Origin of the sequence: Streptomyces sp. A1277, from assembly GCF_004795015.1 — a bacterium.
GTDB lineage: Bacteria > Actinomycetota > Actinomycetes > Streptomycetales > Streptomycetaceae > Streptomyces.
Genome location: NZ_SSBI01000055.1, coordinates 1 through 55,872, shown reverse-complemented (window position 1 = coordinate 55,872; position 55,872 = coordinate 1). Strand labels below are relative to the sequence as shown.

At 70.7% G+C, this 55,872-nt stretch carries 52 protein-coding genes and 3 pseudogenes; 17 read left to right on the top strand and 38 right to left on the bottom strand.

What is annotated here, in order from left to right:
• The 16 genes and pseudogenes from E6R18_RS29335 to E6R18_RS29260 all read right to left on the bottom strand — a co-directional run.
• Positions 1-183, bottom strand: a pseudogene (locus E6R18_RS29335) (hypothetical protein); the annotation flags it as partial.
• Entirely contained in the window at positions 174-2,291 is a 2,118-nt protein-coding gene (gene recQ, locus E6R18_RS29330) for a DNA helicase RecQ (protein ID WP_136319904.1), read from the bottom strand. The pseudogene E6R18_RS29335 and the gene recQ, both read right to left, overlap by 10 nt.
• A gap of 153 nt (positions 2,292-2,444) precedes the next feature.
• Positions 2,445-4,109, bottom strand: a complete 1,665-nt coding sequence (gene nuoN / locus E6R18_RS29325) for an NADH-quinone oxidoreductase subunit NuoN (RefSeq protein WP_136319903.1) — start codon at positions 4,107-4,109, stop codon at positions 2,445-2,447.
• Complete coding sequence (locus E6R18_RS29320; protein WP_136319902.1) at positions 4,106-5,677, bottom strand: NADH-quinone oxidoreductase subunit M; 1,572 nt, start codon at positions 5,675-5,677, stop codon at positions 4,106-4,108. Before E6R18_RS29320 ends, nuoN begins: the two co-directional genes overlap by 4 nt.
• 4 nt (positions 5,678-5,681) lie before the next feature.
• Entirely contained in the window at positions 5,682-7,634 is a 1,953-nt protein-coding gene (nuoL, locus tag E6R18_RS29315) for an NADH-quinone oxidoreductase subunit L (RefSeq protein ID WP_136319901.1), read from the bottom strand.
• 16 nt (positions 7,635-7,650) lie between these two features.
• Positions 7,651-7,950: an NADH-quinone oxidoreductase subunit NuoK gene (nuoK, locus tag E6R18_RS29310; protein ID WP_018101339.1), complete on the bottom strand. Its 300-nt coding sequence runs from the start codon at positions 7,948-7,950 to the stop codon at positions 7,651-7,653.
• Positions 7,947-8,774 (bottom strand): NADH-quinone oxidoreductase subunit J, encoded by an 828-nt coding sequence (locus tag E6R18_RS29305; protein WP_136319900.1) that lies wholly within the window; start codon positions 8,772-8,774, stop codon positions 7,947-7,949. Before E6R18_RS29305 ends, nuoK begins: the two co-directional genes overlap by 4 nt.
• The gene (gene nuoI, locus E6R18_RS29300; protein WP_136319899.1) at positions 8,771-9,469 is read right to left on the bottom strand and encodes an NADH-quinone oxidoreductase subunit NuoI; all 699 of its coding nucleotides are present in this window, start codon (positions 9,467-9,469) and stop codon (positions 8,771-8,773) included. Before nuoI ends, E6R18_RS29305 begins: the two co-directional genes overlap by 4 nt.
• Entirely contained in the window at positions 9,462-10,880 is a 1,419-nt protein-coding gene (nuoH, locus tag E6R18_RS29295) for an NADH-quinone oxidoreductase subunit NuoH (RefSeq protein ID WP_136319898.1), read from the bottom strand. Before nuoH ends, nuoI begins: the two co-directional genes overlap by 8 nt.
• On the bottom strand, positions 10,877-13,384 hold the full coding sequence (locus tag E6R18_RS29290) for an NADH-quinone oxidoreductase subunit G (protein WP_136319897.1): 2,508 nt from the start codon (positions 13,382-13,384) through the stop codon (positions 10,877-10,879). Before E6R18_RS29290 ends, nuoH begins: the two co-directional genes overlap by 4 nt.
• A complete protein-coding gene (gene nuoF, locus E6R18_RS29285) occupies positions 13,381-14,745 on the bottom strand; it encodes an NADH-quinone oxidoreductase subunit NuoF (RefSeq protein ID WP_136319896.1) in 1,365 nt (454 codons plus the stop codon). Before nuoF ends, E6R18_RS29290 begins: the two co-directional genes overlap by 4 nt.
• The gene (gene nuoE / locus E6R18_RS29280; RefSeq protein ID WP_136319907.1) at positions 14,745-15,560 is read right to left on the bottom strand and encodes an NADH-quinone oxidoreductase subunit NuoE; all 816 of its coding nucleotides are present in this window, start codon (positions 15,558-15,560) and stop codon (positions 14,745-14,747) included. Before nuoE ends, nuoF begins: the two co-directional genes overlap by 1 nt.
• Positions 15,561-15,589: 29 nt before the next feature.
• Positions 15,590-16,912, bottom strand: a complete 1,323-nt coding sequence (locus tag E6R18_RS29275; RefSeq protein WP_136319895.1) for an NADH-quinone oxidoreductase subunit D — start codon at positions 16,910-16,912, stop codon at positions 15,590-15,592.
• Positions 16,912-17,622, bottom strand: a complete 711-nt coding sequence (locus tag E6R18_RS29270; protein WP_136319894.1) for an NADH-quinone oxidoreductase subunit C — start codon at positions 17,620-17,622, stop codon at positions 16,912-16,914. The genes E6R18_RS29275 and E6R18_RS29270 overlap by 1 nt, the downstream gene beginning before the upstream one ends.
• Positions 17,619-18,173: an NADH-quinone oxidoreductase subunit B gene (locus tag E6R18_RS29265; protein ID WP_136319893.1), complete on the bottom strand. Its 555-nt coding sequence runs from the start codon at positions 18,171-18,173 to the stop codon at positions 17,619-17,621. The genes E6R18_RS29270 and E6R18_RS29265 overlap by 4 nt, the downstream gene beginning before the upstream one ends.
• 18 nt (positions 18,174-18,191) lie before the next feature.
• Positions 18,192-18,551 carry an NADH-quinone oxidoreductase subunit A gene (locus E6R18_RS29260; RefSeq protein ID WP_003992243.1) on the bottom strand — a complete coding sequence of 120 codons (360 nt, stop codon included), beginning with the start codon at positions 18,549-18,551 and terminating at the stop codon, positions 18,192-18,194.
• 814 nt (positions 18,552-19,365) lie between these two features.
• On the opposite strand from E6R18_RS29260, the gene E6R18_RS29255 reads away from it, so the two are divergent.
• A complete protein-coding gene (locus E6R18_RS29255) occupies positions 19,366-20,208 on the top strand; it encodes a C40 family peptidase (protein ID WP_136319892.1) in 843 nt (280 codons plus the stop codon).
• Positions 20,209-20,529: 321 nt separating this feature from the next.
• On the opposite strand, the gene E6R18_RS29250 is transcribed toward E6R18_RS29255, so the two are convergent.
• Complete coding sequence (locus E6R18_RS29250) at positions 20,530-20,868, bottom strand: methyltransferase domain-containing protein (RefSeq protein WP_240799893.1); 339 nt, start codon at positions 20,866-20,868, stop codon at positions 20,530-20,532.
• Positions 20,869-21,052: 184 nt separating this feature from the next.
• The gene (locus E6R18_RS29245) at positions 21,053-21,526 is read right to left on the bottom strand and encodes an ATP-binding protein (protein WP_136319891.1); all 474 of its coding nucleotides are present in this window, start codon (positions 21,524-21,526) and stop codon (positions 21,053-21,055) included.
• Between the two features lie 265 nt (positions 21,527-21,791).
• On the opposite strand from E6R18_RS29245, the gene E6R18_RS29240 reads away from it, so the two are divergent.
• On the top strand, positions 21,792-22,646 hold the full coding sequence (locus tag E6R18_RS29240; RefSeq protein ID WP_136319890.1) for a helix-turn-helix transcriptional regulator: 855 nt from the start codon (positions 21,792-21,794) through the stop codon (positions 22,644-22,646).
• Between the two features lie 11 nt (positions 22,647-22,657).
• On the top strand, positions 22,658-22,858 hold the full coding sequence (locus E6R18_RS29235; protein WP_136201643.1) for a DUF397 domain-containing protein: 201 nt from the start codon (positions 22,658-22,660) through the stop codon (positions 22,856-22,858).
• A gap of 797 nt (positions 22,859-23,655) precedes the next feature.
• Here E6R18_RS29235 and E6R18_RS29230 read toward each other — a convergent pair.
• From E6R18_RS29230 to E6R18_RS29205, 6 genes are all read right to left on the bottom strand, one after another.
• Positions 23,656-24,300, bottom strand: coding sequence for a class I SAM-dependent methyltransferase (locus tag E6R18_RS29230; protein WP_136319889.1), 645 nt, complete (start codon positions 24,298-24,300; stop codon positions 23,656-23,658).
• Positions 24,301-24,367: 67 nt separating this feature from the next.
• Entirely contained in the window at positions 24,368-24,820 is a 453-nt protein-coding gene (locus tag E6R18_RS29225) for a hypothetical protein (protein WP_136319888.1), read from the bottom strand.
• Positions 24,821-25,001: 181 nt separating this feature from the next.
• Positions 25,002-25,838 (bottom strand): Scr1 family TA system antitoxin-like transcriptional regulator, encoded by an 837-nt coding sequence (locus E6R18_RS29220; protein WP_136319887.1) that lies wholly within the window; start codon positions 25,836-25,838, stop codon positions 25,002-25,004.
• Positions 25,822-26,346 carry a DUF6879 family protein gene (locus E6R18_RS29215; protein ID WP_136319886.1) on the bottom strand — a complete coding sequence of 175 codons (525 nt, stop codon included), beginning with the start codon at positions 26,344-26,346 and terminating at the stop codon, positions 25,822-25,824. Before E6R18_RS29215 ends, E6R18_RS29220 begins: the two co-directional genes overlap by 17 nt.
• Entirely contained in the window at positions 26,330-26,536 is a 207-nt protein-coding gene (locus E6R18_RS35120; protein WP_136319885.1) for a hypothetical protein, read from the bottom strand. Before E6R18_RS35120 ends, E6R18_RS29215 begins: the two co-directional genes overlap by 17 nt.
• A 175-nt stretch (positions 26,537-26,711) precedes the next feature.
• Positions 26,712-27,185: an ATP-binding protein gene (locus E6R18_RS29205; RefSeq protein WP_136319884.1), complete on the bottom strand. Its 474-nt coding sequence runs from the start codon at positions 27,183-27,185 to the stop codon at positions 26,712-26,714.
• 256 nt (positions 27,186-27,441) lie between these two features.
• On the opposite strand from E6R18_RS29205, the gene E6R18_RS29200 reads away from it, so the two are divergent.
• On the top strand, positions 27,442-28,290 hold the full coding sequence (locus E6R18_RS29200) for a helix-turn-helix transcriptional regulator (protein ID WP_136319883.1): 849 nt from the start codon (positions 27,442-27,444) through the stop codon (positions 28,288-28,290).
• 11 nt (positions 28,291-28,301) lie between these two features.
• Positions 28,302-28,502 (top strand): DUF397 domain-containing protein, encoded by a 201-nt coding sequence (locus tag E6R18_RS29195; RefSeq protein ID WP_136319882.1) that lies wholly within the window; start codon positions 28,302-28,304, stop codon positions 28,500-28,502.
• 720 nt (positions 28,503-29,222) lie between these two features.
• On the opposite strand, the gene E6R18_RS29190 is transcribed toward E6R18_RS29195, so the two are convergent.
• The 4 genes and pseudogenes from E6R18_RS29190 to E6R18_RS29180 form a co-directional block, all read right to left on the bottom strand.
• On the bottom strand, positions 29,223-30,506 hold the full coding sequence (locus E6R18_RS29190; RefSeq protein WP_136319881.1) for a geranylgeranyl reductase family protein: 1,284 nt from the start codon (positions 30,504-30,506) through the stop codon (positions 29,223-29,225).
• A gap of 147 nt (positions 30,507-30,653) precedes the next feature.
• Positions 30,654-32,813, bottom strand: a complete 2,160-nt coding sequence (locus tag E6R18_RS35310; RefSeq protein ID WP_276607274.1) for a hypothetical protein — start codon at positions 32,811-32,813, stop codon at positions 30,654-30,656.
• Between the two features lie 148 nt (positions 32,814-32,961).
• Positions 32,962-33,029: pseudogene (locus E6R18_RS35305) on the bottom strand (zinc-ribbon domain-containing protein); the annotation flags it as partial.
• 171 nt (positions 33,030-33,200) lie between these two features.
• Positions 33,201-33,893: a demethylmenaquinone methyltransferase gene (locus tag E6R18_RS29180; protein ID WP_206308459.1), complete on the bottom strand. Its 693-nt coding sequence runs from the start codon at positions 33,891-33,893 to the stop codon at positions 33,201-33,203.
• A gap of 143 nt (positions 33,894-34,036) precedes the next feature.
• On the opposite strand from E6R18_RS29180, the gene E6R18_RS29175 reads away from it, so the two are divergent.
• The 4 genes from E6R18_RS29175 (at position 34,037) to E6R18_RS29160 (ending at position 37,083) form a co-directional block, all read left to right on the top strand.
• On the top strand, positions 34,037-34,546 hold the full coding sequence (locus E6R18_RS29175) for a SigE family RNA polymerase sigma factor (protein WP_136319878.1): 510 nt from the start codon (positions 34,037-34,039) through the stop codon (positions 34,544-34,546).
• 11 nt (positions 34,547-34,557) lie between these two features.
• Positions 34,558-35,442: a hypothetical protein gene (locus E6R18_RS29170; RefSeq protein ID WP_136319877.1), complete on the top strand. Its 885-nt coding sequence runs from the start codon at positions 34,558-34,560 to the stop codon at positions 35,440-35,442.
• Positions 35,432-36,277 carry a DUF3152 domain-containing protein gene (locus tag E6R18_RS29165; protein WP_240799891.1) on the top strand — a complete coding sequence of 282 codons (846 nt, stop codon included), beginning with the start codon at positions 35,432-35,434 and terminating at the stop codon, positions 36,275-36,277. The genes E6R18_RS29170 and E6R18_RS29165 overlap by 11 nt, the downstream gene beginning before the upstream one ends.
• Positions 36,278-36,453: 176 nt before the next feature.
• Positions 36,454-37,083: a DUF3152 domain-containing protein gene (locus E6R18_RS29160; RefSeq protein WP_136319906.1), complete on the top strand. Its 630-nt coding sequence runs from the start codon at positions 36,454-36,456 to the stop codon at positions 37,081-37,083.
• 5 nt (positions 37,084-37,088) lie between these two features.
• Here the strand turns inward: E6R18_RS29160 and E6R18_RS29155 are convergent, their stop codons facing one another.
• The 4 genes from E6R18_RS29155 to E6R18_RS29140 form a co-directional block, all read right to left on the bottom strand.
• The gene (locus E6R18_RS29155; protein WP_136319875.1) at positions 37,089-37,733 is read right to left on the bottom strand and encodes a hypothetical protein; all 645 of its coding nucleotides are present in this window, start codon (positions 37,731-37,733) and stop codon (positions 37,089-37,091) included.
• A gap of 7 nt (positions 37,734-37,740) precedes the next feature.
• The gene (gene mqnC, locus E6R18_RS29150) at positions 37,741-38,940 is read right to left on the bottom strand and encodes a cyclic dehypoxanthinyl futalosine synthase (protein WP_136319874.1); all 1,200 of its coding nucleotides are present in this window, start codon (positions 38,938-38,940) and stop codon (positions 37,741-37,743) included.
• A 72-nt stretch (positions 38,941-39,012) separates the two neighbouring features.
• Positions 39,013-40,731 carry a serine/threonine-protein kinase gene (locus E6R18_RS29145; RefSeq protein ID WP_136319873.1) on the bottom strand — a complete coding sequence of 573 codons (1,719 nt, stop codon included), beginning with the start codon at positions 40,729-40,731 and terminating at the stop codon, positions 39,013-39,015.
• Between the two features lie 306 nt (positions 40,732-41,037).
• Complete coding sequence (locus E6R18_RS29140; protein WP_136319872.1) at positions 41,038-41,916, bottom strand: menaquinone biosynthesis protein; 879 nt, start codon at positions 41,914-41,916, stop codon at positions 41,038-41,040.
• Positions 41,917-42,272: 356 nt separating this feature from the next.
• Here E6R18_RS29140 and E6R18_RS29135 point away from each other — a divergent pair, with 356 nt between their 5' ends.
• Positions 42,273-42,476, top strand: a complete 204-nt coding sequence (locus E6R18_RS29135; protein WP_003967102.1) for a cold-shock protein — start codon at positions 42,273-42,275, stop codon at positions 42,474-42,476.
• A gap of 152 nt (positions 42,477-42,628) precedes the next feature.
• Positions 42,629-42,988 (top strand): annotated as a pseudogene (locus E6R18_RS29130) (helix-turn-helix domain-containing protein); the annotation flags it as partial.
• 87 nt (positions 42,989-43,075) lie between these two features.
• Here E6R18_RS29130 and E6R18_RS29125 read toward each other — a convergent pair.
• A complete protein-coding gene (locus E6R18_RS29125; RefSeq protein WP_136319871.1) occupies positions 43,076-44,296 on the bottom strand; it encodes an amidohydrolase family protein in 1,221 nt (406 codons plus the stop codon).
• Between the two features lie 231 nt (positions 44,297-44,527).
• Between E6R18_RS29125 and E6R18_RS29120 the strand changes: the two genes are divergently transcribed.
• Both E6R18_RS29120 and E6R18_RS29115 read left to right on the top strand, forming a co-directional pair.
• Positions 44,528-47,488 (top strand): BTAD domain-containing putative transcriptional regulator, encoded by a 2,961-nt coding sequence (locus tag E6R18_RS29120; RefSeq protein ID WP_136319870.1) that lies wholly within the window; start codon positions 44,528-44,530, stop codon positions 47,486-47,488.
• 209 nt (positions 47,489-47,697) lie between these two features.
• The gene (locus E6R18_RS29115) at positions 47,698-47,883 is read left to right on the top strand and encodes a hypothetical protein (RefSeq protein ID WP_136201622.1); all 186 of its coding nucleotides are present in this window, start codon (positions 47,698-47,700) and stop codon (positions 47,881-47,883) included.
• An 88-nt stretch (positions 47,884-47,971) separates the two neighbouring features.
• Here E6R18_RS29115 and E6R18_RS29110 read toward each other — a convergent pair whose 3' ends face one another.
• The 3 genes from E6R18_RS29110 to E6R18_RS29100 all read right to left on the bottom strand — a co-directional run bounded on the left by E6R18_RS29110 (position 47,972) and on the right by E6R18_RS29100 (position 50,278).
• The gene (locus E6R18_RS29110; RefSeq protein WP_136319869.1) at positions 47,972-48,367 is read right to left on the bottom strand and encodes a PIN domain-containing protein; all 396 of its coding nucleotides are present in this window, start codon (positions 48,365-48,367) and stop codon (positions 47,972-47,974) included.
• On the bottom strand, positions 48,367-48,642 hold the full coding sequence (locus E6R18_RS29105; RefSeq protein WP_136319868.1) for a hypothetical protein: 276 nt from the start codon (positions 48,640-48,642) through the stop codon (positions 48,367-48,369). Before E6R18_RS29105 ends, E6R18_RS29110 begins: the two co-directional genes overlap by 1 nt.
• Before the next feature lie 70 nt (positions 48,643-48,712).
• Entirely contained in the window at positions 48,713-50,278 is a 1,566-nt protein-coding gene (locus E6R18_RS29100; RefSeq protein ID WP_136319867.1) for a FadD3 family acyl-CoA ligase, read from the bottom strand.
• A gap of 97 nt (positions 50,279-50,375) precedes the next feature.
• On the opposite strand from E6R18_RS29100, the gene E6R18_RS29095 reads away from it, so the two are divergent.
• Genes E6R18_RS29095 through E6R18_RS29085 form a run of 3 tightly spaced genes read left to right on the top strand, consistent with a single transcriptional unit; the run spans position 50,376 to position 52,786 of the window.
• On the top strand, positions 50,376-51,554 hold the full coding sequence (locus tag E6R18_RS29095; RefSeq protein ID WP_136319866.1) for a lipid-transfer protein: 1,179 nt from the start codon (positions 50,376-50,378) through the stop codon (positions 51,552-51,554).
• Positions 51,555-51,560: 6 nt separating this feature from the next.
• Positions 51,561-52,001, top strand: a complete 441-nt coding sequence (locus E6R18_RS29090) for an OB-fold domain-containing protein (RefSeq protein WP_136319865.1) — start codon at positions 51,561-51,563, stop codon at positions 51,999-52,001.
• Between the two features lie 8 nt (positions 52,002-52,009).
• Positions 52,010-52,786 carry an enoyl-CoA hydratase/isomerase family protein gene (locus E6R18_RS29085; protein ID WP_136319905.1) on the top strand — a complete coding sequence of 259 codons (777 nt, stop codon included), beginning with the start codon at positions 52,010-52,012 and terminating at the stop codon, positions 52,784-52,786.
• A gap of 21 nt (positions 52,787-52,807) precedes the next feature.
• On the opposite strand, the gene E6R18_RS29080 is transcribed toward E6R18_RS29085, so the two are convergent.
• On the bottom strand, positions 52,808-53,341 hold the full coding sequence (locus E6R18_RS29080) for a hypothetical protein (RefSeq protein WP_136319864.1): 534 nt from the start codon (positions 53,339-53,341) through the stop codon (positions 52,808-52,810).
• 251 nt (positions 53,342-53,592) lie between these two features.
• Here E6R18_RS29080 and E6R18_RS29075 point away from each other — a divergent pair, with 251 nt between their 5' ends.
• A complete protein-coding gene (locus E6R18_RS29075) occupies positions 53,593-54,261 on the top strand; it encodes a hypothetical protein (RefSeq protein WP_136319863.1) in 669 nt (222 codons plus the stop codon).
• 177 nt (positions 54,262-54,438) lie between these two features.
• Here the strand turns inward: E6R18_RS29075 and E6R18_RS29070 are convergent.
• A partial coding sequence (locus tag E6R18_RS29070; protein WP_168712470.1) for a PQQ-binding-like beta-propeller repeat protein occupies positions 54,439-55,872 on the bottom strand: 1,434 nt, incomplete at its 5' end.

Below are 55,872 nucleotides of genomic sequence, written 5' to 3'. Positions count from 1 at the left end.
CGGGCCGGGTACGGGCCGGGTACGGGCCGGGTACGGGCCGGGTACGGGCCGGGTACGGGCCGGGTACGGGCCGGGTACGGGCCGGGTACGGGCCGGGTACGGGCCGGGTACGGGCCGGGTACGGGCCGGGTACGCCGAGCGGGCGGTGGCCGCGCTGAACGACTCGGCCCGCGTCACTCCCACTCCGGCGGCTCCTCGTCCCAGCCGAACTCGGAGTCGTCGGCGGGCGCGGGGGCCGGGGCCCCGGTGGCGGCGGGCGCGGGGGCCAGGGCGGGGGCAGGTGCGGGGGCAGGTGCGGGGGCAGGTGCGGGGGCAGGTGCGGCAGCCGGGGCGGGCACCCGGGCCGGGGCCGGGGCCGGGGCCTCGGGGGCCGGGGCCGGGGGTGCCTCCGTGGGGGCTGCGGCTTCCGCCTCGTCCGGCAGGCCCGCCAGGACCTCCAGCACGCCCTCCCCGTACGTCGCGAGCTTCTTCTCGCCCAGGCCGCTGATCCCGCCCAGCTCGCCGAGCGTCGAGGGGCGGACCGTCGCGATCTCGCGCAGGGTCGCGTCGTGGAAGATCACGTAGGCCGGGAGGCCCAGCTCCTTGGCCTGGGCGGCGCGCCAGGCGCGCAGGGCCTCGAAGACCGGGACGGCCGTCTCCGGGAGGTCGGCGGCCACGGCCGCCTTGCCCTTGCGCTCGCCCCGGGCGGACGACGAGCGGGAGGCCGTCGGCTTCTTCGGCTCCTTGCGGAGCTGGACCTCGCGCTGCCGGCCGAGGACGGTGGCGCTCTCCTCGGTGAGGACCAGCGTGCCGTACTCGCCCTCGACGGCCAGGAGGCCCTGGGCGAGGAGCTGGCGGACGACGCCGCGCCACTCCGCCTCGGCCAGCTCCTCGCCGATGCCGAAGACCGAGAGCTGGTCGTGGTCGAACTGGATGACCTTGGCCGTGCGGCGGCCGAGCAGGATGTCGATGATCTGGCCGGCGCCGAACTTCTGCCCGCGCTCCCGCTTCAGCCGCACCACCGTGGACAGCAGCTTCTGGGCGGCCACCGTGCCGTCCCAGGTCTCGGGCGGGGTGAGGCAGGTGTCGCAGTTGCCGCAGGAGGCGGCGGCGGGCTCCTGGCCGAAGTACGTCAGCAGCTGGGCGCGGCGGCACTGGGCGGTCTCGCACAAGGCCAGCATGGAGTCCAGGTGGGAGGCGGCCCGGCGGCGGAACGCCTCGTCGCCCTCACCGCCCTGGATGAGCTTGCGCTGCTGGACGACGTCCTGGAGGCCGTACGCCATCCAGGCCGTGGAGGGGGCGCCGTCGCGGCCGGCCCGGCCGGTCTCCTGGTAGTAGCCCTCGACGGACTTCGGCAGGTCCAGGTGGGCGACGAAGCGGACGTCCGGCTTGTCGATGCCCATGCCGAAGGCGATCGTCGCGACGACGACGAGGCCCTCCTCGCGCAGGAAGCGGGACTGGTGGACCGCGCGGGTCCCGGCGTCCAGGCCCGCGTGGTACGGGACGGCCTCGATGCCGTTGCGGCAGAGGTACTCGGCGGTCTTCTCCGTGGAGGCGCGGGAGAGGCAGTAGACGATGCCCGCGTCCCCGGCGTGCTCCTCCTTGAGGAAGGAGAGCAGCTGCTTCTTCGGGTCGGCCTTCCCCACGATCCGGTACTGGATGTTGGGCCGGTCGAAGCCGGCCACGAAGTGCCTGGCGTCGGGCATGCCGAGGCGCTGGGTGATCTCGCGGTGCGTGGCGCCGGTCGCGGTGGCCGTCAGGGCGATGCGCGGCACGTCGGGCCAGCGCTCGCCGAGTACGGACAGGGCGAGGTAGTCGGGGCGGAAGTCGTGGCCCCACTGGGCGACGCAGTGCGCCTCGTCGATGGCGAAGACGGAGATCTCGCCCCGGGAGAGCAGGGCGAGCGTGGCGTCCAGCCGCAGCCGCTCCGGGGCCAGGTAGAGCAGGTCCAGCTCGCCGGCCACGAACTGGGACTCCATCGAGCGGCGCTCGTCGAAGTCCTGCGTGGAGTTGATGAAGCCGGCCCGCACGCCGAGCGCGCGCAGCGCGTCCACCTGGTCCTGCATGAGGGCGATCAGCGGGGAGATCACGATGCCGGTGCCCCGGCGGACCAGGGCCGGGATCTGGTAGCAGAGGGACTTGCCGCCACCGGTCGGCATGAGCACGACGGCGTCCCCGCCGGCCACCACATGGTCGACCACCGCTTCCTGCTCGCCGCGGAACGCCTCGTAGCCGAAGACGCGGTGCAGGGTCCGCCGCGCCTCGCTCTCCGTCGCCCCGGCGGCCCCGCCCGTGGTCACTTCCGTGGTCATGCCCGTCACGCCCGTCCCGCTCATCGCTCTGTCCCCCGTACCGGTCCCGCTGCGTCCCAGCGCTCTCCCCTGCCACGATAGGCGCCGCCTACGACAACGCCGGACGGGCTTGACTTCCAAGCCCGTCCGGCGCCGTCCGACAACAGTTGCCGGCTACCTCACGAACACCCCGGCCTGGCTCGCCAGGTCCAGGAAGTACTGCGGGGCCACGCCCAGCACCACGGTGACGGCCACGCCGATCGCGATCGTGGTCATCGTCAGCGGGGACGGGACGGCGACCGTGGGGCCGTCCGCCTTCGGCTCGCTGAAGAACATCAGCACGATGACCCGGATGTAGAAGAACGCGGCGATCGCCGAGGAGATCACACCGACCACGACCAGGCCGCCCGCGCCGCCGTCCGCCGCCGCCTTGAACACCGCGAACTTGCCGGAGAAGCCCGAGGTGAGCGGGATGCCGGCGAAGGCCAGCAGGAACACCGCGAAGACCGCGGCGACCAGCGGCGAGCGCCGGCCGAGCCCGGCCCACTTCGACAGGTGCGTCGCCTCGCCGCCCGCGTCCCGCACCAGCGTGACGACGGCGAAGGCGCCGACCGTCACGAAGGAGTACGTGCCGAGGTAGAAGAGGACGGACGAGATGCCGTCGGGGGTGGCCGCGATGACACCGGCGAGGATGAACCCGGCGTGCGCGATCGAGGAGTACGCCAGCAGCCGCTTGATGTCGGTCTGGGTGATGGCGACGACCGCGCCGCCCACCATCGTGACGATCGCGATGCCCCACATGACCGGCCGCAGGTCCCAGGTGAGGCCCGGCAGCACCACGTACAGCAGGCGCAGCAGCGCGCCGAACGCGGCGACCTTCGTGGCCGCGGCCATGAAGCCGGTGACCGGGGTGGGGGCGCCCTGGTAGACGTCCGGGGTCCACATGTGGAACGGGACGGCGCCGACCTTGAAGAGCAGGCCGGTCAGGATCATCGCGCCACCGATGAGCAGCAGCGCGTCGTTGCCCATGGTGCCGGCGAGCGCCGGGTCGATCTTCTGGATGGAGCCGTCGACCACGGTGGCGATCTGGGCGTACGAGACGGAGCCCGCGTACCCGTAGAGGAGGGCGATCCCGAAGAGCAGGAACGCCGAGGAGAACGCGCCGAGCAGGAAGTACTTCACGGCCGCCTCCTGCGACATCAGCCGCTTGCGGCGGGCGACGGCGCACAGGAGGTAGAGCGGGAGGGAGAAGACCTCCAGGGCCACGAACAGCGTCAGCAGGTCGTTGGCCGCCGGGAAGACCAGCATGCCGGCCACCGAGAACAGGACGAGCGGGAAGACCTCGGTGGTGGTGAATCCGGCCCTGACCGCGGCCTTCTCGCTGTCGCTGCCGGGCACGGAGGCGGCCTGCGCCGCGAAGGAGTCCACCCTGTTGCCGTGCGACTCCGGGTCGAGCCGCCGTTCCGCGAAGGTGAAGACGGCGACCAGCGACGTCAGCAGGATGACGCCCTGGAGGAACAGGGCGGGTCCGTCGACGGCGATGGCGCCCATCGCGGCGATGTGCGCCTTGGTCGTCCCGTACCCGCCGGCCGCCAGGCCGACCACCGCGGCGAACGCGGCGACCAGGGCGACGACGGTCAGGAAGACCTGCGTGTAGTAGCGGGCCCGACGCGGCACGAATGCCTCGACGAGCACGCCGAGGACGGCGACGCCGATCACGATCAGGACCGGGGTCAGCTGGGTGTACTCGATGACCGGGGCCTTGAACTTCTCGTCCGGAGCGGCAGTTGTCACCCCGCTCGCCGTCGTCCACAGACTGTGGACAGCTGTTGCGCTCACTTGGCGGCCTCCACCTCGGGCTGGGGGTCCTTCTTCTGTACGTCCGACATGGTGTGCCGCACCGCCGGGTTGACGATGTCCGTCAGCGGCTTCGGGTAGACACCCAGGAAGAGCAGCAGCGCGATCAGCGGGACGACCACCGCGAGCTCACGGACCTTGAGGTCCGCCATGCCCTGCACCTCGGCCTTGACCGGTCCGGTCATGGTGCGCTGGTAGAGGACCAGGACGTAGATCGCGGCGAGCACGATGCCGGTGGTGGCGATGATGCCGGCCGCCGGATACGCGGCGAACGCGCCGACCAGGACCAGGAACTCGCTGACGAACGGGGCGAGCCCCGGCAGCGACAGCGTGGCCAGGCCGCCGATCAGGAAGGTGCCGGCCAGGACCGGGGCCACCTTCTGCACCCCGCCGTAGTCGGAGATGAGGCGCGAGCCGCGCCGGGTGATCAGGAAGCCCGCCACCAGCATCAGCGCGGCCGTCGAGATGCCGTGGTTGACCATGTACAGCGTCGCGCCCGACTGGCCCTGGCTGGTCATCGCGAAGATGCCCAGCACGATGAAGCCGAAGTGCGAGATGGACGCGTAGGCGATCAGCCGCTTGATGTCGCGCTGGCCGACCGCGAGCAGCGCCCCGTACACGATGCTGATCAGCGCCAGGACCAGGATCACCGGCGTCGCCCACTTGCTGGCCTCCGGGAAGAGCTGGAGGCAGAAGCGGAGCATCGCGAAGGTGCCGACCTTGTCCACGACGGCGGTGATCAGCACGGCGACCGGGGAGGTCGCCTCGCCCATGGCGTTGGGCAGCCAGGTGTGCAGCGGCCACAGCGGGGCCTTCACCGCGAAGGCGAAGAAGAACCCGAGGAACAACCACCGCTCGGTGCCGGTCGCCATGGAGAGCGAGCCGTTGGCGCGGGCCTCGGCGATCTCGGAGAGCGAGAACGAGCCCGCGACCACGTACAGGCCGATCACCGCGGCCAGCATGATGAGGCCGCCGACCAGGTTGTAGAGGAGGAACTTGACCGCGGCGTACGAGCGTTGCGCCGCCGCGTTCTCGTCGCTGCCGGAGTGCGCCCGGTCCCCGAAGCCGCCGATGAGGAAGTACATCGGGATGAGCATGGCTTCGAACAGGATGTAGAAGAGGAAGACGTCGGTGGCCTCGAAGGAGAGGATCACCATCGCTTCGACCATCAGGATCAGGGCGAAGAAGCCCTGGGTGGGCCGCCAGCGGGAGGACTGCGTCTCCAGGGGGTCGGCGTCGTGCCAGCCGGCCAGGATGACGAAGGGGATCAGCAGGGCGGTGAGTGCCATGAGCGCCAGGCCGATGCCGTCCACGCCCAGTTCGTAGCGGACGCCGAAGTCCTTGATCCAGGCGTGCGATTCGGTGAGCTGGAAGCGGTCGCCGCCGGGCTCGAAGCGGGCGAGCGCGATGCCCGCCAGGACGAGCGTGGCCAGCGAGAAGACCAGCGCCAGCCATTTGGCCGCGGTGCGCCGGGCCGCCGGGACGGCGGCGGTGGCGACCGCGCCGATCGCCGGGAGCGCCGCCGTCGCTGTCAGGAGGGGAAAGGACATGGGATCAGACCGCCCTCATCAGCAGGGTCGCGGCGATGAGAACCGCCGTACCGCCGAACATCGAGACCGCGTAGGAGCGGGCGTAGCCGTTCTGCAGTTTGCGCAGCCGGCCGGAGAGCCCGCCCATGGTGGCGGCCGTGCCGTTGACGACGCCGTCGACCAGGGTGTGGTCGACGTAGACCAGGGAGCGGGTCAGGTGCTCGCCGCCGCGGACCAGGACCACGTGGTTGAAGTCGTCCTGGAGGAGATCGCGGCGGGCGGCCCGGGTGAGCAGCGAGCCGCGCGGGGCGACCACGGGCACCGGCTTGCGGCCGTACATCGCCCAGGCGATGGCGACGCCGACGACGAGCACCACCATGGTGGCGGCGGTGACGGTGGTCGCGCCGACCGGGGCGTCCCCGTGGTCGTGGCCGGTGACGGGCTCCAGCCAGTGCAGGAAGCGGTCGCCGATGGAGAAGAAGCCGCCGGCGAAGACCGAGCCGAAGGCCAGGACGATCATGGGGATGGTCATGGACTTCGGGGACTCGTGCGGGTGGGGCTCCGCGTGCTCGCCGCGCGTCTCGGCGGCCGGCTCGACGTCCGGCGCGTCCGGGGACGGCGTCGGGGTGCGGCGCCAGCGCTCCTCGCCGAAGAACGTCAGCAGCATCACGCGCGTCATGTAGAACGCGGTGATCGCGGCGCCCAGCAGCGTCACGGCGCCGAGGATCCAGCCCTCGGTGCCGCCCTTGGCGAAGGCCGCCTCGATGATCTTGTCCTTGGAGAAGAAGCCGGACAGGCCGGGGAAGCCGATGATCGCGAGGTAGCCGAGCCCGAAGGTGACGAAGGTGACCGGCATGTACTTCCGCAGGCCACCGTACTTCCGCATGTCCACCTCGTCGTTCATGCCGTGCATGACCGAACCGGCGCCGAGGAAGAGCCCGGCCTTGAAGAAGCCGTGCGTCACCAGGTGCATGATCGCGAAGACGTAGCCGATCGGGCCGAGCCCGGCGGCCAGGATCATGTAGCCGATCTGCGACATGGTGGAACCGGCGAGGGCCTTCTTGATGTCGTCCTTCGCGCAACCGACGATCGCACCGAAGATCAGCGTGACCGCACCGACGACCACGACGACCAGCTGGGCGTCCGGGGCGGCGTTGAAGATGGCGCCGGAGCGGACGATGAGGTAGACGCCGGCGGTGACCATGGTGGCGGCGTGGATCAGGGCCGAGACCGGGGTCGGGCCCTCCATCGCGTCACCGAGCCAGGACTGCAGCGGCACCTGGGCGGACTTGCCGCAGGCGGCCAGCAGCAGCATCAGGCCGATCGCCGTCAGCTTGCCCTCGCCCGTCTGGCCGGTCGCCTCCAGGACGGGGCCGAAGGCGAACGTGCCGAACGTGGTGAACATCAGCATGATCGCGATCGACAGGCCCATGTCGCCGACCCGGTTGACCAGGAACGCCTTCTTCGCGGCGGTGGCCGCGCTGGGCTTGTGCTGCCAGAAGCCGATGAGCAGGTACGACGCCAGACCGACGCCCTCCCACCCGACGTACAGCAGCAGGTAGTTGTCGGCGATGACCAGGATCAGCATCGCCGCGAGGAACAGGTTCAGATAGCCGAAGAAGCGGCGCCGGCGCTCGTCGTGCTCCATGTAGCCGATCGAGTAGATGTGGATCAGCGTGCCCACACCGGTGATCAGCAGGACGAAGGTCATCGACAGCTGGTCGAGCTGGAAGGCCACGTCGGCCTGGAAGCCCTCGACCGGAATCCAGCTGAACAGCTTCTGGTGCAGCGCCCGGTCCTCGGCGCCCTTGCCGAGCATGTCGGTGAAGAGCACCACGGCCACGACGAACGAGGCGGCGGCGAGCACGGTGCCGATCCAGTGCCCGGCGCGGTCGAGGCGGCGGCCGCCGCAGAGCAGCACCGCCGCTCCGAGCAGGGGCGCCGCGACGAGCAGCGCAATCAGGTTCTCTGCGTTCATTGGGTCCAGCGCCCCTCTACAGCTTCATCAGGCTGGCGTCGTCGACCGAGGCCGAGTGGCGGGAACGGAACAGCGACACGATGATCGCGAGCCCGACCACGACCTCCGCGGCGGCGACGACCATCGTGAAGAAGGCGATGATCTGGCCGTCGAGGTTGCCGTGCATACGGGAGAAGGTGACGAACGCGAGGTTGCAGGCGTTGAGCATCAGCTCCACGCACATGAACACCACGATCGCGTTCCGCCGGATCAGCACCCCCGCCGCGCCGATGGTGAACAGCAGGGCGGCGAGATAGAGGTAGTTGACCGGGTTCACTTGGCGACCTCCTCTTCTTCGGTGTCCCGGCCGAGCCGCTCACCGGAGCGCTGCTCCAGTGCCTTGAGGCCGGCCAGTGATTCCTGGGACACGTCGCGCATCTGGCCGCGCTTGCGCAGCGTCCGCATGACGGTGAGCTCGGACGGGGTGCCGTCGGGGAGCAGGCCCGCGATGTCCACCGCGTTGTGCCGGGCGTAGACGCCGGGGGCGGGCAGCGGCGGGAGGTGGTTGCTCCGCACGCGCTCCTCGGACATCTCCCGCTGGGTCTTGGCCCGTTCGGTGCGCTCGCGGTGCGTGAGCACCATCGCGCCGACGGTCGCGGTGATCAGCAGGGCGCCGGTGATCTCGAAGGCGAAGACGTACTTGGTGAAGATGAGGCTGGCCAGCCCCTCCACGTTTCCGCCGTGCGCGGTGTTGGCGGTGCCCAGGCCGTTGAAGCTCTTCAGCGAGGCGTTGCCGATACCGGCGATCAGCAGGACGCCGAAGCCGATGCCGCATCCGGCGGCCAGCCAGCGCTGGCCCTTGATGGTCTCCTTCAGCGAGTCCGCCGCCGTGACGCCGACGAGCATGACCACGAAGAGGAACAGCATCATGATCGCGCCGGTGTAGACGACGATCTGCACGATGCCGAGGAAGTAGGCGCCGTTGGCGAGGTAGAAGACCGCAAGGATGATCATCGTCCCGGCGAGGCTCAGCGCGCTGTGCACGGCCCTCTTCATCAGCACGGTGGACAGGGCGCCGATCACGGCGACCGTGCCGAGCACCCAGAACTGGAAGGCCTCGCCGGTCGAGGTCTGCGAGGCCGCTGCGGCCAGGCCGGTCATGCGTCCACCTCCTGCGCGGCGCCGTTGTTCTCGCCGGCCTCGTCGGACGGCTTCTCGCCCTTGGAGACGGCGAGCCGGCGCTCCGTACCGGGGGCCGCCTCGGTGACCAGGCCCCGGTAGTAGTCCTGTTCGTCCATGCCGGGGAAGATCGCGTGCGGGCTGTCGACCATGCCTTCCTCCAGGCCCGCGAGCAGCTCGTCCTTGGTGTAGATGAGGCTCTCGCGGGTGGTGTTGGCGAGCTCGAACTCGTTGGTCATCGTGAGCGCCCGGGTCGGGCACGCCTCGATGCACAGTCCGCAGAGGATGCAGCGCGCGTAGTTGATCTGGTAGACGCGGCCGTAGCGCTCGCCCGGGGAGTAGCGCTCCTCCTCGGTGTTGTCCGCGCCCTCCACGTAGATCGCGTCGGCCGGACACGCCCAGGCGCACAGCTCGCAGCCGACGCACTTCTCCAGCCCGTCCGGATGGCGGTTGAGCTGGTGGCGGCCGTGGAAGCGGGGCGCCGTCACCTTCGGCGTCTCCGGATACTGCTCGGTGAGCCGCTTCTTGAACATGGCCTTGAAGGTCACGCCGAAGCCGGCCACCGGATTCAGGAACTTGTCCTCCGAGGACTGGGAGGACTGCGACGCCGTCGACCCCGTCGGCCCGGTGGACTCCGCCGGCCTCTTGGACCCCGGCGAATCAGGCAGTTCAGACACCGTCGGCCTCCTTTCCGTCACTCGGATTTCCGTCACTCGGATTTCCGTCACTCTGAGTATCCACGCCACCACTGACAACGAGCTCCCGCTCGCGGCGCGGCCTGCGCCGCGGCACGGGCGGCAGGGTCTGTCCGGGCAGCGGCGGCACCGGGAATCCGCCCGCCATCGGGTCGAACGCCGGTTCCGGGCCCGCCTCGGCGGCCGCGGCCTTCTCCTTCTTGTCGCGGAAGATGTCGACCACGAAGGAGATCAGCAGGACCGCGATCACGGCCCCGGCCACATAGAGCAGGATCTTCGAGAAGTCGTGGCCCTCGTTGCGCAGCGCGCGTACCGTCGCGACCAGCATCAGCCAGACGACGGAGACCGGGATCAGGACCTTCCAGCCGAGCTTCATCAGCTGGTCGTAGCGGACGCGGGGCAGCGTGCCGCGCAGCCAGATGAAGAAGAACAGCAGCAGCTGGACCTTGACGATGAACCAGAGCATCGGCCACCAGCCGTGGTTCGCGCCCTCCCAGAAGGTGCTGATCGGCCACGGGGCCCGCCAGCCGCCCAGGAACAGGGTCGTGGAGACCGCCGAGACGGTGACCATGTTGACGTACTCGGCGAGCATGAACATCGCGAACTTGATGGACGAGTACTCGGTGTTGAAGCCGCCGACCAGGTCGCCCTCGGACTCCGGCATGTCGAACGGGGCGCGGTTGGTCTCGCCGACCATCGTGACGATGTAGATGATGAAGGAGACCGGCAGCAGGATGATGAACCAGCGGTCCTGCTGCGCCTCCACGATCTTCGAGGTCGACATCGACCCGGAGTAGAGGAAGACCGAGGCGAACGCGGCGCCCATCGCGATCTCGTACGAGATCATCTGCGCGCAGGAGCGGAGTCCGCCGAGCAGCGGGTACGTCGATCCGGAGGACCAGCCGGCGAGCACGATGCCGTAGATCCCGACCGAGGCCACCGCGAGGATGTACAGCATCGCGATCGGCAGGTCGGTGAGCTGCATCGCCGTGCGGTGGCCGAAGATCGAGACCTCGTTGCCGGACGGGCCGAAGGGGATCACCGCGATCGCCATGAACGCCGGGACCGCGGCGATGATCGGGGCGAGGACGTAGACGACCTTGTCGGCCCGCTTGACGATGACGTCTTCCTTCAGCATCAGCTTGATGCCGTCGGCGAGCGACTGGAGCATGCCCCAGGGGCCGTGCCGGTTGGGGCCGATGCGCAGCTGCATCCAGGCGACGACCTTGCGCTCCCACACGATGGAGAAGAGCACGGTCACCATCAGGAACGCGAAGCAGAAGACGGCCTTGACGACGACGAGCCACCAGGGGTCGTTGCCGAACATCGACAGGTCCTCGGCGGCGAGCACCGCGCCCTGCGGTGCCGCGGCCAGTTGAGCGAAGGCGGTCACGCCCGCACCTCCGGTGTGACGTCGGGAGTACCGGCAGCGGCGGGGCCGATCCGGACCAGGCCGCCGGGACGGGCCCCGGTCATGGCCGGCACGCCCCGCCCGGCCGAGTTCAGCGGCACCCAGACCACGCGGTCCGGCATGTCGGCGACCCGGAGCGGGAGTTCCACGCTGCCCGCGGGGCCGGACACCGCCAGCAGGTCGCCGTCCTTGACCCCGGTCTCCGCGGCCGTGGCGGCCGACAGCCGGGCCACCGCCTCGTGCCGGGTCCCGGCGAGCGCGGTGTCGCCCTCCTGGAGGCGGCCCAGGTCGAGCAGCATGCGGTGGCCGGCGAGGATCGCCTCGCCGTTGGCGGGCCGGGGCAGCGGCTGCGCGGAGACGCGCGGCTCGTCCGCGTACCCGCCCTGCCAGCCGCCGAGGCGGTCCAGCTCGCGGCGGGCGGCCCGGAGGTCCGGCAGCGCGAAGTGCACGTCGAGCGCGTCGGCCAGCATGTGCAGGACGCGGGCGTCGCCCGGGGCGAGGTTGCGCGTCATCTGGTCGGGCTTCAGCGCGGCCTCGAACATCCGCGCCCGGCCCTCCCAGTTGAGGAAGGTGCCGGACTTCTCGGCCACCGCGGCGACCGGGAACACCACGTCGGCGCGGTCGGTGACCTCGCTCGGCCGCAGCTCCAGGGAGACCAGGAAGCCGACCCGGTCCAGGGCCTCCAGGGCCCGCGCCGGGTCCGGCAGGTCCTCGGTCCCGACGCCGGCGACGACCAGCGCGCCCAGCTCACCGGTGGCCGCGGCCTCGATGATCCGGCCGGTGTCGCGGCCGAAGCGGGAAGGGAGTTCGGCGACGCCCCAGGCGGCGGCGACCTCGTCGCGGGCGCGCGGGTCGGTGGCCGGACGGCCGCCGGGCAGCAGCGACGGGAGCGCGCCCGCCTCCACCGCACCGCGTTCGCCCGCCCGGCGCGGGATCCACACCAGCCGGGCCCCGGTCGCGGTCGCGGCCCGGACCGCCGCGGTCAGCCCGCCGGGCACCCCGGCCAGCCGCTCGCCGACCACGATCAGCGCGCCCTCACCGCGCAGCGCCTCGGCCGCGACGGCGCCCTCGCCCTCCAGCCCGACGCCGCCCGCGATGGCGTCCAGCCATTCGGTTTCGGTGCCGGGTGCGGCGGGAAGCAGCGCGCCGCCGGCCTTCACCAGGCCCCGGGTGGCGTGCGAGGCGATGGAGAAGGTGCGCTGGCCGTTCTTGCGGTGGGCCTTGCGCAGCCGCAGGAAGACGCCGGGTGCCTCCTCCTCCGACTCGAACCCGACCAGCAGTACGGTCGGCGCCTTCTCCAGGGAGGTGTACGTGACCCCGGACCCGTCCAGGTCCTTGCCGCGCCCCGCGACGCGCGAGGCCAGGAAGTCGGCCTCCTCGTCGCTGTGGACCCGGGCGCGGAAGTCGATGTCGTTGGTGTTCAGGGCGATCCGGGCGAACTTGCTGTACGCGTAGGCGTCCTCGACGGTCAGCCGGCCGCCGGTGAGGACACCGGTCCTGCCGCGTGCGGCGGACAGCCCCTCGGCCGCGACGGACAGCGCCTCGGGCCAGCTCGCCGGTTCCAGCTCGCCCGACTCGCCCCGTACGAGCGGGGTGGTGAGGCGGTCGCGCTGCTGGGCGTAGCGGAAGCCGAAGCGGCCCTTGTCGCAGAGCCACTCCTCGTTGACCTCGGGGTCGTTGGCCGCGAGGCGGCGCATGACCTTGCCGCGCCGGTGGTCGGTGCGGGTGGCGCAGCCGCCGGCGCAGTGCTCGCACACCGAGGGCGTCGACACCAGGTCGAAGGGGCGGGAGCGGAACCGGTACGCCGCCGAGGTCAGCGCCCCGACCGGGCAGATCTGGATGGTGTTGCCGGAGAAGTACGACTGGAAGGGGTCGCCCTCGCCGGTGCCGACCTGCTGGAGCGCGCCGCGCTCGATCAGCTCGATCATCGGGTCGCCCGCCACCTGGTTGGAGAACCGGGTGCAGCGCGCGCACAGCACGCACCGCTCGCGGTCCAGCAGCACCTGGGTGGAGATCGGCACGGGCTTCTCGTACGTCCGCTTCTTGCCGTCGAAGCGGGAGTCCGCGTCGCCGTGCGACATCGCCTGGTTCTGGAGGGGGCACTCGCCACCCTTGTCGCAGACCGGGCAGTCCAGTGGGTGGTTGATGAGCAGCAGTTCCATCACGCCGCGCTGCGCCTTGTCGGCGACGGGCGAGGTGATCTGCGACTTGACGACCATGCCGTCGGTGCAGGTGATGGTGCAGGACGCCATCGGCTTGCGCTGGCCCTCGACCTCGACGATGCACTGGCGGCAGGCGCCGGCCGGGTCGAGGAGGGGGTGGTCGCAGAAGCGCGGGATCTCGATGCCGAGGAGTTCGGCGGCGCGGATGACCAGGGTGCCCTTGGGCACGCTGATCTCGATGCCGTCGATGGTCAGCGTGACCAGGTCCTCGGGCGGGATCGCCGCTTCGCCGCCCCCGGAGGGCGCACTCGTGGTGACTGTCATGCGTTCACCCCCTGGGATGCGTTCTTGTCGTCGGCCCAGAGGGTCGATTTGGCGGGATCGAAGGGGCAGCCCTTGCCGGTGATGTGCTGCTCGTACTCCTCGCGGAAGTACTTCAGCGAGGAGAAGATCGGCGAGGCGGCGCCGTCACCGAGGGCGCAGAACGACTTGCCGTTGATGTTGTCGGCGATGTCGTTGAGCTTGTCGAGGTCGGACATCTGCCCCTTGCCGGCCTCGATGTCACGGAGCAACTGGACGAGCCAGTAGGTGCCTTCGCGGCAGGGTGTGCACTTGCCGCAGGACTCGTGGGCGTAGAACTCGGTCCAGCGGGTGACGGCCCGCACCACGCAGGTCGTCTCGTCGAAGCACTGGAGCGCCTTGGTGCCCAGCATGGAGCCGGCCGCGCCGACGCCCTCGTAGTCGAGGGGCACGTCGAGGTGTTCCTCGGTGAACATCGGGGTGGAGGAGCCGCCCGGGGTCCAGAACTTGAGGCGGTGGCCGGGGCGCATACCGCCGCTCATGTCGAGGAGCTGGCGCAGCGTGATGCCGAGCGGCGCCTCGTACTGGCCGGGGCCGACGACATGGCCGCTGAGCGAGTAGAGCGTGAAGCCCGGGGACTTCTCGCTGCCCATCGACTTGAACCAGTCCTTGCCCTTGTTCAGGATCGCGGGAACCGAGGCGATGGACTCGACGTTGTTCACCACGGTGGGGCAGGCGTACAGACCGGCGATGGCGGGGAAGGGGGGCCGCAGCCGGGGCTGGCCGCGGCGTCCTTCGAGCGAGTCGAGGAGTGCGGTCTCCTCACCGCAGATGTACGCGCCGGCGCCCGCGTGCACGGTGAGCTCCAGGTCGAGCCCGGAGCCCATGATGTCCGTGCCGAGGTAGCCCGCCTCGTACGCCTCGCGGACGGCCTCGTGCAGCCGGCGCAGTACGGGGACGACCTCGCCGCGCAGGTAGATGAAGGCGTGCGAGCAGCGGATCGCGTAGCTGGCGATCACGATGCCCTCGATGAGGCTGTGCGGGTTGGCGAAGAGGAGCGGGATGTCCTTGCAGGTCCCCGGCTCCGACTCGTCGGCGTTGACAACTAGGTAGTGGGGCTTGCCGTCGCCCTGCGGGATGAACTGCCACTTCATCCCGGTGGGGAAGCCTGCGCCGCCGCGCCCGCGCAGACCGGAGTCCTTGACGTACGCGATGAGGTCGTCCGGGGACATGGCGAGGGCCTTGCGCAGTCCCTCGTAGCCCTCGTGGCGGCGGTAGGTGTCCAGGGTCCAGGATTCCGGCTGGTCCCAGAAGGCGGACAGGACGGGCGCGAGCAGCTTCTCGGGGCTGGTCCCGTTCTGGTCGAGTTCGGTGGCCAACGTCATCACTCCCCCTCCTCGGCGGCGGGTCCTGCCGGGTTGTCCGGGTCGGATGCCGAGGTCTGCTGCGGCGCGTCGTGGGAGCTGAGGTGCTCGGCGCCCTTCTGCGGTTCGTCGCGCGGGGCCTCGCCGCGCGGGCCCACCACGCGGGGCTGCGGCCCGGCCTCGCCCTTGGCGAGCTTGAGGCCGATCAGCGAGGCGGGGCCCGCGCCGCCGGTGGCCGCGACGGCGCCGGGGCGCTCGTCGGGGAAGCCGGCCAGGATGCGGGCGGTCTCCTTGTACGTGCACAGCGGGGCGCCGCGGGTGGGCTCGACGGTGCGGCCGGCGATCAGGTCGTCGACGAGCCGGGTCGCGCTCTCGGGGGTCTGGTTGTCGAAGAACTCCCAGTTGACCATCACGACGGGCGCGAAGTCGCAGGCGGCGTTGCACTCGATGTGTTCGAGCGTCACCTTGCCGTCCCGGGTCGTCTCGTCGTTGCCGACGCCGAGGTGCTCCTTGAGCCGGTCGAAGATCGCGTCGCCGCCCATCACCGCGCAGAGCGTGTTGGTGCAGACGCCGACCTGGTAGTCGCCGCTCGGCTTGCGCCGGTACATCGTGTAGAAGGTGGCGACCGCGGTGACCTCGGCGGTGGTGAGGCCGAGCAGTTCGGCGCAGAACGCCATGCCCGTACGGGAGACGTACCCCTCCTCGGACTGCACGAGGTGCAGCAGCGGCAGGAGCGCGGAGCGGCTGCCGGGGTAGCGGGCGATCACCTCCTTCGCATCCGCTTCGAGCCTGGCGCGCACCTCGGCCGGGTAGGCGGGGGCGGGGAGCTGCGGCATCCCCAGACTGACTTCGGTACGTGCTTCGGTCACCGGTCGACGCCTCCCATCACGGGGTCGATGGATGCGACGGCGACGATGACGTCGGCGACCTGGCCGCCCTCGCACATCGCCGCCATGGCCTGGAGGTTGGTGAAGGACGGGTCGCGGAAGTGGACCCGGTAGGGGCGGGTTCCGCCGTCCGAGACGACGTGCACGCCGAGTTCGCCCTTGGGGGACTCGACGGCGGTGTACGCCTGTCCGACGGGGACCCGGAAGCCCTCGGTCACCAGCTTGAAGTGGTGGATCAGGGCCTCCATGGAGGTGCCCATGATCTTCTTGATGTGGTCCAGCGAGTTGCCGAGGCCGTCCGGTCCGAGCGCGAGCTGCGCGGGCCAGGCGATCTTCTTGTCACCGACCATGACCGGTCCGGGTTCGAGCCGGTCGATGCACTGCTCGATGATCCGCAGCGACTGGCGCATCTCCTCCAGGCGGATGAGGAAGCGCCCGTAGGCGTCGCAGCTGTCCGCGGTGGGGACGTCGAACTCGTAGGTCTCGTAACCGCAGTACGGGTCCGTCTTGCGCAGGTCGTGCGGGAGGCCCGCCGAGCGCAGGATCGGGCCGGTGGCGCCGAGCGCCATGCAGCCGGTGAGGTCGAGGTAGCCGACGTCCTGCATGCGGGCCTTGAAGATGGGGTTGCCGGTGGCGAGCGCGTCGTACTCCGGCAGGTTCTTCTTCATGGTCTTCACGAACTCGCGCAGCTGGTCGACCGCGCCCGGGGGCAGGTCCTGGGCGAGGCCGCCGGGGCGGACGAACGCGTGGTTCATGCGCAGGCCGGTGATCAGCTCGAAGAGGTCGAGGACGAGCTCGCGGTCGCGGAAGCCGTAGATCATGATCGTCGTGGCGCCGAGCTCCATGCCGCCGGTGGCGATGCACACCAGGTGCGAGGAGAGCCGGTTGAGCTCCATCAGGAGCACGCGCAGGACGGTGGCCCGGTCGGGGATCTGGTCCTCGATGCCGAGGAGCTTCTCGACGCCGAGGCAGTACGCCGTCTCGTTGAAGAACGGCGTCAGGTAGTCCATGCGCGTGACGAAGGTGGTGCCCTGCGTCCAGCTGCGGAATTCGAGGTTCTTCTCGATGCCGGTGTGGAGGTAGCCGATGCCGCAGCGGGCCTCGGTGACGGTCTCGCCGTCGATCTCCAGGATGAGCCGGAGCACGCCGTGCGTGGACGGGTGCTGGGGGCCCATGTTGACGATGATGCGCTCGTCGTCGGACGCGGCGGCGTTCTCGACGATCTCGTCCCAGTCGCCGCCGGTGACCGTATATACAGTCCCCTCGGTCGTGGCGCGGGGCGTTGCACGGGGAGTGGTCATCAGGAGTACGACCTCCGCTGGTCCGGAGCCGGGATCTGGGCGCCCTTGTACTCGACGGCGATGCCGCCGAGCGGGTAGTCCTTGCGCTGCGGGAAGCCCTGCCAGTCGTCCGGCATCATGATCCGGGTGAGGGCGGGGTGCCCGTCGAAGACGAGCCCGAAGAAGTCGTACGCCTCGCGCTCGTGCCAGTCGTTGGTCGGGTAGACCGGGACCAGGGACGGCAGGTGGCGGTCGTCGTCCGGCGTGGAGACCTCCAGCCGGATGAGCCGGCCGTGGGTGAGCGAGCGCAGGTGGTAGACGGCGTGCAGCTCGCGGCCCTTGTCGCCGGGGAAGTGGACGCCGCTCACCCCCGTACAGAGCTCGAAGCGCAGGGCCGGGTCGTCGCGCAGGGTCCCGGCGACGGTGACCAGGTGCTCGCGGGCGATGTGGAAGGTGAGTTCGCCGCGGTCCACGACGGTCTTCTCGATGGCGTTCTCGGGGACGAGGCCCTGTTCCTCCAGGGCGCCTTCGAGCTCGTCGGCGACCTCGTCGAACCAGCCGCCGTAGGGGCGCGAGGAGGCGCCGGGCAGGGCGACGGTGCGGATGAGCCCGCCGTAGCCGGAGGTGTCGCCGCCGTTGTTGGCGCCGAACATGCCCCTGCGTACGCCGATGACCTCGCCGTGCTCGTCGCGCGGGGCGGGGACGGCGGAGCCGTTGTGCTCGTCGCTCATCGCAGCAGCCCCTTCATCTCGATCAGGGGCAGTGCGCTCAGGGCCGCTTCCTCCGCCTCGCGGGCGGCCTCCTGCGCGTTGACCCCGAGCTTGGAGCCCTGGATCTTCTGGTGCAGCTTGAGGATCGCGTCCATCAGCATCTCGGGCCGCGGCGGGCAGCCCGGCAAATAAATATCAACCGGGACAATATGATCAACACCCTGAACAATGGCGTAATTGTTGAACATTCCGCCCGATGACGCGCAGACGCCCATGGAGATGACCCACTTGGGGTTCGGCATCTGGTCGTAGACCTGCCGCAGGACGGGCGCCATCTTCTGGCTCACCCGCCCGGCCACGATCATCAGGTCCGCCTGCCGCGGCGAGCCGCGGAAGACCTCCATGCCGAACCGGGCCAGGTCGTAGCGGCCCGCCCCGGTGGTCATCATCTCGATGGCGCAGCAGGCGAGGCCGAAGGTCGCCGGGAAGACGGAGGACTTCCGCACCCAGCCGGCCGCCTGCTCGACGGTGGTCAGAACGAAGCCGCTCGGCAGCTTCTCTTCGAGTCCCATGGTGTGCCCCTCAGCCCCTCAGTCCCATTCCAGGCCGCCGCGACGCCACACATACGCGTAGGCGACGAAGACGGTGAGCACGAAGAGCAGCATCTCCACGAGCCCGAAGATCCCCAGGGCGTCGAAGGTGACCGCCCAGGGATAGAGGAAGACGATCTCGATGTCGAAGACGATGAAGAGCATCGCCGTCAGGTAGTACTTGATGGGGAAGCGGCCGCCTCCGGCCGGAGTGGGTGTCGGTTCGATACCGCACTCGTACGCTTCGAGCTTTGCCCGGTTGTACCGCTTGGGGCCGATAAGCGTGGCCATGACCACGGAGAAGATCGCAAACCCTGCCCCGAGGGCGCCGAGCACGAGGATGGGCGCGTAGGCATTCACGCTCCTCGCTCCTTCCAGTCGTCCTTGACCGTTGGACCGCATCGGGCGACCTGGCTCGCCACCTCATCAAGATCGTGCACATGTGAGGCAGTTCACAAGCCCGACTGCCCCGCATCCTATGCCCGCCGTCCTGTGATCTGCGACACGGGGTACGACAACGTCTTTGTGATCTCCACCACCTGACGAACGATCATGAAGTCGGATGAGCGGTGATCTTCGTACACGAAGCGGCCGAGTGATCACGAGACGTGACATCTGCTGCCGTTGCCGCTGGTCAAAGGGGTGTCGCTCTATCAAGCCGCGGCGCTGTGCGCAAAATTGGCGGTGGACGCGATGGGGTGATAAAGGGATCTGCCCCACTCTGCGACCGGCCGGGGACCGAGGGGGTCACTCGCGCGAGGGTTCACGTGGAACGAAGTGGACGCACTCCGGCATACGCACCTTTTCGCGCGAATCGACCCCTTCGCGCCCCGAGTTCGGCGCCCGCCCCGGCACCCGACCCGGCGGCCGCGCCCCTCCGGTCGCGCGGAGCGCTCGTCTGCCCGTCACGACGAGACCATGCCGTGACCTGCGTCACTCCCCAGCGGCCGCTGGACAAGCGGGCTTGGCCAACCTTGTTGGCGGATGGTAAGTGACGGGCAATTCGGGCGTATTGCAGAAAACCCGTGATCACAGCCATGATCGCGAGTGCCCGTTTTGCCCGTTACGGCGTCAATAAAGGCCGTCAGAAAGCGGATTCACAGATTCCGAACGTAACTGTGTCGCAACACACGTTTCTTGATGGATCCCGGGAGCCCTGATAGCGCTAGTACCCATGTCCCACACCGCTCTCATACCCAGCCACCGGAAGCCCCGCCGAAACGCCTCGAAGACGGCGCTGCGGGCCGGAGTTGCCGGTGGCGTCCTCAGCACCATCGCGGTCGCGGGTGCCGCCGGTCCGGCCCAGGCCGAGCCGGTGACCCAGACGATCGAGATGCCCACCATCACGGCGGGCCTCTCCACCACCGTCGCGGCCTCCGCCGCGGCCACGCAGCAGGTCGCCCTGGACCTGGAGACGCAGGCCCACGAGGACGCGGCGGCCACCAGCGCCGCCAAGGACGCCAAGAAGGCCAAGGCCGAGGCCGTCCGCAAGGCCGAGGCCAAGAAGAAGGCCGAAGCCGCCGCCGCCAAGGCCAAGGCGGAGGCCGCCGAGCGCGCCTCCCGCGCCGCCGCGCGCACCACCCTGCAGACCACCACCACCGGCACCTCGTCGTCCGGCTCCACCACGGCGGCCACCACGACGTCGTACTCCACCCACGCCACCGGCTCCGCGGCCTCCATCGTCGCGTTCGCACAGGCGCAGGTCGGCGACGCGTACGTGCCCGGCGGCACCGGCCCCAACTCGTGGGACTGCTCCGGCCTGGTCCAGGCCGCCTTCCGCACGGTGGGCATCGACCTGCCGCGCGTCTCGCAGAGCCAGTCGACCGCCGGCACCCAGGTCTCGCTGAGCAACCTCCAGCCGGGCGACATCCTGTACTGGGGCAGCGCGGGCAGCGCGTACCACGTCGGGATCTACGTGGGCGGCGGCCAGTTCGTCGGTGCGCAGAACTCCTCCACCGGTGTGGTGCAGCGCCCGCTGAGCTACGACATGCCGACCGGCGCGGTCCGCGTCCTCTGAGCCGCTTAGGCTACGTTCACGGATTCACAAGCGCCTCGGCGCACTTCGAAGGGCCGTCGTTCCCCCGCTCGGGAGCGGCGGCCCTTCGGCGTTTCCCGCAGCACCCGCCCCTGGCCCGCTTCCAGCGGAGTCACGGAAAGGCGCCACCACCCCGCCGGTCGCCACGGACATCGCGAACCTGCCGGACACCGGCCGCATGCGCTTGTGAAGCGGGGCGAACAGCGCCCGCCCGTACCACTTACTGAGCGCCGACCCCAGTCGCTCGTCCCGACCCGCTCCCGTGAAGGCACTCCCATTGATCAGAGACTCATGAGGCTCTGATCAATAGGCGTAGGCCCTCATCAGCAGGGTTCCTACGTCGTGTCCTTCAGGGGGAGGGATGACCTCGGCTTTGGGGTTCGAGTACCCGGAAGAGGCCAGAAGCCTCGACCATTCCTCCGGGCTGTAGTCCCACCTTGTTACTGCCCTGGCCCCTCTCAGAGCGCCGGCAGGCTGAGTGCCGGCCGTTGGGGGCCTGTGGGAGACGGCCAGTACGCCACCAGGGGAAAGCCTCCTGCGGATCAGAGGAAGAAGCTGTTCGGGGTCCGTGAACCAGACGGGCCCGAAGATGGACAGGACCACATCGAAGGAGCCCTCGGTGTGCGTCAGGTAGTCGGTCACCTCTGCCGTGTGAGACGACCTCCATGCAGAACCTTTCCTCATGGTGCAACTCCTCTCGTCTCCGAGGGGAGTTGCCACAGTCCGTGCGGTGTTACTTCCCGCTGTTGGCGCTGTCCGTGCACCCGGCGTGACACGGTAGGCGACGGCCTGAACGGCCATGCCGCGCATCTGACGACCCAGGCGCTCATCCCGTCGTACGTGGTGCGCCTCCGGCACACGGCCCCGGTTCGACCAGGACGAACCAGACCGTCTTGGCGCGCCCTGCCCGCCCGCCGCGCGTCGTGGTCCCCCAACGATCGGTCAGGCTCTCCACGATGAGGAGCCCGCGTCCTCTCTCCGCATCCGGCGCGGTCCCCGGCTTCGGCAGCCGGTTCGGCTCGTCGTCGGTCACGTAGACCATCACCTGGCGCCGGTTCACCGTCACGTCGACCCGGATGCGCGCCGACTCCGTATGGCAGTGCGCATTGGACACCACCTCGCTCACGCACAACCGGGCGTCGTCGACCAGCCCGGGGTGCTCGGTAGTCCGCAGCAGCGTCCCCACGAAGTCCCGCGCGACACGGGGCGCCGTGGGGCTGTTCGGTGCGACGAGCCGGTAGCGCTCGCCGCGCTGGGGGAGGTACGGGACGGGCGGGGACGGAACGGATACGGAGGTCATGACGCGGTCTCCCTACGTGAGCGGGTCTCCGGGTACGCCGGCCTGTTCCGGTGAGCCGTGGCATCGGCCGGTCCCGGGCAAGGTGAACTCGCCTGTGGAGGGCTGCACTTCGGGACACCGAGCCGTTGCCGGCCAGCAGGGATGAACGTAGGGGACATGTATGCACCGGTACAAGGATGACCCCGGCGATTCACACGCAGGGGTGAGCCCGTCGCACACCCCCGAGAGGCCCTGCGAGACTGCATACGCGACAGGAGAAGGTGACATGCCACCAAGGGACAACCCGACCGCACGCCAGGCCCGCTTGGGCAGCGAGTTGCGCAAACTCCGCGAACGCGCGGGCAGAACCGCCCGCGAAGCAGCCGGGCTCATCTCCACCGACCAGGCCAGGATCAGTCACATCGAGGCCGGTCGCAGTGGTATCGGCGAAGAACGGATTCGCCGGCTGGCGAGCTTCTACGCGTGCGACGACGAAGCGCTGATCGAGGCGTTGTGCGTGATATCCCGCGAGCACCGGGGCCAGTTCTGGTGGGACGAGTACCGGGGCACACTCGCTCCCGGCTTCCTGAACATCGCGGAACTCGAACACCACGCGAGCCACATGCGGTGCCTCCAGTCCATGACGCTGCCCGGACTGCTCCAGACTCCGGAGTACGCCCGAGCCCTGTTCGAGGGAGTACTCCCCGCGCTGCCCGAGGACGAGGTGGAGGCGCGGGTCGAACACCGCATGCGCAGGCAGTCGGTGCTTGACCGCGACAAGCCGCCCGCGTTCGAGGCGATCGTGCACGAGGCGAGCCTGCGCATGCGGGTCGGCGGCCGCAAGGTTGCCCGCGATCAGCTCGAACACCTGCTGGAGGCAACGGACCGGCCGAATGTGACGGTACGGGTGATCGCCTTCGCGAGCGAACAGTTCATCGAGGTCACGCAGACCGTGCTGTACGCGGGCGGAGTCGTGCCCCAGCTCGACACCGTGCACATCGACGCACCGTTCGGGGGCGTACAGCTGGATGCCGCCGCCGATCTCCACCGGTATCGGATGCAGCTCGACATCGCCCGGCAGGCATGCCTGACACCCGAGGAGTCACGCAGCTTCATTCACCACATCGCAAGGGACCTGTGATAATCCGCAGCATGAACACAGAGATCGAGTGGCAGAAGTCGTCCTTCTCCGGGGGCGGCGGGGAGCAGTGCGTCGAGGTGGCCCAGCAAGCCGGGCAGATCCTGATGCGCGAGAGCGACGATCCCGATGCGGTGACCACCACGAGCCGGGCCAAGTTCGCCGCGTTCATCGAAGGCGTCAAGGCGGGCGAGTTCGACCACTTCGCCCAGTAAGGGCCTCCAGCCGCAGCATCCACGTGAGCCCCCGCCCGACGGCGGGGGGCTCACGCACGTTTCGAGAACATACATGCCCCGGGGCATGGTTGCGCCGCACGGACCGGTGACACTACCGTCACCGTACGTCGCCGCCGCGGCCGAGCGCATCGCTCGACCGTGCTGAGCGATGCGTCAACGCCCCCCGAGTTCAAGCCTGTTGAAGGCCACGCCTCGATCGGACGGTCGACCTTGCGTACATCACCCCGAGCCACTTCCGTGAAGGCACTCGTAGCGCACGGCTTCCGGTTCGAAGTGCTCCGGTACGGCCCCGCCACCGGATTCGTGCCGGAACCCGTCGACCTCCGCATCTTGCCCGGCCCCCGCGACACGATCCCGATCATCCGCGTACAGCGCCGTACGAGCCACGTCCTGGGGCTGACACCTCGCGAGACGACAAGGGCTCTCCACTGGGTTGACCAGGGCGGCTGGGTGTAGGCTGTCGAGCGCCCTCCACCTGCACGGAAGACGGCAGGCGGAGGGCGTTCGCATGGGGCGGCGCAACTTAGGGACGTCCTACTGTTGCGCCGCGCGGGTCGGTGACACCACCGTCACCGTACGTCGCGACTCAGCCGGGCGCATCACTCGACCGCGCTCGCGTTGTCGCAGCTTCCCTTTGCCTCAAGCCTTTTGAAGACTTGGTCCCGCCCGCCTCACTGGCACGCCTCGACCGGACGGTCGAACTCGTGTACGTCCACCCGATCTACTCCCGTGAAGGCACTCTCACTCTCATTGACCAGAAACTCATGAGGTACTGATCAATAGGCGTATGCCCTCATCAGCAGGGTTCCTACGTCTTGTCCTTCAGGGGGAGGGATGACCTCGGCTTTGGGGTTCGCGTACCCGGAAGAGGCCAGAAGCCTCGACCATTCCTCCGGGCTGTAGTCCCACCTTGTTACTGCCCTGGCCTCTCTCAGAGCGCCGGCAGGCTGAGTGCCGGCCGTTGGGGGCTTGTGGGAGAAGGCCAGTACGCCACCAGGGGAAAGTCTCTTGTGGATCAGAGGAAGAAGCTGTTCGGGGTCCGTGAACCAGACGGGCCCGAAGATGGACAGGACCACATCGAAGGAGCCCTCGGTGTGGGTCAGGTAGTCGGTCACCTCTGCCGTGTGGAAGGTCAGGCCGGGGAGGCGGCCCCATCGGGCCACGGCCTTCTTGTGCTGGCTGGGTGCGATGTCCACGCCGGTGCAGTCGGCCCCGAGTGTCGTGAGGTGGGCCAGGTTGCAGCCCGTACCGCAGCCCAGTTCCAGAACGGTCAGGCCCTGCAACTCTCCGAGGATCGATTCATCGGGCCCGTGGTCGGGGTACTGCGTCCAGTTCAACCACGTCGCGGCCCCGGAAGCGTTGGTTTCCCTCCGTGGCATCCGCCCTTGGGCGTACCGCTCCCAGGCTTCGACGACCTCCATGCACAACCTTTCCTCATGGTGACAACTCCCCTCGTCTCCGAGGGAAGTTGTCACAGTCCGTGCGGTGTTACTTCCCGCTGTTGGGGCTGTCCGTGCACCCGGCGTGACACTGGGAGCAGTCGGCGGCGTCCTTCATGGTCCACAGCTCCGGGTCGATCTCGAAGCCGGTGGCCCTGATGGTCTTGGTTGTGTCCCCCAGTGCGGGCGGCCCCTGCGTGCCCTCTCCGGGCAGGTGCGGAACGTGGTGGATGTAGCGTCCCGCGTGCTGGTCGCAGAACGCCATGTAGTTCATCGAGTCGAGCACGAACGAGTGGACACCCAGATCCACGGCAGGGGAGGGCCCCATGCGGGTCTCGGGGCGCTCTGCCGAGGTCACCAAGTAGGCGACGGCCTGGCCGAAGGTGCGCTCAGCGAGGCCACGCTCCATGGCGTGGTCCCGCATGATGAGTCGGACTTCCCGGTCCCACACCTGGGTGGGGACGCAGTTCCGAGGGTCTCGGACCTGTACCACAGTTGCCATCAGTGGTTCCCTTCACGTGGTCGTGCTCGGGTGATGGAGGCGCGGGGTCTCAGAGGGCGGGGCTACTCTCGCAGTCTCACCAGTGCTGTCATACCGTCGCGCCTCCGGTAATTCGTGGCGGGATAGATGATCCCCGAGTTACGGAGCGATCCGACGAGATATTCACGTTGTTGATTAAAGATCACCTGCGGCAGTCTTCGGCCCAGGCTTCCAGACGCTCCCTGGCGCCATCCCCGAAAAGGGCGTATCCCTCGTACGAGGTGAAACGAATAATCAGGTCCTGGACATCCCGGTTGTCACGGAAAACAATGGCACCTAGATCCAGTTCAGCCGTCGCCAAAGTCTCATCATAGATGGTGAACGTATTCAAGGCCCCGGAAGTGAAGTGAACTCCCATCGGGATGACGCCCAGTTGAATGTTCGGCTGGCGAGTGAAGGATGCGAGCCGGTCTATCTGCATGGCCAACTCGTGAGGGGAAACGAGTGGGTATCTAACAGCTTGCTCGGTGAGGATGAACGTGAACTTTTTGGACCGATCAAACAGAACTTTCTGTCGGTCCAGTTTCATTGCTACGGCTTTGTCCTGCTGCTCCGGGGATGCCTGGCTCAGACTGGCGCGAACGTATTCAGGCGTGGCGAGGAGTCCGGTAACCATGGAGAGAAGGAAGTACCGAAACCTTCTGGAGGACGCCTCAAGTCCGGCCAGTTGCAACTGCTTCTTGTCCAAGCCCTTCCTTCGGAGCGCCCTCCCGTCCTGCCACTCTGTTTGAGCGATTCGGGCTATAGCCATCGCTTCGGCCGAAACAGCTGGGGAAGCGTCAAGGCCCCGAAGGATCTGTTCAACATCCAGGAGGGATGGACGTCCCTTGTTGCTCTCAATTCGGCTGATCTTGGATTGAGACATGTTGCAACGCGCGGCAAGCCGGACCCCTGAGAGTCCGGCTTGCTTTCGAAGGTGCTTGAGCATGGCCGCGAGTTCACGTCCCGACCGGTCCAGCTCATCAGGCTCGATAGCCACCGCTGACGTACTCCCTGAACGGCACGGATTCCGCGAGGGCGATCCTCTGGTAATCGATGTACGGTGCCGGGTCGCCCTCGTACAGCTCCCGACTGATCTGCGTGCCGTCATCCGCGTAGTTCATGAGGACCACTTCCGACCTATCGAACAGCCAGAAGTCTTGAATCCCCTCAAGGGGGTTGGGGTGATCGGTCACGTCCAGGATTCGGATGTCATCCCCGGCTTGCGAGTGAACCTCGTAGTACATGAACTCGAAGCGGAGATAGTCCGTGAGCGGCTGCCTGACGATGTGAACGCGCCCCTTGGAGCGCCCCTCCACCCTGATCTTCTTCAAGCCCTCTGTGTAGCCGGAACAGTAGTTCCGAGGGTCGATTCGCTGCCCTGCCAGGAAGTCCCGGATATCTCCGTCCTCACCCGGAACCCGGTACCAGGGAAGCGTTTCAAGCCGCCATGCTTCTTGTTTGAAGCCCTGAACCTTGGCGGCCCAATCCTCACCATCCAAGAGCACGAACAGCCTCCCTCAGGACACTCTCAGGGATGCGAACGAGACCTTCACCGGCCGGAGGCTGGAAGGTGGGGTCAGCGTCTCCCTGAACCACGATGGAGCCGTCGAAGGCTCGGTAGACGTTCGGGCAGTCGTCGTTGTTGCAGTTCCCGTTCCCGTTGCCGGTGAGTCGGGTCAGTTCCTCGCGAGCCATAGCTACGAACCCCCTGCCGGTGGCCCCCAGCGGGCCACTTGTCACGACAGTAGGAGCGGGGCGGGAGTACGTCTATGCGGGAACGCGACTATGCGCGTCATTGCATAAACAGCTCCGGAGGAGCGGAACTTGGCGAACAGCCCCCGTTCCACCTGGCACGGGACGGCCCTGGCGTTCATCCCGTCATACGTGGTGCGCCTCCGGCACACGGCCCCGGTTCGACCAGGACGAACCAGACCGTCTTGGCGCGCCCTGCCCGCCCGCCGCGCGTCGTGGTCCCCCAACGATCGGTCAGGCTCTCCACGATGAGGAGCCCGCGTCCTCTCTCCGCATCCGGCGCGGTCCCCGGCTTCGGCAGCCGGTTCGGCTCGTCGTCGGTCACGTAGACCATCACCTGGCGCCGGTTCACCGTCACGTCGACCCGGATGCGCGCCGACTCCGTATGGCAGTGCGCATTGGACACCACCTCGCTCACGCACAACCGGGCGTCGTCGACCAGCCCGGGGTGCTCGGTAGTCCGCAGCAGCGTCCCCACGAAGTCCCGCGCGACACGGGGCGCCGTGGGGCTGTTCGGTGCGACGAGCCGGTAGCGCTCGCCGCGCTGGGGGAGGTACGGGACGGGCGGGGACGGAACGGTTACGGAGGTCATGACGCGGTCTCCCTATGCGAGCGGGTCTCCGGGTACGCCGGCCCGTTCCGGTGAGCCGTGGCATCGGCCGCCCCCGCATGGGATCAACTCACGTGGGATGACTGCACTTCGGGTCACTGGGCCGCTTCCGGCCGACGCGAAGGACGCTAGGGCACAACATTGTTACGGCGCAACAGTGGGACGGCCGTAACACTCATACGAGTGGACCAGTGACGCTGCGGGGCGGCACACTCGTACCCGTACGAAGGGGAGGCCCATGCCGCCGAGGAGCTATCCGACCGCCAGGCAGAAGCGGTTGGGCGCGGAGCTTCGCAAGCTACGCGAGCGCGCTGGAATGTCCGGAAGTGAAGCCGCCGCCTATCTGGGCGGCGAGCGCGCCCAGATCAGCCACATCGAGTCCGGCCGCTACGGAGTGAGCGACCAGCGCGTCCGCCGCCTCGCGGCTCACTACTCAGCCGGTGACAAGCATCTGGTCGACGCGCTCGCGCGTATGGCTGAGGAGCGCACCAAGGGATGGTGGGACGACTACCGAGGGATACTCTCACCGGGATTCCTGGACCTGGCCGAACTGGAACACCACGCCACCTATATCCGCGCCATTCAGATGCTGAACGTTCCGGGAATCTTCCAGACAGAGGCGTACGCACGGGATCTGATCCGAAGCGGCGTTTCCGATCTCCCGACCGCAGAGCTGAACGCCCGCGTAGAGCACCGCGCAAGGCGCCGCGAGATTTTCGACCGGCCCGCGCCCACGTTGTTCGAAGCCTTCATCCACGAGGCGGCCCTGCGCATGCGGTATTGCGACAGCGACACCATGAGAGAACAGCTCGAATTTCTTTACACCGTGTCCGCGTGGCCTTCCGTGACGATCCGCGTCATCCCGTTCGCAGCACGGATCACCGGCTCGGTGCACTCGATGCTGTACGCCGGGGCCGGCATCCCGGCGCTCGACACCGTACAGATCGACAGCGCTTTCGACGCAGGATTTCTGGATGCCGAAGCCCAGCTCGCCAAGTATCGAGAACTTCTTGGTTCTATCGAGTCGATCTCCCTCACCTCGGAGGAGTCGGCTGAATTCATCCAACTCATCGCACAGGAAGTGTGAGTCAACGCGACATGACCGACGCAATCAACTGGCAGAAGTCCTCGTTCTCGGGAGCGGACAACAACCAGAGCTGCATCGAGCTGGCCCCTGTGGATGGCGCGATCAGGATGCGCGAAAGCGACGACCCCGATGTGGTCGTCACGACGAGCGTGGCCAAACTCCGTGCCTTTGTCCTGGGTGTCAAGGCCGGTGAGTTCGACCACTTGATCTGACCGACTCGTAGAGCGCCCTCCACCTGCACGGAAGCCGGCAGGCGGAGGGCGTTCGCAAGGGACGGCGCAACTTAGGGACGTCCCACTGTTGCGCCGCATGGATCGGTGACGCTACCGTCACCGTACGTCGCCGACCCGGCCGAGCGCATCGCTCGACCGCGCTGTGTGTTGCGTCAACGAACCCTGTTTTCACGCCAGTTGAAGGCCACGCCTCGATCGGACGGTCGACCTTGCGTACATCACCCCGAGCCACTTCCGTGACGGCACTCGTAGCGCACGGCTTCCGGTTCGAAGTGCTCCGGTACGGCCCCGCCACCGGATTCGTGCCGGAACCCGTCGACCTCCGCATCTTGCCCGGCCCCCGCGACACGATCCGGATCATCCGCGTACAGCTCCGTACGAGCCACGTCCTGGGGCTGACACCTCGCGAGACGACAAGGGCTCTCCACTGGGTTGACCAGGGCGGCTGGGTGCAGGCTCTGGCCGCACTCCATCGCGGCGAACCGTGCGGATTCACCCTCCTGCTCCGCAAGGGGCGCCACATCGAGTGGCACGTGCGCCCCGTGCGCTACCTGACGCTCGCCCCTTCGGGCCCCCTGACCGAGCAGCCTCCCCCCGGAAGGCATGTGCGCCGACACGCCTGCATGCCGACCGGCCGCAGGGAGCAGGCAGGATCCCGCCGCCCCGGCCGGGGCGGCGGGATCGGCTCGCGCACGGGCGTTACGAGCTGGGTGCCACCTTCGCCAGGCCGTTGATGATGCGGTCCATCGCGTCGCCGCCCGTCGGGTCGGTGAGGTTGGCGAGCATCTTCAGCGTGAACTTCATCAGCAGCGGGTGCGTCAGGCCGCGCTGGGTCGCGACCTTCATGACCTTCGGGTTGCCGATCAGCTTCACGAAGGCGCGGCCCATCGTGTAGTAGCCGCCGTAGGTCTCCTTGAGCACCTTCGGGTAGTTGCTCAGCGCCAGTTCCCGCTGGGCCGGGGTCGCGCGGGCGTGCGCCTGGACGATGACGTCGGCCGCGATCTGGCCCGACTCCATGGCGTACGCGATGCCCTCGCCGTTGAACGGGTTGACCATGCCGCCCGCGTCACCGACCAGCAGCAGGCCCTTGGTGTAGTGCGGCTGGCGGTTGAAGGCCATCGGGAGGGCGGCGCCCCGGATCGGCATCGTCATGTTCTCCGGGGTGTAGCCCCAGTCCTCCGGCATGGAGGCGCACCAAGCCTTGAGGACCTCGCGCCAGTCCAGCTCCTTGAAGGCGGACGAGGAGTTGAGGATGCCGAGGCCGACGTTGGAGGTGCCGTCGCCCATCCCGAAGATCCAGCCGTAGCCGGGCAGCAGCTTCTCCTCGGGGCCCCGGCGGTCCCACAGCTCCAGCCACGATTCCAGGTAGTCGTCGTCGTGCCGGGGGGAGGTGAAGTACGTACGGACCGCGACGCCCATCGGGCGGTCCTCGCGGCGGTGCAGGCCCATCGCGAGGGAGAGCCGGGTGGAGTTGCCGTCGGCGGCGACGACGAGCGGGGCGTGGAAGGTGACCGGGGTCTTCTCCTCGCCGAGCTTGGCGTGCACGCCGGTGATCCGGCCGGTGCGCTCGTCGGTGATCGGGGCGCCGACGTTGCACCGCTCGTACAGCCGGGCACCGGCCTTCTGCGCCTGGCGGGCCAGCTGCTCGTCGAAGTCGTCGCGCTTGCGGACGAGTCCGTAGTCCGGGTAGGAGGCGAGATCCGGCCAGTCCAGCTGGAGCCGGACACCGCCGCCGATGATGCGCAGGCCCTTGTTGCGCAGCCAGCCGGCCTCTTCGGAGATGTCGATGCCCATGGAGACGAGCTGCTTGGTGGCGCGCGGGGTGAGGCCGTCGCCGCAGACCTTCTCGCGCGGGAACGCGGTCTTCTCCAGGAGGAGGACGTCGAGCCCGGCCTTGGCGAGGTAGTGGGCGGTCGTGGAGCCGGCTGGGCCCGCCCCGACGACGATGACGTCCGCGCTGTGTTCGGACAGGGGCTCGGTCACGGTCGGCTCTCCCGAAGACTCGAATTCGCGTGCCGCGCGGCACAGGTCCAAGGCAGTCTATGGGGGGCTGCTGATCAGCCCTCCGAAGGGCTGCCTGATGTCGATCGCGCCTACTGCTCCTCCCGTCGTACAGCTGCGCCGAAGGTGTCAGTCCACGTCGTTGAGCATCCAGGTGGACAGGACGGTGTCGAAGACCTCCCGGGCGGCCACCCAGTCGACATCGCGTTCGGTGACCTGGATGGCGTACTCGGTGCCGTCCTCGGCGATGTAGCTCTGGTCGATCACGTGGATCGTCACACCGCCCTTCTCGTACGTGTACTCCCATCGGGCGCCCTGCCGGCCCTGGAACGTGTTGGCCGAGAGCTGGATCTGCTGATAGCCCCTCCGGTCGGCGTCGGCGGTCTTCTCCAGGGCCTTGGAGTTCTCGTACGAGGTGTGGGGCGCGCCCGCGGTGACGCCGATCTTCAGCTCGGCGTCACCGGCGGACCTGGAGTAGGTGATCTGGTGGTTCTCCTCGCCCTGCCGCTCCCAGAGGTCCGGCACGGCGAGGGCGAAGCCGGCGGTGTCGGCGACCATCCGGTACCCGTCGGGGACGGTGGGGGCGGTGTGGTCACCGACCCGCTCCTGGGCCGGCTCCGCCCCGCTGTCCTCGGTGCTTGTGGTGTTCTCGGTGTTCTTGGTGTCGGAGGTGTCGGAGGTGTCGGAGGTGTCGGAGGTGTCGGGGTCGTCGTTGTGGCGGTCCATCAGGGCGATGACACCGGCGGTCGCACCGCCGCCGAGGACGAGCGCGGCGACGAGCGTGGCACCCCAGACGAGGGCAGGCCGCCGACGCCGGGGCTCGGGCGCGGGTGCGGTCGCCTGCGCGGGGATGTACGGCCCCGGGGGCGTGCCGGTCGGCGGGGCGTACGCCTCCGGGGCGGCGGTCATCCCGGCGGAGGGGTCCTGCGGACCGGGCGGGGGCGTGGCCCCGGGCGGGGGGTTGTACGGGCCGGGCCCGGGGGCCGTGCCCGGCGGCGGGGCGTACGGGGTCTGCGCGGGCGGGTACGCCGGGGCGCCGGGGCCCGGGCCCGGGCCGCCGCCGTGCCCCGTCATCCGCAGCAGGTACGGCGCGACGAGCACCGCGCAGCCCACCCACAGCAGCCCGAACAGCAGCGCGTCCGCCACGCTCGGGGCGAGCTCCATGGTGCCCCGGCCACCGAGGTCGGAGACGCCGCCGGAGACCTCCGAGGACAGGCCGCACATCCCGGTCAGCACCAGGTACCCGAGCAGGAACAGGCCGCCGGCGGTGACCTGTTCGCGCCGGTCGGCCGAGCGGCGGGCGGCGAGCAGGCCGACGACGAGGGCGCAGACGAGGCCGGTGGCCAGGGCGCCGGTCACGGCCCAGCCGCCCAGCCCGTCGCCCAGGTCACCGAGGCCGAACGCGCCGTGCTCTCCGCCGGAGCCGAAGACGTCCGCCTGCCCGCTCAGGTCGTAGTCCACGGTCCCGCCCCAGCTCACCGAGAGCACCAGCAGCGCGATGTTGGGCAGCAGCGGCAGGGCGACCAGCAGGCCCTTGCCGTGGACGCCGTCCGCGTTGGCGTAGCAGATGAACCCGATCAGGGCGCAGAGCAGCAGGACGACGGCGAGGGCGCGGACGGCGGTCCCGGCGGCGCGTACGAGGCTCTGCGCGGCCGGGCGCAGGGCGAGCCACTGCGCCGCGACGTCGCGTTGCAGGACCGCGCCGGTGGTCACGAGGGCGATGAGGAGCGCGCCGAGGGCGGCCAGGACCGGCGAGGAGTGCACCTCGACGCCCTGGATCTCGGGCTGTGCGTAGAGCGCGAGGACCAGCACGGCGGCGGCGGACACGACGCTGATGCGTACCGCCGCCTCCAGCCCGCCGCCCTGTCTGCGGACGGCCCGGGCGCCGAGGATCAGTGCGCCGATCCACAGGACGGTGACGGTGAGCGGGATCAGGGAGAGCGTGACGTGGCCCTGGGCGCCGCCCGGGTCGAAGTCGCCGTACGTGTCCCCGTACGCCGAACCTCCCCCGTACCCGCCGGTGTTCATGCCGCCCGGTGTGGCTGCCCGTACCTCGAAGCCGCCGCCGACCGCCTGGAGCAGCATGGCGAGCGCGATCCGCAGCCGGTCGACGAAGCCGACGTAGTCCTCGTCGCCCTGCCCGTAGCGGGGGATGGCCAGCGCCACCGCGAGGGCCACGATCAGCCCGGCCGGCCAGACGGCGGCCTTCAGCGAGCCCGCCCGGTCACCGCGCGCCACCCGCCCGAAGAAGAGCCCGAGCGGCGAGGGCCCGGCCGGGGCGGCCGGCATCGGCGCGTACCCGGGCGGCGGCGGAGACCCGGGCCCCGCCGCGAAGGGCGGCGCACCGGGAGGCGGCGAGCCGGCGGGCGGTGCGGCGGCCGGGGGCGGGGGCGCGGCGGGTTGCGGCGGTGCCGCAGGGGTGGCGGGGCGTTCGCGTCCGCACTTCATGCAGAAGCGCGCCTCGTCCGGCGCCTGGGCTCCACAAAACGGGCAGTACGACGGCATGAGGGCTCCGCAGCGGGGACGGTGGCGAGCGAAACGGTGACACACGGAAACGGGGAAGACGCGTGCCGTATCAACGACACATCTTCCCCGCCCACCGGTTCCCGTCAACTCGGAATGCGCGCAACCGCTTTCGCGAACGCCAAGAACCCTGCCGAACGGTGCACCGGGCCGTCAGTCGCGCACGCCCCGGTGCAGGGCGACCACACCGCCGGTGAGGTTGCGCCAGGCGACCTGGGACCAGCCGGCCCGCTGGAGCTTCTTCGCGAGGCCGGGCTGGTCGGGCCAGGCGCGGATCGACTCGGCGAGGTAGACGTACGCGTCGGGGTTGGACGACACCGCGCGGGCGACCGGGGGCAGGGCGCGCATCAGGTACTCGATGTAGACCGTGCGGAACGGGGTCCAGACCGGCTGCGAGAACTCGCAGATGACGACCCGGCCGCCCGGCTTGGTGACCCGGTACAGCTCGCGCAGCGCCGTGTCCGTGTCCTGGACGTTGCGCAGCCCGAAGGAGATGGTCACCGCGTCGAAGGACTCGTCGCGGAACGGGAGTTTCGTGGCGTCGCCGGCGGTGAAGGGCAGCCAGGAGTTGCGGCGCTTGCCCTCGCGGAGCATGCCGATGGAGAAGTCGCACGGCACGACGTACGCACCGGTCGCGGCGAACGGCAGCGAGGACGTCGCCGTGCCGGCCGCCAGGTCGAGGACCTTCTCGGCGGGCCGCGCGTCCACCGCCTTGGCGACCTCCCTGCGCCACAGCCGGTCCTGGCCGAGCGAGAGCACGTCGTTGGTGAGGTCGTAGTTCGCCGCCACGTCGTCGAACATCGAGGCGACTTCGTGCGGCTGCTTGTCCAGGGAGGCTCGGGTCACGCACCCCATTCAAGCAGCCCGGTCGGCGCGGCCTCGCGGCGGACGCCCCCGGAAAACCCGGCTTCAACCTTTCCGGCCCGGCGGCACTCAGTACTCAGCGAGAGACCACCGGAGAGAACCGGAACGAAAAGGGAAGGGGGCAGATGTTCACGGGAGCCAGCCGGAGCGCCGACGGCTTCGAGGAATTCGCCCGCGCGGGTCAGCGCCGGCTCTACCGCACCGCGTACCTGCTCTGCGGGGACGCCGACGCCGCTCGCGATCTGACCCAGACGACGCTGGCGAAGCTGTTCCAGCACTGGCACCGGGTGCGTGCCGCCGACCATCCGGACGCCTACGCCAGGACCGTACTCACCCGCACCTACATCGCCGAGCGCCGCAGGCGGCTGCGCGACCTCCTCGCCCACACGCCGATCGCCGCGCCCGCTCCGGCGGTCGGTCCGGAGCTCACGGTCACCCTGCTGGCGGCCCTCGCCGAACTGCCGCCCCGGGCGCGGGCCATGGTCGTCCTGCGGTACTGGGAGGACCTGAGCGTGGAGACGGTCGCCGAGCTGCTCCGGTGCAGCCCGTCCACCGTCAAGAGCCAGTGCTCGCGCTCGCTGGCGACCCTGCGCACCCGCCTGGGCGACGCGCACCTCTACACCACCCGAAGCTGAGGAGATACGTCGTGCACGTGTTCACGGACACCTCCCCGGGCGGCGAGCCCGGCCGGGAGGACCAGGAGCTGCTGATCAGGGCCGCCATGGAGCGGGCCACCGAGGGCGCGCCGCCGCCGCCCGATCTGGTGCCCGGGGCCCTGGTCCAGGGCCGCCGGCGCCGGGCCCGGGCCCGTGCGGCGATCGGTGCGGGGGTGACCGCCGTGGCCGCCCTGGGGGTTCTCGGCGCCACGCTGCCGGTGTGGGGCGGGGGCGCGGAGCCGGTACGGAAGTGGTCCGCCGCCTCGTCGGCCACGGCCACCGACGTCCCGCGCGCCGCCCGCACCCCCGTGCACATCGAGCCGAGCCCCGGCGAGTCGTCCATGGCGGACCTGCCGGCGGCCGAGCGGGCCCGGCAGGAGAAGTTCCAGCAGGAGGCGGCCGCGCTGTTCGACGAGCTGCTGCCCAAGGCGTTCGGCCCGGTCCGCCCGGTCGACCTCGACGTCAGCCGGTACCAGGGCGGGTCGGGCGGTCTGGTCTTCCCCCTCGTGTTCTCGGTCCGCCCGCAGGCCGGGCCGGGGGCGACCCCCGCCGATCCCCCCTGCACTTCGGTCCCGGAGAAGCATCTCCGGTGCAGGGAGGCGACGACGCCGAACGGCATCACGGTCCGGTCCGTCTCCGTGTCGGAGAACGGGGAGAAGGAGGCGAAGACGGTCACCGGCACCGTCCTCACCTTCGAGCGCGGCCACAGCAGCGTCACGCTGTCGGTCGGGGGCGACGACAAGGCCATGGTGTCGGCGCCGGTGACCTCGGCCCAGCTGCTCGACGTAGCCCAGGACGCGCGGTTCCTGGAACTCGTCTATTACGCCGACGTCCGTCCGATGGAGTCCTCGGAGCATGTGGTCCGTGGCGGCTGAGACGAGGCGGGCGCGCCACGGCCGGGGCGGTCGGCGGCGCGCCCGGCGGGCGCGGCGGGCGCGGCGGCGTGGCCGGATACGGGTGCTCGCCGCCCTCGCCGTACCGGCGGCGCTGATCGCTGCCGTCGTGGTCCTCGCGCCCCACTGGACGGGCGGGAACGACACCCGGGCCGCCACCACCGCGCGTGAGCCCTCGGCCGCCGCCTCACCCACGCCCTCCGCGAAGCCCGCCCCGGCCCCGAAGCCGTCCCCCTCCCCCACGCGCACCCGCGTCCGTATCCCGGCCTCCGGCCCCGGCACCTTCACGGCCGCCCGGGCGGGCACCTCGTCGGGCGGGCCGAACGCCTACCGGGTGGAGGTCGAGGACGGTTCGGGCGTCGACCCGGACGAGGCCGCCGCGCGGATCGCCGGCATCCTGGCCGCCCCGCGCGGCTGGGCGCACAGCGGGACGCGTTCGTTCCACCGGGTGGAGTCGGGACCGGTGGGGCTCGTGATCCGTATCGCGACCGCGGCCACCACCGACCGGATCTGCGGGCAGGGCGGCATGGACACGCACGGCGAGGTCAACTGCCGGATCTCCGAGACGGTGATGGTCAACCTGAAGCGCTGGCAGACCGGTTCGCCGGAGTTCGACGGCCCGCTGGACGAGTACCGGGCTCTGATCGTCAACCACGAGGTCGGCCACTGGCTCGGCCACGGCCACGAGACCTGCCCCGGCAAGGGCCGTCCCGCCCCCGCGATGATGCAGCAGATCTACGGGCTCAAGGGGTGCGTCGCCAATGCCTGGCCGTACGACGAGAAGGGGGCCTATCTGGGTGGTCCGTCCGTGCCGTAACGATTCTTCACGCGCCCTCGGCCCCACCTCATAGGGATGTGGACTGAACCAATTCGCCCTGTCACCGGTCCTACAGCGGGGGACGGAACCGCCGATCACTGGGAGGGGCGCGGATGCCCGATTGGAAGGGGCGCCGGGGGAAGCGGGGGGACAGCGGGCGGAGCCGGGTGCTGGTCGTGGCCGTCGTTCCCCTCGTGCTCGCGGCCGTCGCCGTCGTCGGCCTCCGCTGGAACGACGCGCACGGGCGCGGCGACTCCCCCACGGCCGCCTTCGCCGTGGCCCGGGCCGCCGCCACCGACAGCGGTACGGGGAACGCCTACCGGGTCGAGGTGGAGGACGGCTCCGGGCTCGACCCGGACAAGGCCGCCGCCGTCGTCGCGCGCATCCTGGCCGCGCCCCGGGGCTGGTCGCACCACGGGGAGCACAGGTTCCGGCAGGTCGCCGCGGGCCCTGCGGGTCTGGTCATACGGATCGCCACCCCGGAGACCACCGACCGGATCTGCGGAGAGAGCGGGCTCGACACGCACGGCGAGGTCAACTGCCGGGTCGGCGCCGATGTGATGGTGAACCTGAAGCGGTGGCAGACGGGTTCGCCGGAGTTCGACGGGCCGCTGGCCGAGTACCGCGCGCTGATCATCAACCACGAGGTCGGCCACTGGCTGGGCCACGGCCATGAGACCTGCCCCGGCAAGGGCCGTCCCGCCCCCGCGATGATGCAGCAGATCGACGGGCTGAAGGGGTGCGTCGCGAACGCCTGGCCGTACGACACCAACGGGCGGTATCTGGGCGGCCCCTCCGTGCCGTAGCCGCGTCAGCGGCCCCGGTACGCCAGCCGGCCCGCCGCGATCGTCGCCACACAGCTCGCCGCGCCCGCCGCCAGCAGCGCGGCCTCGTCCGGCGCGTCGAAGGCGGCGAGGTCCGCGCGGCCCCCGACGGTGAGCGGGGCCGCCGTCGCGTCGGCCAGCGCCCCGGCGCCGGACAGCGGGTCGAGCCGGGGCCCGCCGCCGGTGGGCGCGGACGGGCCGAGAACGGTGAGGCCGGACCGGCGGACGGCGGTGAGCAGGGCGGGAGGCGCGGTGGGGGCGGCGGTCACCGCGGTCGTGCCGTGCCGGAGCATCCGGTGCAGCCCGCGCCGCACGCTGCCCGCCCGCCAGGTGTCCTCGGGGCCGAGCGTGTCGAGCGCGGCGCCGGTCAGGGGCTCGGTGCCCAGGGTGTCCGCCTCGCGCGGGTCGGGGAAGTACCACTCCTCCAGCAGCCGGACCGCGTCCCGCTGGACCAGGCCCGGAGTCAGGACGCCCGGCCAGTGCCGGACCCGGGCGGCGGGGTGGGCGGCGGCCAGTTCCGCGTACGGTCCGAAGGCGGCGACCGCCGCGTCCCGCACGGCCACCGCACCGCCGGGCACGGGTGCGCGGCCGCCGCCCGGCAGCAGCAGGGCGGCGGCGTGGATCGTCAGCAAGGCGGCTCTAGTTGGCGCCCAGGAGCTTGAGCTCCGGGTGGGCCGTGCCGCCCTCGATCGCGACGGACGAGATGTGCGAGACGACGCGCTCGTCGACCGGGTCGTCCGCCGGGTCGTCGTGCACGACGAGGTGTTCGTACGTGGTGGAGCGCTGGGCCGGGACCCGGTCCGCCTTGCGGATCAGGTCGATGATCTCCAGGCGGTTGGAGCGGTGCTTGGCACCGGCGGAGGAGACGACGTTCTCCTCCAGCATGATCGAGCCGAGGTCGTCCGCGCCGTAGTGCAGCGACAGCTGGCCGACCTCCTTGCCGGTGGTGAGCCAGGAGCCCTGGATGTGGGCGACGTTGTCCAGGAAGAGCCGGGCGATGGCGATCATCCGCAGGTACTCGAAGAGCGTGGCCTGCGTCTGCCCCTTCAGCTTGTTGTTCTCCGGCTGGTACGTGTACGGGATGAAGGCGCGGAAGCCGCCGGTGCGGTCCTGCACGTCCCGGATCATGCGCAGGTGCTCGATGCGCTCGGCGTTCGTCTCGCCGGTGCCCATCAGCATGGTGGAGGTGGACTCGACGCCGAGGCCGTGGGCGATCTCCATGATCTCCAGCCACCGCTCGCCGGACTCCTTGAGCGGGGCGATGGCGGTGCGCGGCCGGGCCGGCAGCAGCTCGGCGCCGGCGCCCGCGAAGGAGTCGAGACCGGCGGCGTGGATGCGGCTGATCGCCTCCTCGGCGGAGACCTTGGAGATCCGTGCCATGTGCTCGATCTCGGAGGCGCCCAGCGAGTGGATGACCAGCTGGGGGAACGCCTTCTTGATCGCGGAGAAGTGCTCCTCGTAGTACTCCACGCCGTAGTCCGGGTGGTGCCCGCCCTGGAACATGATCTGCGTGCCGCCCAGCTCGACGGTCTCCGCGCAGCGGCGCAGGATGTCGTCCAGGTCGCGGGACCAGCCCTTGGCGGTGTCCTTCGGCGCGGCGTAGAACGCGCAGAACTTGCACGCCGTGACGCACACGTTGGTGTAGTTGATGTTGCGCTCGATGATGTACGTCGCGATGTGTTCCGTCCCGGCGTACCGGCGCCGGCGCACGGCGTCGGCGGCCGCGCCCAGGGCGTGCAGCGGCGCCGACCGGTAGAGGTCGAGCGCCTCCTCCGGAGTGATCCGGCCGCCTTCGGCGGCTCGGTCGAGGATGGGCTGAAGGTCGGCCTTCTCGGTCACCGGGCTGTCACCTTTCGGCGGTTTTTCAACGGATCTACGGACCGGTTCAGCGTACGCCAGCGCCGTCGGCGGTCAGCCGCCGGACCGGGTCAGCGTGCCGTACGGGAGTCCGGCGCCCCGCTCCTCGGACCGGAACCGCAGAGTGCCGTCGGCGGTGCGGGTGAAGTGGAGGTCGGCGGGTGTGGTGGTGCAGAGGCCGGCGGTGCCGGGGCGGTCGGGGTCGGCGCGTTCGCGCAGTTCCAGCTCCTGTGCGGTGGCCGAGGTGAGGGTGGCGACGCTGTAGCACGTGAGGTTCACGCCGAGGGTGGAGACCGAGGTGGTCAGGTGGACCACGTCCGTGCCCTTGCGGCCCTTCTCGAAGACCGCCGTCAGCGTGCCGTGCGGTTGGCCGGTCGTCTTCTCGGTGAGCGGCCCCTTCCAGGTGCCGACGAACGCCTCGGGCACCTCGCCGACCTGCTTCGGGCCCGTGGTGGCGGAGCCGGCGGGCGGGGAGGGCTCGGTGGAGGCGGAGGGGCGGGTGGGGGAGGCGGCGGACGGAGTGCGGCCGACATCGCCGTGCCCGACGTTGTTGCCGTCGCCGCCGCCCGGCACCAGGTCCAGCAGGAAGGCGCCGCCCACGGTCACCGCGGCGAGCGCCCCGGCCACCGCGAGGGCGACGGTGCAGCTCACCCGGCGCCCTCGCGCCCCGTCCGCCCCGGGCGCCGCCGCCGTGCCGAGGGTGAGGCGGCGCTCACCGGTGCGCTGCCCGGGCAGCCCGCCCGCCCCGGCGGTGGGCGGGTGCGGGGCGTGCGGCGGGTCGGCGGGCGGGCCGAAGACGCCGAGGGCGGCGGCCGGGGCGGCCGTGGCGAAGGAGGGGTTGCTGAAGGGCACCGGGCCGGACTGGACCGGTGCCTCCTGCGGTTCCAGGTCGAGCAGCGCGACCGCCGACCGGCTGACCTCGCGCACCAGCGGGCCGGGCAGCCAGCCCGCCGCCACCGCGGCCGCCGCCCCGCCGGGCGTCAGCTCCCGGGCCAGCTCGGCCGGTGTCGGCCGCCGGTCCGGGTCCTTCTCCAGGCAGGCGGCGACGATTTCGCGCAGCCCGCCCTCCAGGTCGCCGAGCTCCGGCTCCTCGTGGACCACCTTGTAGAGGAGCACGGCCGAGGAGTCGCCGAGGAAGGGGGCGGAGCCGGTCGCCGCGTACGCCAGGACCGCGCCCAGCGAGAAGACGTCGGCCGCCCCCGAGATGTCCGCGCCCCGGATCTGCTCGGGCGCCATGTAGCCGGGCGAGCCTACGGAGACCCCGGTGGACGTCAGCGAGGCGGTCGCGTCGATGGCCCGGGCGATGCCGAAGTCGATCAGCCGGGGGCCGTCGAGGGCGAGCAGCACGTTGGACGGCTTCACGTCCCGGTGGATCAGGCCCCGCTCGTGGACGGCGGCCAGCGCCTCGGCGAGCCCGGCGCCCAGTACCCGTACCGCGTGCTCGGGCAGCGGGCCGTGGTCGGTGACGGCGGCGGAGAGCGGCGGCCCGGCCACGTAACCGGTGGCGACCCACGGGACGGGGGCGTCCGGGTCCGCGTCCAGGACGGGCGCGGTCCACTGGGCGCCGATCCGCCGGGCCGCCTCCACCTCGCGCCGGAACCGGGCGCGGAACTGCTCGTCGAGCGCGAAGTGGGGGTGGACGACCTTGACGGCGACGGTCCGGCCGCCCGCGCTGCGGCCGAGATAGACCCGGCCCATGCCGCCGGCACCGAGTCTGCCGAGCAGCCGGTAGGCGCCGATGCTCAGCGGTTCCCCGGCTTCCAGCGGCTGCATATAAGGACTCCCCCTGTGAACCGGCCGGACCTCCGACCGAAGCCTAGTTCGTGTCCGGGAAGTCTCGTCCGGACACGGGAGAAACCATCCGCCGATTTCGCCCCGAAGGGAACGAACGACGTCATTCACCGCAACAAAAGGCGTGAATGCACCGGTCATCCGGCGGCGGATTGCGGGAGGTACCGGAGACGATTGCGGGAGACATCGGGGGCGTATCCCCGATGTCTCCCGCAATCGGCCATTCACCGCGCGTTCGCGCGAATCGAAAAGGGCATTCCCCTCAGGGGTGGAGCCCTCTCGTCCGGGTCATCCGCCGAGCAGCTCGACCTTCACGTCCGCCGGGAAGCCCGCCGCCTCGCCGGTCCGGCGGGCGAACTCCTCGACACCCGCCAGCTGCGCCGGGCCGAAGCGGAAGTCGAGCGTCGTGAAGTAGCGCTCCAGGACCTCCGCGTCGAATGCCTCCCAGCGCGCCGCCTGCTCGGCGACCTTGGTGACCTCCTCCAGGGACAGGTCGCGGGAGGCGAGGAACGCCTCGTGCACCTGCTTGACCGCGGTGGGCTCGGCGGCCAGGTAGTCCTTGCGCGCGGCCCAGACGGCGAAGACGAACGGCAGGCCGGTCCACTCCTTCCACATCGCGCCCAGGTCGTGGACCTGGAGCCCGAGGCGCGGGGCGTCGTGCAGGTTGGCGCGGAGCGCGGCGTCACCGATGAGGACGGCGGCGTCCGCCTCCTGCATCATGACGCCCAGGTCGGGCGGGCAGGTGTAGTAGTCGGGGGTCACGCCGTAGCGCTCGGCGAGCAGCAGGCGCGCCAGCCGCACCGATGTCCGGGAGGTCGAGCCGAGCGCCACCCGGGCCCGGTCCAGCTCCTCCAGGGGGCGCTGCGAGACGATCACGCACGACATGACGGGGCCGTCGCAGCCGACCGCGATGTCGGGGAAGGCGACCAGGTCGTCGGCGTTGCGCAGGAACTCCACCAGGGTGACGGGGGCGATGTCCAGGTCGCCCCTGACCAGTTGCTCGCTGAGCTTCTCCGGGGTGTCCTTCGACAGCTCCAGGTCGAGCAGGGTTCCGGTCCGTGCGAGCCCCCAGTAGAGGGGAAGGCAGTTGAGGAACTGGATGTGGCCGACGCGCGGCCGGGGGCGACGGTCGTCGACCGCGGCGTTTGAAACGGTTGAATTGTCCACATCGCGAGGCTAGACCTGTCGCCGCCCGACGGCCCCACCGGGGCGTGCGGCGTCATCCGATCCGCCCCGTCTGCGGCGTCCGCGACCGGGTGCGAAGGCCCTTCCGGAACGGCACCGGAACGGCACCGGGAACGCCGTCCCGGGCCGCTCATCCGCGCGGCAATCAAACATCCGGGTGAAGTGATCTTTCCCTCTACCCCTCCGGACATGCTGCGTGCTAGGCTCGACGCCAAGTTGCAGTTTGGTTTCCCTTGCAGTACAGAGCCTGCGGAGCATGTGACCCCGCAGGCTTTTGTAGTTTTCAGACTTCATTGCAGGTTCTGGAGCAGGGCAACCCTTTGGCCCAAGGAGGGCTTATGGCTACCGGAACCGTCAAGTGGTTCAACGCTGAAAAGGGCTTCGGCTTCATCGCCCAGGACGGCGGCGGCCCGGATGTCTTCGTCCACTACTCCGCGATCAACGCGTCCGGGTTCCGCTCCCTCGAGGAGAACCAGGTCGTGAACTTCGACGTCACTCAGGGCCCCAAGGGCCCGCAGGCTGAGAACGTCACCCCGGCCTAGTTGCCCGGGTCGGCCGATCGCGGCCGGTAAGAGCAGTACCCAAGGAGCCCCGCTCCTCCGCGTCGGCGGAGGGGCGGGGCTCCTGCCCGTGCGGCCCGCTCCGACCGCCCCTTGACCTTCACACCGTGTGAGGCCGTGCAGTGGGAGGCGTCATGTTCACCATCGGAGACTTCGCCCGGTACGGGCGGGTGCCGGCCCGCATGCCGCGTCACTACGACGAGATCGGGCTGCTGCACCCCGACCGCACCGACCCCTCGACCGGCTACCGCTACCACGGCGCCGCCCAGCTCGCCCGGCTCAACCGGATCATCGCGCTCAAGGACCTCGGCTTCACGCTCCAGCAGGTGCGGGCCGTCCTGGACGAGGCGGTCGGCCCGGAGGAGCTGCGCGGGATGCTGCGGCTGCGCCGGACGGAGCTGGAGGCGGCGATGGCCGCGGCGGCCGCACGGCTGGCCCAGGTCGAGGCGAGGCTCCGGTCGATCGAGAGCGAGGGACGCGTGTCCACGAACGAGCAGTGGGTGACCGAGCTCCGGGAGCCGGTGACCCGGGCGACGGCCTGACGGGCGGGGCGCCCGTCGCGTGACGGGCGCCCTCCTCCCCTACGCCCCCGCCCAGAGCCCGTCCGGGGTCAGTCCGAGCAGGTCGATCGCGTTGCCGCGGACGATCCGGTCGACCACGTCCGCGTCCAGGTGGCCCATCTGGGCCTCGCCGACCTCGCGGGACCTGGGCCAGGTGGAGTCGGAGTGCGGGTAGTCCGTCTCGTACAGGACGTTGCCGACCCCGATCGCGTCCAGGTTCCTCAGCCCGAAGGCGTCGTCGAAGAAGCAGCCGTAGACGTGGTCGGCGAACAGCTCAGAAGGCGGCCGGTGGACCTTGTCGGCGACCCCGCCCCAGGCGCGGTTCTCCTCCCAGACCACGTCGGCGCGTTCCAGGATGTACGGGATCCAGCCGATCTGGCCCTCCGCGTACATGATCCGCAGGTTGGGGAAGCGTTCGAACTTGCCGCTCATCAGCCAGTCGACCATCGAGAAGCAGCAGTTGGCGAACGTGATGGTGGAGCCGACGGCCGGCGGCGCGTCGGCCGAGGTGGACGGCATCCGCGAGGACGAGCCGATGTGCATGGCGATGACCGTGCCGGTCTCGTCGCAGGCCCGCAGGAACGGATCCCAGTCGTCCGTATGAATGGACGGCAGGCCGAGATGTGGAGGTATTTCGGAGAATGCGACCGCGCGCACGCCGCGGGCCGCGTTGCGCCGGACCTCCTCGGCGGCGAGCTCCGCGTCCCACAGCGGGATCAGGGTCAGCGGGATGAGCCGGCCGTGCGCGTCGGGCCCGCACCACTCCTCGACCATCCAGTCGTTGTACGCGCGCACCCCCAGCAGGCCCAGTTCGCGGTCCTTCGCCTCGGTGAAGGTCTGGCCGCAGAAGCGCGGGAAGGTCGGGAAGCAGAGCGCGGACTGCACGTGGTTGACGTCCATGTCGGCCAGCCGGTCCGGCACGGAGAACGAACCGGGACGCATCTGCTCGTACGTGATCACTTCGAGCTTGATCTCGTCCCTGTCGTAGCCGACGGCGGTGTCGAGCCGGGTCAGCGGGCGGTGCAGATCCTCGTACACCCACCAGTCGCCGACCGGGCCCTCGTCGCCCTTCGCACCCATCACGGGCGCGAACTTGCCGCCCATGAAGGTCATTTCCTTGAGCGGTGCGCGGACGACGCGCGGCCCCGAGTCCGCGTACCTGGACGGGAGCCGGTCCCGCCAGACATGAGCGGGCTCCACCGTGTGGTCGTCCACCGAGATGATCTTCGGGAAGGTCTCCATGTGTTCCACGGTAGCGCTGATCTGACGAACCGTCAGCTACTCGGACGCGCCCTCGTTCCACAATCGTTGTCGAAGGCTTGTGCAGAGAGTCATCCACTGCTGACGCGTCCACCCCTCACAAGGCAGACTGTTGACGGCGATATCAACGGTATGGAGCAATCCGGATGGTCTGGCACCGATCCGGACGAAGTGACCGTGCCGGGCCGTGCGCAGGCAGGACAGGAGGCAGCAATGGGCCGTGACGACGGGCCACGGGTACGCGTTCCGGAGCAGCGGGCCCCGGAGCGGCGGCCGGCGGACGAGGCCGTGCTGCACTTCTCCGTACTCGGTCCGGTACGGGCCCGGCGGGGCGGCGAGACGCTCCCGTCCGGTTCACCGCAGCAGCGCGCGCTGCTGACGGCGCTGCTGCTGCGCGGCGGCCACACGGCGACGGCCGCCGAACTCATCGACGCCATCTGGGGCGACGAACCGCCCTCCCAGGCACTGGCCGCCGTACGGACGTACGCCTCCCGGCTGCGCAAGGTGCTGGGCCCCGACACCCTGGCCAGCGACTCCGGTGGCTACGCGATGCGGACGGGCCCGGACGCCCTGGACCTGACCGTCGCCCAGGAGCTCTCGGCGGGCGCGGAGAAGGCGCGGGCGGCGGGCGACCGCAACGGGGCGCGGGCCCTGCTGAACAAGGCGCTCGGGCTGTGGGACGGCGAGGCGCTGGCCTCGGTGCCCGGCCCGTACGCCGAATACCAGCGCACCCGTCTGGAGGAGTGGCGGCTCCAGCTCACCGAGACCCGTCTCGACCTGGACCTGGAGGCCGGCTGCCACGCGGAGGCGGTCTCCGAACTGACCGCGCTCACCGCGGCGCACCCGCTGCGGGAGCGGCTGCGGGAACTCCTGATGGTGGCCCTGTACCGCAGCGGCCGGCAGGCGGAGGCGCTCGCCGTCTACGCGGACACGCGCCGGCTGCTCGCCGAGGAGCTGGGCGTCGACCCGCGCGCGGAGCTGGCCCAGCTCCAGCAGCGCATCCTGCGCGCCGACGAGGAGCTGGCCCGCCCGGCGGACGAACCGGCCCCGGCCGCGGCGCCGGTCCGCCCGGCCCAGCTGCCCGCGACCGTCCCCGACTTCACGGGCCGGGACGCGTTCGTCCGCGAGCTGAGCGACCGGCTCGCCACGGCCGAGGGCTCCGTGATGGCCGTCTCCGCGCTGGCCGGAATCGGCGGCGTCGGCAAGACGACCCTCGCCGTCCACGTCGCCCACCAGGCACGCAAGCACTTCCCGGACGGGCAGCTCTACGTCGACCTCCAGGGTGCGGGGGCCAGGGCCGCCGAGCCGGAGACGGTCCTCGGCGCGTTCCTGCGGGCGCTCGGCACGGCGGACTCGGCCATCCCGGACACCCTGGACGAGCGGGCCGCGCTCTACCGCTCCACGCTCGACGGCCGCCGCGTCCTGGTCCTCCTGGACAACGCGCACGACGCCGCCCAGATCCGGCCGCTGCTGCCCGGTACGGAGGGGTGCGCCGCCCTGGTCACCAGCCGGGTCCGGATGGTGGACCTGGCGGGCGCGCACCTGGTCGACCTGGACGTGATGTCGCCGGAGGAGGCGCTTCAGCTCTTCACCCGGATCGTCGGCGAGGAACGCATCAACTCCGAGCGCGAGGCGGCGCTCGACGTGGTCGCCGCGTGCGGCTTCCTCCCCCTCGCGATCCGCATCGCCGCCTCCCGCCTGGCCTCCCGCCGCACCTGGACGGTCTCCGTCCTGGCCGCCAAGCTCGCGGACGAACGCCGCCGGCTGGACGAGCTCCAGGCCGGCGACCTCGCGGTGAAGGCCACCTTCGAACTCGGCTACGGCCAGCTGGAACCGGCTCAGGCCCGCGCCTTCCGCCTCCTCGGCCTCGCGGACGGCCCCGACATCTCCCTGGCCGCCGCTGCCGCCCTCCTCGACCTGGACCCGCACACGGCGGAAGACCTCCTGGAGGCCCTGGTCGACACGTCCCTGGTGGAGTCGGCGGCCCCGGGCCGCTACCGCTACCACGACCTGGTCCGCCTGTACGCGCGCTCGTGCGCGGAGCGGGACGAACAGGCACCGGGCGAGCGGGAGGCGGCGTTGTCGCGGCTGCTGGACTTCTATCTGGCGACGGTCGCCTGTGTCAGCGCCATGGAGAAGCCGGGCGACACCCTGGTCGACCACCTCGCGCCCACCTCGTACAGCGGACTGACGTTCGCCAGCCGGCGCGAGGCACAGGACTGGCTCTACAACGAGGCCGGGACGCTGCTGGCCTGCGCCCGCCAGGCCGCGCACGGACCTGCGCCGTCCCATGCCGTCGATCTCCTCTGGGCGGCCATCGAACTGGCGGAGTCGGGGGCGAACTCGAAGGAGTACGAGGCGACCGTCACCGCGGCCTGCCGCGCGGCCGAGGAGTCCGGTGACACCAAGTCGCAGGCCAGGGCCCTCATCACCCTCGCCAACGTGCATCACGTGTCCGGCCGCTTCGACCTGGCCGAGCACGAGTGCACGCGGGCCCTGCGGCTCTCGGCGTCCGCCCAGGACCCGCTGCCGGGCTGCTGGGCCTCGAATCTGCTGGGCATCGTCGCGCTCTACGAGAACCGGCACACGGACGGCGAGAAGCATCTGACGCGCGCCATCAAGGACTTCCGCGAGCTGGGCGACCGGCCCGGGGAGGCGTCCGCCCTGTGCAACCTCTCGCGCGTCCACCTGGCCATGGGGCGCACGACCACAGCCGTGTCGCTCGCCCAGCGCGGCACGGCCATGTACGACGAGATGAACCACGCGCTCAAGGGCGCGAACGGCCGCTACGCGCTGGGGCTCGCACTGACGCAGAGCGGCCGGCTGGAGGAGGCGGCGGACAGCCTCAAGGAGGCGTACCAGGTCTTCAAGGACAGTCGGCAACGCCTCTGGGAGGGCATGGCGCTGTTCCGCCTGGCGGAACTCGACATAGCGGCCCACCGGCCGGCGCAGGCCGCCGCCAACTCCGAGACGGCGCTCACCGTCCTCCGGGGCATCGGCGGGGAATGGCGTCGTGGCAACGTGCTCACGGTCCTGGGCAGGTCGCTGTCCGGTATCGGGCAGACCGGCCGCGCCCAGGTCTGCTGGCGCGAGGCGCTGGAGATATTCGAAGCGCTCGGCTCCCCGGAGGCCGCCGACGTCCGGCAGCTCCTCATCACCGAGACGGTCTCCTGACCTGCCCTGCCAGGCCGTTCATCGTTCGTTTATCGCGGCAGGCCAGTCTCTGGGTAGTCGATCCGTCGCGTCGGGGGGCAGGCGGGGCGACGTACGGCCGTGGCACTAATGTGAGCGGCCCCGACAGGCCCGTCCGGCAGTCCACGGGGGAACAGCCGGACGGGCCTCGCCGACCCAGCACGACGAACCACTAACGGGAGTAGACGATCATGGCCGACGAGAGCAACGAGCCGATCATCAAGCCGCTCAACACCCACGCCACCAGCGCCCCGGCGGACATCCTGGGCACGGACGGCAAGATCAAGCCGCTCAACACCCACGCCACGTCGGCGCCCGCGGGCGAGACCGAGGACAAGACGGACAACACCCACGCGACGAGCGAGCCGGCCAACTAGAGCCGCAATCCGACGGGGGCACGGGGGGAACGGCCGCGGCGGCGCGGAGGGGAAGCCGTCGCGGCCGCCGCGCGTCCGGGGGCGGGCGCTACAGCCCCCGCACCAGGACCGCCGCCCCGCACAGCTTCTCCATGTCGACCCGGTCCGAGGTGAAGACCACCGTCCGGCCCGGCTGCCGGTTCGCGATGGCCGCGAGGGCGGCGTCGATGGCGTACTTGTGGCCGTGCAGGCCGGTGGTCCCGAGCAGATCGATCGACTCGTCCGCCACCGACTTGGTCACCGGCTCGACGACGACCCGGGACATCGCCCAGTCCCACACGGGCCGCCGGACCTTGCTGTGGTACGCCTCGACAAGCGCCATGGCACTCGTCACCACGCGGACGCCGGACTGGTGGGCCCTGGCCAATGTGACGGCCATCGTCCGGTCACGCTGAACCATCCGGGACAGGGCCTCGCTGTCCAGGACATACGTCATCTCCGGCATCATGCGGCGTCCGCCTGATGCCGAGGGCCGGATTCCCGCGTCTCGAACCAGCGCTCGATCTCGCGCATCTCCTTGTCGGCCGCGGCCTCCTCCTCCTCGGTCAGCGGGCCGCCCTCCTCCAGCAGCCGCGCCACCAGCTCCCCCAGCCGGTCGTGCTCGCGCTGGCGCTCTATGGCCCGCGTGACATACGCGCTGAAGGCCCCCGGGCCGACCTCGCTGCGGATCTCCTCCGCCAGCTCCTCCGGGAGGGTGACGGTGTACTTCTTGGTAGCCATACTTCGCACCATACCCGCCACCCTTTCGGCCGAATAGCCGGATTCATCACATGGGGTGATCGGCTCACCCTCAGGGGTGACCGGCCGGCCCCCGCAGCTCCCCCTTCACCACCTTGCCGCTCGCGTTGCGCGGGAGTTCCGGTACGAACTCCACCGCCCTCGGCACCTTGTAGTTGGCCATTTCGCGGCGGGACCAGGCGATCAGGTCGTCCGCCGTCACCGTCGCGCCCGGGCGGCGCACCGCGTACGCCTTGCCGACCTCGCCCAGGCGGGGGTCGGGGATGCCGACGACCGCGACGTCGGCGACGTCCGGGTGGAGGCCGAGGAGCTGTTCGATCTCCGCGGGGTAGGCGTTGAAGCCGCCGACGATGAACATGTCCTTGATCCGGTCCGTGATCCGCAGGTTGCCCGCCTCGTCCAGGACGCCCACGTCGCCGGTGTGCAGCCAGCCGTCCGGGGTGATCGCGGCGGCCGTGGTGGCGGGGTCCTCGAAGTAGCCGTGCATGACGTGGAAGCCGCGCACCAGGATCTCGCCGGGTTCGCCGGGGGCGGCCAGGACGCGGAGTTCCGTGCCGGGGATCGCGCGGCCGGAGGTGGCGGCTACGGTCTCCGGCGGGTCGCCGGGGCGGCACATCGTGACGATGCCGCTCGCCTCGGAGAGGCCGTACGCGGTCAGGACGGTGGCGATGTTCAGCTCCGTGCGCAGCCGTTCGACCAGTTGCAGCGGGACCACCGCCGCGCCCGTCACCACCAGGCGCAGGGCCGAGAGGTCGTGGGCGGCGCGGGCCGGGTGGTCCAGGAGTGACTGGTGGAGGGTGGGCGGGCCGGGGAGGACCGAGACGCGTTCGGCGGCGATGTTGGCGAGGACCGTGTCCACGTTGAACACCGGCTGCGGGATCATCGTCGCCCCGCGCATCAGGCAGGCGATGACGCCCGCCTTGTAGCCGAAGGTGTGGAAGAACGGGTTCACGATGAGGTAGCGGTCGCCCTCGCGCAGGCCCGCGAGCTCGCTCCATATCGCGTAGCAGCGCAGCGTCTGGGCGTGGCTGATGACCGCGCCCTTGGGGCGGCCCGTGGTGCCCGAGGTGTAGATGATGTCGGAGGGGGCCGAGGGGGCGATGGCGTCCGCGCGGGCGCGGACCGCCGCCGACGACACCCCCTCCCCCGCCGCCAGGAAGTCCTTCCAGGTCACGTAGTCCTCGGGCGCGGTGTCGGCGAGCACCACCACCTTCTCCAGGTGCGGGAGTTCGGCGGACGCGCGGCGCAGGGACGCCACGTACGACGTGCCGAGGAAGGTGCCCGTGACGAAGAGCAGCCTCGCGCGGCACCGCTCCAGGACGTACGCCGCCTCCGCGCCCTTGAAGCGGGTGTTCAGCGGGACCAGGACCGCGCCGGCGGTCACCGCGCCCAGCGCCGAGACGATCCAGTCCAGGGTGTTCGGCGCCCAGACCGCGACCCGGTCCCCCGGCTCCACGCCGGCGGCCATGCACGCGGCGGCGGCCCGCTCCACGCGGGCGCCGAGTCCGGTGTACGTGAGGCGGGTGCGGCCCTCGACCACGGCCTCCCGGTCGCCGTACCGCTCGGCCGCCGCCCGGACCAGCTGGGCGACCGTGGACCATTCCTCGTCTCCGCGCATCTCGTTCCCTCCTGCCGTCCGGGAGCTGACTAACCGTCAGATTAGCTGTAGCCTCCTCGGCTGTCAGCAGTCAGTCACGACGTCCGCGGAGGTGGCGGTGGCGACGCTCAGGGACAGGACGCCCAGGGACAGAACGCTCAAGGACAGGACGGCGATAGCCGGGATCGGGCAGACGGAGTTCGCCAAACGACTGGACGAGCCGGAGAAGACGCTCGCCTGCCGGGCGATCGTGGCGGCGCTCGACGACGCGGGCATCGACGCCTCGGAGGTGGACGCCTTCGCCTCGTACACCATGGAGGAGACCGACGAGGTCGAGGTCGCCAAGGCGATCGGGGCCGGGGACGTCACCTTCTTCAGCAAGGCCGGGTACGGCGGCGGCGGCTCCTGCGCCACGCTCGCGCATCTGGCCGCCGCCATCGCCACCGGCCAGGCGAACGTCGGGGTCGCCTGGCGGGCGCGCAAGCGGGGCTCGGGGCCGCGCCCCTGGCGGGCCACCGCCGCGCAGCTGCCGACCCCCGCCCAGTGGACCCGGCCCTACGGGCTGCTGCGGCCCGCCGACGAGATCGGGATGCTCGCGCGGCGCTACATGCACCAGTACGGGTCCACCCGCGACCATCTCTTCAACGTGGCCCTCGCCTGCCGCAACCGGGCCAACCGGAACCCGGCCGCCGTGATGTACGACCGCCCGCTGACCCGCGAGATGTACATGACCTCGCGCTGGATCAGCGAGCCGCTCTGCCTCTTCGACAACTGCCTGGAGACGGACGGGGCGCTCGCCTGCGTCGTCGTCTCCGCCGAACGCGCCCGCGACCTGCGGCAGAAGCCCGTCTACCTCCACTCCGTCGCCCAGGGCCTGCCCGCCCAGCACCACGGAATGGTCAACTACTGGACCGACGACCCGCTCACCGGGCCCTCCTGGGCCGCCGCCCGCAAGCTGTGGAAGCAGGCCGACTTCGGGCCCGAGGACGTCGATGTGGCGCAGATCTACGACGCGTTCACCCCGCTCGTCCCGCTCTCCCTGGAGGGCTACGGCTTCTGCGCTCGCGGCGAGGGCGGCGCCTTCACCGAGGGCGGGGCGCTGGAGAGCGGGGGGCGGCTGCCCCTCAACACCGGCGGCGGCGGACTCAGCGAGGGGTACGTGCACGGCTTCAACCTCATCACCGAGGGCGTGAAGCAGCTGCGCGGCACCTCCACCTCCCAGGTCCCCGGCGCCTCGACCTGCCTGGTCACCGCCGGGGAGTGCGTCCCCACGTCCGCCGTACTGCTGAGGAGCTGACCCGCGATGGACGACCTCCTGCCGCCCGTCACCGACGAGGACGGCGCGCCCTTCTGGGAGTACGCGGCCCGCGGCGAACTGCGCGTCCAGGCGTGCGCCGCCACCGGCTGCGGCCGGCCGCGCTTCCCGCCCCGGCCGTGCTGCCCGCACTGCCGGTCGTTCGACAGCGAGTGGCGGGCGGTGAGCGGGCGCGGCCGCGTCTGGTCGTACGTGCTGCCGCATCCGCCGCTGCTGCCCGCGTACGCCGCGCAGGCCCCGTACAACGTCGTCGTGGTCGAACTGACGGACGCCCCCGGCATCCGGCTCGTCGGCAATGTGGTGAGCGGGCCGGACGCGCCGCTGGACTCCGTCGATCCGGAGCGGCTGCGGATCGGGGCGCCGGTGAAGGCGGTCTTCTGTCCCGTCACCGCCGATGTGGCCCTGGTGCGCTGGACGCTGGAGCGGTGAGCGGGGACATGGCGCTGCGCGTGGAGAGGGACCGGGAGGCCGGGGTGGCGCTGCTCACCCTGGACCGGCCCGAGAAGCACAACGCGATCGACCTCGCGACCGCCGCCGAACTGGCCTCCGCGTGGCGGGCGTTGCGGTACGACGACGAGGTGCGGGCGGCCGTCGTCACCGGGGCGGGGGGCCGGGCGTTCTGCACGGGCGTCGACCGGGGCGTGGACGTGCCGCAGCCCTCGTCCCCGTACACGATCGACGATCCGCTGCTCGCGATCGGGCCGAAGGCCAACGACCTGTGGAAGCCGGTGATCGCGGCCGTGGAGGGGATGGCCTGCGGCGGGGCGTTCTACCTGCTGGGCGAGGCGGAGTTCGTCGTCGCCTCCGAGGAGGCCACGTTCTTCGACCCGCACACCACGTACGGCATGGTCAGCGCGTACGAGGCGATCTTCATGGCGCAGCGGATGCCGTACGGGGAGGTCGCGCGGATGGCGCTGATGGGGACGGCCGAGCGGGTCGGGGCCCGGCGGGCGTACGAGACGGGGCTCGTCAGCGAACTCACCCCGCCCGGCGGCGCGGTGGCCGCCGCGCTGCGGGCTGCGGCGGTCATCGCCTCGTACCCGACCGAGGCGGTGCAGGGCACGGTACGGGCCGTCTGGTCCGCCGGGGAGGCGGCGCGGGCGCAGGCGCTCGCCCATGCCCCGCACCTGATCGCGCTCGGCAACCTGGCGCCGGGGCGGCAGGCGGAGCTGTTCGGGGCGCGGGGCAGGGGTGGCGGGTTCCGGGTGCGGTGAGGGGCCCGGGGCCCTGGGGGCTCAGTAGCCGAGTGTGGCCGTGACCGTGCACCTGCTCACCCGGGCGACCTCGCTCGGGCGGTCCATCTGCACGGACACGGTCTTCGTCTCGCCGCGCGCCGCCTGCACGGTCGCCTCACCCGTGTCGATCGTGGTGCCGGCCGCGTCGAGGAAGGCCACGTCGACCTCGTAGGTGTGCGTGCCGCTCGCGTTCGCGGTGAGGCGCACGGTCGAGGCGGTGACTGCCTTGCTCGTGCCCTGCGCGGGCTGGGCGCAGCGGAAGACGTACGCCTTCGGCGCGGCCGTCGCGGTGGGGGTCGGGGACGTACGGGTGGTGCCCGAGGTGCCGCCCGAGGTGCGGTAGCGGGTACCGGAGTCGGTGTCGTGGTAGGTGCCGTTGCTCTTCTTGGAGTTGGAGCACCCGCCACCGCTGCTGTGGCTGCTCGACCTCCGGCTCTTGCCGCTCTTGCCGCCGTGGCTGGAGCTGGAGAAGCCGGTGAGCGCGAGTACCACCGCGACCAGGACCACCGTCAGCTTCACATGCTGCCGTCTCATCGATTCCGCCCCCGATTGTGTGGTGTTCTGCCGTGTGGTGTTCTGCCGTGTGGTGTTCTGCCGTTTCGGTGCGTGGCCGGCCGTGGGGCCGGGCGCGCGACACCGTAACGCACAGCATGACGCGCGGGACCGGCGGCCCGGTCATGACCCTGTCACGGTCTCGTCATCGTCTGGTGGCGGGGGTCACGCGGACGGCGTAGCGTCGGAGCGGGAGCGCTGAAATGTACCTGGGGGTCCTGGAAGGTACGGAAATGATCCGCAACGTCCTCGGTGCGATCGTCGCTCTCGCCGGAGCGGCGGCCGCCGTGCTGAGCCCCTTCCGTGACTGGTACGACGGCCGCCTCGGGCGGCACTACCGTCTCGGCGACCTGTTCACCGGGACCGGTGTGACCGCTGCGCATCCCGGGGGACTGTTCTCGTCCCTGTGGCTTCCGTTCCTCTGCGCGGCGGTGGTGACCGCGGTGGGTGTGGTCCTCCGCTCCCGTCTCCTCGTCGCCCTGGCGGGCGTGGTCGCGCTCGGGTTCACGGTCCTGTGGATGGTCCGCCAGGGCCAGGCGACCGGCAGCCTTTCCGTCGCGGGCGACGGGTCGGGGCTGGGGCTGGGCGTGGCGTTGGCCGGGGGTGGCGGGGTGCTGATGTTGCTGGGGGCGGCGCTGATGTCCGGGAGGCGGCGGGGCCGGGCGGGGCGGGTGTACGAGGCGCCTGGGTCCGGCGACCCCGACACGTGGCCGCCCACCCGGGAGCCGGGCCCATCGGTCCAGACGAGCCCTTGGCCGGAGCCGGAGGGGGATGCGCCTTATGCGGGGCCCGGGGCTGAGTCCGGTCGCCCCGGGGCGACTCCTTCGCACCCGTCCGGCGACGACCCGTCCGGCGACGAGTCCTGGCCGCCTGGCGGGAAACCCAGCCCGTCCGGCGATTGAGGACGGAACCGGTAATCGGGCGGGCCCGAGCCCTTGTGCACCGGTCATCACCGCCAGGGTTCCGTCCTCAAACGCCGGACGGGCTGGGAGTGACGGGGCGGGCCCGGGCGGGGGTGACGGGGCGGGCCCGGGCGGGCCGTGGCGGGCCCGGGCAGGGGTGCCGCACGGGCTGGAGGGTCACGCCCTCGCCCTGCCCCCCGTGCCCGTGCCCTTCAGCGCGTCCAGCGCGTACACGCAGCGGTCCTTGCTGCAGGCGTAGACCACGCCGCCCTCCGCCACGGGCGAGCCCGTGATCTCGCCGCCCGTGGCCAGCTTCCAGCGGAGTTGGCCGCCCGCGGCGTCGAGGGTGTAGAGGACGTGGTCCGCGGAGCCGAAGTGGACGCGGCCGGCGGCGACGACCGGCGCGCCGATTACCTCGCCCCCCGCGGCGAAGCGCCACTTCGGGGTGCCGGTGACCGCGTCGAGGGTGTAGAGCGCGCTGCCGCTGCCCACGTGGACGTTGCCCGCGACGACGAGCACCGGTTCGGTGGACTTGCGGGCCTCCGTGGCGATGCGCCAGCGGTCCTTGCCGGTCGCGGCGTCCAGGGCGTACACCGTGCCGAGGTAGTCCGCGAGGTAGACCCCGCCCCCGGTGACCGCCGGGCCCGGCGCGAAGGCGGGCGGGGAGAGGAAGACCGCCGGGCACTCGAAGTGCCAGCGGACATGGCCGGAGACGATGTCCACCGCGAGGACCCGCGTCCCGGCGGAGACGTACGCGTAGCCGTCGGGCGCCGGGGTCACCCGGACCGGCACGCCGCCGCAGGAGGCCGCGTCGCCCACCGGGTAGGACCAGCGCTCGACGCCGGTCCGGGCGTCGAGGGCGCGCAGGCGGGCGTCCTGCCACACGTACACCGTGCCGTCGTGGATCGCGGGCCCGGCCTCCGGCGTCTCGAAGTCGGTCTGCGCGCCGGTGAGGTCCCACAGCTTCTCGCCGGTCGCCGCCTCCCACGCCTGGACGCCGCCGCCCCGGGTGCCGGTGACGACCGTGCCGCGGTCGGCCTTGAGCGCGTACACCCACGCGTCGGTCCGGACGCGCCACCGCTCGGAGCCGGACGCCGCGTCCAGGGCGTAGAGCGAGGGCCCGTCGGAGGCGTGGATGCGGCCGCCCTCGACGGCCATCGCCCAGGCCACGTCCCGGGTCTTGAACTGGCGCCGCCCGTTGCCCGTGTCCAGCGCGTGGACCTCGAAGGACGTGACGTAGAGGAGGTCGCCGACGACGACCGGGGTGCCCCACACGTCATTGGACATCCGGAACCGCCAGGGCCGCCACCGCTCGGGGCCCGACTGCTCGCTGTCGGGGGCCTGGGCCGGGGCGGGCACGGGTGCGGTGGCCGGGGAGGAGCCGTTGGCCCCGGCGGGCGGGCGGATCCAGCCGGTCGCCGGTCCGGCATCGGCGCCGGCCGCCGACGCGCGGACGTCCTGGGCGCGCGGGCCCGGCCCGATCGGCACCTGCGCCCCGGTCAGCCGGACCGGTCCGCCGGCGTCGGGCACCGGGGCCGGGGACACGGGCGGCCGGGTGGCGGGGCCGCCCTGCCAGGGGCCGTCCCAGTCGGCGCCCGGCGGCTGCAGATC

Coding starts and splice junctions, on each gene's coding strand:
- recQ (WP_136319904.1), bottom strand. CDS start 2,291: ATGACCACGGAAGTGACCACGGGCGGGGCCGCCGGGGCGACGGAGAGC.
- E6R18_RS29320 (WP_136319902.1), bottom strand. CDS start 5,677: ATGTCCTTTCCCCTCCTGACAGCGACGGCGGCGCTCCCGGCGATCGGC.
- nuoL (WP_136319901.1), bottom strand. CDS start 7,634: ATGAACGCAGAGAACCTGATTGCGCTGCTCGTCGCGGCGCCCCTGCTC.
- E6R18_RS29305 (WP_136319900.1), bottom strand. CDS start 8,774: ATGACCGGCCTGGCCGCAGCGGCCTCGCAGACCTCGACCGGCGAGGCC.
- E6R18_RS29290 (WP_136319897.1), bottom strand. CDS start 13,384: ATGACAGTCACCACGAGTGCGCCCTCCGGGGGCGGCGAAGCGGCGATC.
- nuoF (WP_136319896.1), bottom strand. CDS start 14,745: ATGACGTTGGCCACCGAACTCGACCAGAACGGGACCAGCCCCGAGAAG.
- nuoE (WP_136319907.1), bottom strand. CDS start 15,560: ATGCCGCAGCTCCCCGCCCCCGCCTACCCGGCCGAGGTGCGCGCCAGG.
- E6R18_RS29275 (WP_136319895.1), bottom strand. CDS start 16,912: ATGACCACTCCCCGTGCAACGCCCCGCGCCACGACCGAGGGGACTGTA.
- E6R18_RS29270 (WP_136319894.1), bottom strand. CDS start 17,622: ATGAGCGACGAGCACAACGGCTCCGCCGTCCCCGCCCCGCGCGACGAG.
- E6R18_RS29265 (WP_136319893.1), bottom strand. CDS start 18,173: ATGGGACTCGAAGAGAAGCTGCCGAGCGGCTTCGTTCTGACCACCGTC.
- E6R18_RS29255 (WP_136319892.1), top strand. CDS start 19,366: ATGTCCCACACCGCTCTCATACCCAGCCACCGGAAGCCCCGCCGAAAC.
- E6R18_RS29245 (WP_136319891.1), bottom strand. CDS start 21,526: ATGACCTCCGTATCCGTTCCGTCCCCGCCCGTCCCGTACCTCCCCCAG.
- E6R18_RS29240 (WP_136319890.1), top strand. CDS start 21,792: ATGCCACCAAGGGACAACCCGACCGCACGCCAGGCCCGCTTGGGCAGC.
- E6R18_RS29235 (WP_136201643.1), top strand. CDS start 22,658: ATGAACACAGAGATCGAGTGGCAGAAGTCGTCCTTCTCCGGGGGCGGC.
- E6R18_RS29230 (WP_136319889.1), bottom strand. CDS start 24,300: ATGGAGGTCGTCGAAGCCTGGGAGCGGTACGCCCAAGGGCGGATGCCA.
- E6R18_RS29225 (WP_136319888.1), bottom strand. CDS start 24,820: ATGGCAACTGTGGTACAGGTCCGAGACCCTCGGAACTGCGTCCCCACC.
- E6R18_RS35120 (WP_136319885.1), bottom strand. CDS start 26,536: ATGGCTCGCGAGGAACTGACCCGACTCACCGGCAACGGGAACGGGAAC.
- E6R18_RS29205 (WP_136319884.1), bottom strand. CDS start 27,185: ATGACCTCCGTAACCGTTCCGTCCCCGCCCGTCCCGTACCTCCCCCAG.
- E6R18_RS29200 (WP_136319883.1), top strand. CDS start 27,442: ATGCCGCCGAGGAGCTATCCGACCGCCAGGCAGAAGCGGTTGGGCGCG.
- E6R18_RS29195 (WP_136319882.1), top strand. CDS start 28,302: ATGACCGACGCAATCAACTGGCAGAAGTCCTCGTTCTCGGGAGCGGAC.
- E6R18_RS35310 (WP_276607274.1), bottom strand. CDS start 32,813: ATGCCGGCCGCCCCGGCCGGGCCCTCGCCGCTCGGGCTCTTCTTCGGG.
- E6R18_RS29175 (WP_136319878.1), top strand. CDS start 34,037: ATGTTCACGGGAGCCAGCCGGAGCGCCGACGGCTTCGAGGAATTCGCC.
- E6R18_RS29145 (WP_136319873.1), bottom strand. CDS start 40,731: ATGCAGCCGCTGGAAGCCGGGGAACCGCTGAGCATCGGCGCCTACCGG.
- E6R18_RS29135 (WP_003967102.1), top strand. CDS start 42,273: ATGGCTACCGGAACCGTCAAGTGGTTCAACGCTGAAAAGGGCTTCGGC.
- E6R18_RS29125 (WP_136319871.1), bottom strand. CDS start 44,296: ATGGAGACCTTCCCGAAGATCATCTCGGTGGACGACCACACGGTGGAG.
- E6R18_RS29120 (WP_136319870.1), top strand. CDS start 44,528: ATGGGCCGTGACGACGGGCCACGGGTACGCGTTCCGGAGCAGCGGGCC.
- E6R18_RS29115 (WP_136201622.1), top strand. CDS start 47,698: ATGGCCGACGAGAGCAACGAGCCGATCATCAAGCCGCTCAACACCCAC.
- E6R18_RS29110 (WP_136319869.1), bottom strand. CDS start 48,367: ATGCCGGAGATGACGTATGTCCTGGACAGCGAGGCCCTGTCCCGGATG.
- E6R18_RS29105 (WP_136319868.1), bottom strand. CDS start 48,642: ATGGCTACCAAGAAGTACACCGTCACCCTCCCGGAGGAGCTGGCGGAG.
- E6R18_RS29100 (WP_136319867.1), bottom strand. CDS start 50,278: ATGCGCGGAGACGAGGAATGGTCCACGGTCGCCCAGCTGGTCCGGGCG.
- E6R18_RS29090 (WP_136319865.1), top strand. CDS start 51,561: ATGGACGACCTCCTGCCGCCCGTCACCGACGAGGACGGCGCGCCCTTC.
- E6R18_RS29085 (WP_136319905.1), top strand. CDS start 52,010: ATGGCGCTGCGCGTGGAGAGGGACCGGGAGGCCGGGGTGGCGCTGCTC.
- E6R18_RS29080 (WP_136319864.1), bottom strand. CDS start 53,341: ATGAGACGGCAGCATGTGAAGCTGACGGTGGTCCTGGTCGCGGTGGTA.
- E6R18_RS29075 (WP_136319863.1), top strand. CDS start 53,593: ATGATCCGCAACGTCCTCGGTGCGATCGTCGCTCTCGCCGGAGCGGCG.